A 56101-nucleotide genomic window follows, 5' to 3' on the forward strand; every position below is an offset into this window, starting at 1 on the left:
CCGCACCGTATGGTGCGGGGCCTTTCTGCGTTTAGGGTCCGGTGGTTCGGGGGTCGGTACGCTCGGGGCATGCGCTACGACCTGGTTATTTTTGATAATGATGGCGTCCTGGTGGACAGCGAGCCGATTTCTAATCGGGTGCTGGCCGGTTACCTCACGGAAGTGGGGCATTCGACCACATATGAGGAATCGCTGCGGGACTTCATGGGCGGGGCGATGCACCGTAATCATGAGGTGGCGCTGGGGCGGTCGGGGCGCCGGCTGCCGGCGGACTTTGATGCGACGTTCCATGAGCGGGTATTTACGGCGTTTCGGCGGGAGTTGGAGCCCGTCGACGGTGTGGCCGAGGTGCTGGAGAAGCTGGCGGCGGACGGGGTGCCGTACTGCGTCGCCTCGTCGGGGAGTCATGAGCGGATCCGGGTGGGGCTGACGAAGGCCGGGCTGTGGGAGCGGTTCGAGGGGCGCGTCTTTTCCTCGCAGGATGTGGGGCGGGGGAAGCCGGCGCCGGATCTGTTTCTGCATGCGGCGAGGGTGATGGGTGTCGCGCCGGAGCGGTGTGCGGTGGTGGAGGACAGCGTTCTCGGGGTGCGGGCGGCGGTGGCCGCGGGGATGGAGGTGTACGGGTTCACGGCGATGACGTCGGGGGAGCGGTTGGCGGAGGCCGGGGCGACCGCGTTGTTCGGGGCGATGGGGGAGTTGCCGGCGCTGCTTCAGTAGGCGCGCAGGCAGGAAGCGGGCAGGAATTGGGCGTGTGATCCATCTACCCAGCAGTAGCGGGGAGTTCTAGGCTGTGCGGCCATGACGGCCCCACGGGTACCAGGAGCTCGGCTGCGGCACGGCCGGGTGTCGCTGGCGATCAGCTTCTTCATCCAGGGGGCGGTCTTTGCGCTCCTGGTGACGCGCATTCCGGCGATTCAGGAGCGATACGGGATTTCGGACGCGCTGTTGCCCGTCTTTTTGGCGGCGGTTCCGGTGCTGGCCGGAGTCGGCAGCGTCGGTACCGAGCATCTGGTGAAGCGGGTGCGGCCGAGCCGGGTGCTGCGGTGTGTGCAGCCGGTGGTGTGCCTGGCGTTGCTGGCCGCGGGGTCGGTCGGGTCGATGGCGCAGGTGGCGTGTGCGCTGGCGGTGTTCGGGCTGTCGGTGGGGGCGCTGGACGCGTCGATGAACATGCTGGGCGTCAGCCTTCAGCGGGCTTACGGGCGGAGCATCATGCTGGGCTTCCACGCCGCGTACAGCCTGGGCGGGATCGTCGGTGCGTCGCTCGCATGGGCGGGGGCGCACTGGCATCTGTCGCTGGCGGTGCTGTACGGGCCGGTGGTGCTGGTGGTGGTGCCGTTGGCGGTGGTGGTGGGCCGGTGGTTCGTGGATCAGCACGGTGCCGTCGGAGAGCACGCGCCCGTAAAGGCGGCCCCCGTTGCGATGCGGATGCTGTTGCCGCTGTGTCTGGTGATGGCGTTCGCGTATATCGGGGATTCGACGGTGTCGAACTGGAGCGCCAAGTATCTCCAGGACGTGCTGGGGAGCTCGGAGCAGCTGGCGACCGTTCCGTACAACGTCTATATGGTCACCACGCTGCTCGGGCGGGCGGTCGGGGATCTGGGGGTGCGGCGGTTCGGGGCGGTTGCCGTGGTGCGGTGCGGGACGGTGGTCGCGGCGGGCGGCTTTGCCGTGGTGGCCGCGGCGCCGGGGGCGTGGGCCGGGATGGCAGGTTTCACGCTGGTGGGGCTCGGGCTGTGTGTGATCGTGCCGCAGACCTTTGCGGCGGCGGGGCGGCAGGCGTCCGGAGAGGGCGGAGCCGGGTCTTCGGACACGGCCATCGCGCGGCTGAATATTTTCAACTATGTGGGGTTTTTGATCGGGTCGCTGTTGGTCGGCGCCCTCGGGGACGCCTGGAGCTATCGGGGCGCGATGCTCGTCCCGATGGCGCTCGTCCTGGTGACGTTGGTGTATGCCCGCTCGTTCGGGTCTCCGCAGGCCCGATACGGTGACGCGTATGAGCGGCCGCGCACAGCTGATGTGGGATGAGGCAGTAACGGGCTACGACTTCGGGCCCGGCCATCCGATGGACCCGGTCAGGCTTGCGCTGACCATGCGCCTGGTGGAGGCGTACGAGCTCGACCGCGGGCCTCTGGAGGTCGTCGCGGCCAAGCCGGCCGGGGATTCGACGCTGCGGCTGGTGCATCGCGAGGATTACATCGAGGCGGTGCGGGCGGCCTCGGCCGATCCGTCCGCGGCGGATGTCTCGTACGGCCTGGGGACCGAGGACGATCCGGCGTTCGCGGGGATTCATGAGGCGTCGGCGCTGATCGCGGGGCAGTCGGTCGGGGCGGCGGAGGCCGTCTGGCGGGGCAATGTGCTCCATGCGGTGAATTTCACGGGCGGGCTGCACCATGCGATGCCGGGCGGGGCGTCCGGGTTCTGTATCTACAACGATGCGGCGCTGGCCATTGCCCGGCTGTTGGAGCTGGGCGCCGAGCGGGTGGCGTATGTGGATGTGGACGTGCACCACGGGGACGGCGTCCAGGCAGCGTTCTGGGAGGACCCGCGGGTGCTGACGATCTCGCTGCACGAGCATCCGCGGACGCTGTTTCCGCAGACCGGCTGGCCGGAGGAGACCGGTGGTGAGGGTGCGGAGGGCAGCGCGGTCAATGTGGCGCTGCCGGCCGGGACCGGTGACGAGGGGTGGCTGCGGGCCTTTCATGCGGTGGTGCCGGAGCTGCTGGGGGCCTTCCGGCCGCAGGTTCTGGTGACGCAGCACGGCGCGGACACCCATTTCGAGGATCCGCTGGCCCATTTGGCGGTGAGCCTGGATGCGCAGCGGGCGGTGGCGGAATCCTGCCACTCGCTGGCGCACACGGTGGCCGACGGGCGATGGGTGGCGCTCGGCGGTGGCGGCTATGCGGTGGTGGATGTGGTGCCGCGCAGTTGGACGCATCTGGCGGCGATCGCGGCGGGCCGGCCGATCGATCCGGCCTCGGTGATTCCGGACGCCTGGCGGCATGAAGTCTTCCGCCGGACACGGCAGTTGGCGCCGCAGCGGATGACGGACGGCCGCACGCCGGTATGGCGGGATTTCGCCGAGGGCGGCTACAACCCCGCCGACCGGCTGGACCAGGCGGTGCTGGCGACCCGGCGCGCGGTGTTTCCCGCGCACGGCCTGCTGCCGTAGCGACGGGCCGTCACCGGTCTCTGCCTGTAACGGCGTTGCAGGCGCCGTCCCGCCGGACGGTGTATCTAACGTGGGCCCCGTCCCGTTACGGCCGGACTCGCGCCCGTACCCCACGGATGTGTGACTACCCGTCGGTTGGGGCGGCCTGCGGGCGGCCGGCGGATGAGCATGGGGGCGTGGGCACCGAGGCGCTGCGGGCGCACCTGGTCGAGGCGCGGCTGGCGGGGGAGATCGCGACCCTGCGGGAGACGAGTCTGGGGCGTTACCGGCTCTTCGCGGCGCGCGATCCGCGGGTGCTGCTGGGGCTGGACCCCGACGGGGACTGGCCGATGGGGGAAGTGCTGCGGCTGATGGGGCAGAAGTGCGGCGTTTCGGCCGATCCCGCGCACACTTCTGGCCCCGATGTGATCGATCCCGATCGTACGATCGCGGCGCTGGACGGATTCGCGGACCGGGTGGGCGAGGCGGCCGGCCGGCGGACGCCGGTGCTGCTCGGTACCGGCCATCCGCACCGGCTGCTGGCGTTCTACGCCGCCCTCGCAGACGCTCTCTCGTCGGCGGGCTGCCCCGTCCTCACCCCGGCGTATGGCTGCCATGTCGACATGGCGACCAGGTTCGGAGTACGCACCCGGTCGCTCGCCTACGTACGGGGAGTCGCGCTGATGCGCGAGGCGGGCGCGCGGGGAGCATCCGTGGCGGGGGGCGTGCACACCCATTCGCCGCTCCCGGTACGGACCGCTCTGGCGGCCGCGGCGGACGCCGGAGGGCCGCTGCCGGGCCTGGTGATCGGGGACCACGGATGGGTCTGCGGAGCAGGTCAGCTGGGCATCGAGGCGGTCGGGCTGGCCGATACGGACGACCCCGCGCCGTTCGTCGGACAGGCGGAGGGGCGGGTGTCCGTGGTGGTGCCGCTCGATGACTCCGTACGGTCGGGGCACTACCGACCCCTGGTGCGTTATGTCCTTAATCGATCGGGTCTGTCACGATAGGCGGCCGTTAGCTGCTCCTCTTCCCCACTCGCATCACTGGCCCCTAATCTGGGGAGTGAGCGCATAGCGACGAAGAGTCACCGGAGGGGAAGCCGGTGACCGTCTTATGCGGAAGGTGCAGGTGTGGCATGGCTGGAGACCAGAGGCCTCTGAACGAGGTCGTGTTTCTTACCGTGGCCGAAGTGGCCACGGTGATGCGAGTGTCGAAGATGACCGTGTACCGCTTGGTGCACAGCGGTCATCTGCCCGCGATCCGGGTGGGGAGGTCTTTCCGGGTGCCGGAGCAAGCCGTTCACGACTATCTCCGTGAGTCCTATGTGGGGGTGGAATCAGCCTGACGGGACCCTCGGCGACCCTCGGATTACGCCGTACGCCCGGCGCCGGGTAGGCTGGCCCGATGTAGGTAGTGTGGGCTCGGACGCCCCGCACCGAGTGATTCGAAGTGAGCGAGGGTAGTCGTGGGCTCTGTTATCAAGAAGCGGCGCAAGCGGATGGCTAAGAAGAAGCACCGCAAGCTGCTCAAGCGCACCCGTGTTCAGCGTCGTAACAAGAAGTAAGCGACGCTGAATCGCGATTCCGCGGCCCCCTGCCACTCCTTGTGGCAGGGGGCCGCGGTGCGCTGTGGGCCGTATGGGCGGGCCTTGGCCGCGAAATGGAGCGAAGGGCATCCTGCGGTCATCACCACGCAACACCGACCCGATAGCGTGGCCCGTACAGCTCGACTCAGGCGCAGGCCGAGGGCGGGAAGGAAGGGCTGAACTTGGGCAAGGTCGTGCTCGTCACGGGAGCCGCACGCCAGCTGGGGGGCCGGTTCATCCGCCGTATCCGGCGCGATCCGGACATCGACCGGGTGATCGGAGTGGACGCCGTACGACCGGAGCACCATCTGGGCGGTGCCGAATTCCTCCAGGCCGACATCCGGCAGCCCACCATCGCCAGGGTCCTGGCCGAGACGGGTGTGGACACCGTCGTCCACATGGACATCAACGGCAGGCCCCTGGGCAGCCGCGGCGGCCGCACCGCCGTGAAGGAAACCAACGTCATCGGGACCATGCAGCTCCTCGGCGCCTGCCAGAAGGCTCCGAAAGTGCAGCGCCTGGTCGTCAAATCCAGCGCCAGTGTCTACGGTTCCGCCCCCCGGGACCCGGCCGTCTTCACCGAGACCACCCCGCCCAAATCGCTGCCCAGCGGTGGCTTCGCCAAGGACGTCGTCGAGATCGAGGGATATGTCCGCGGTTTCGCCCGGCGCCGGCCCGATGTCGCGGTGTGCGTGCTGCGCTTCGCCAGCATCCTCGGGCCGTGCGCGGACTCCCCGCTCGCCGAGTACTTCTCACTGCCCGTCTGGCCGACGGTCCTGGGCTACGATCCGCGGCTTCAGTTCGTCCATGAGGAAGACGCCCTCGAAGTGCTGCGGATCGCCTCCTCGGCGCCGCGCCGGGGCACCCTCAACAGCGGGACGTTCAATATCGCCGGGGACGGTGTGCTGCTGCTCTCACAGATCTCCCGGCGGCTGGGGCGGCCCACCCTGCCGCTCTTCCTGCCGACGGTGACCTGGGCCGGTACGGCGCTGCGCGCCATCGGCATCACGGACTTCTCGCCGGAGCAGATCCGGATGCTGACGCACGGCCGGGTGGTGGAGACGACCCAGATGCGCGAGACGCTCGGCTTTGAACCGCAGTACACCACCGCCGAGACCTTCGCGGAATTCGCCCGCAGCCGCGGCCCCGGGCTGCTGCCGCCCGAATCTCTCGCCCGTACCGTAGACCGGCTCGCCGGTGTGCTGCCCGCACGCTGCGGCCCGGCCAGAGACTCGACCCAGTAAGGAGTTCACCCACGATGGCGGACGCCAAGGTCATTCCCTTCGGCGAGGAGCCTCGGGCGCGCAGAAAGGCCAGACGGGCCGAGCGCGCGGGCCAGGGCGCGACGCTGGCGCCCGTACCGGAAGCGCGCAGCGAGCCCGAGGAGCCGGCGGTGCGCCGTCGGCCGAGCGCCGGGCGGTCCCTGGACGAGATGCTCGCGGGCGGGCTGGCGTTCCTGCGGCGCCGGATCACCGGCGACTACGAGGTCGACGACTTCGGCTACGACGAGGAGCTGACCGACCAGGTCCTGATGTCGTTGCTGCGGCCCTTCTACGAGAAGTACTTCCGGGTCGAGGTCAGGGGCGTCGAGAACATCCCCTCCGACGGCGGTGCGCTGATCGTCGCCAACCACTCCGGGACGCTGCCGCTGGACGGGCTGATGCTCCAGGTCGCGGTGCACGACCACCATCCGGCCGAGCGTCATCTGCGGCTGCTGGCGGCCGATTTGGTGTTTGTGCTGCCGGTGATAAACGAGCTGGCGCGCAAGGCCGGGCACACCCTGGCGTGCGCGGAGGACGCGCAGCGGCTGCTGGAGCGCGGTGAGGTCGTCGGGGTGATGCCGGAGGGCTTCAAGGGCATCGGCAAGCCGTTCGCGGACCGCTACAAGCTCCAGCGCTTCGGGCGGGGCGGGTTCGTCTCGACGGCGCTGAAGGCCGGGGTGCCGATCGTGCCGTGCTCGATCGTGGGGGCGGAGGAGATCTACCCGATGATCGGGAACGCCAAGACGCTGGCGCGCGTCCTGGGGCTGCCGTACTTCCCGGTGACGCCGACGTTCCCCTGGCTGGGGCCGCTGGGTGCCGTGCCGCTGCCGACGAAGTGGACGATCCAGTTCGGCGAGCCGATCTCGACGGAGGGGTATCCGCCGGAGGCGGCGGACGACCCGATGCTGATGTTCAACCTGACCGATCAGGTACGGGAAACGATTCAGCACACGCTGTACAAGCTGCTGGTGCAGCGGCGGTCGGTGTTCTTCTGACGCTGCGCCGCGGCGCGTACGGCGGGAGCGCGGGGTCCGCGCTCCCGCCGTACGCGCTACTTCGACGCGTCCTCGCCGTCGATGCCCAGGCCGGGAAGCAGTCCGGGCAGCAGCGGCGGAAGGGTGACGCCGGGCTGGGCGGGGGTGTGATGGCGGGTGTGCGGGGCGGGGCTGGTCTTGCCCGGCGGGTCGAACAGGCCGCCCGTATCGCCGCCGAGCAGGCCCTCGTCCTGGGACGGTGAGGCCGACGGGCGCGGCGCATGGGAGCCGTCGCCGTGCGCGCCGGCGGAGTGCTTGCCGCCGGACGGTGTGGCACGGTCGCCGGGGGCGGACCGGGTGTCCGGGGCTGCGGGCGCGCCGTGGCGCGGCCGCTTGGCCTCGTCCGGGGGCTGCGGCAGCAGCGAGCGCAGCGGGCCGACCTCGTGGTCTATGGCGTCGAAGACCGAACTGACCTCGTCGCCGGCGTCCGCGAGCTGTACGGGGAGCCTGTCGCGCAGCTCCCTCCAGCTGGTGTGGTGGGCCTTGCTGAAGGAGTTCAGCGTCTGGATGGGATCCAGCGAGCCGTTGCGCTCATAGGCCGCGTGCAGCAGGCGGTGGCCCTCGCCCGCGTCATGGGTGACGCCGACCAGCGTCCTGCGGATCTCCGCGAGCGACTCGTGGTCGAGGTGGGCGCCGCCCCGGCCGCGCTCCATCAGGCGCCGGGCCTCCGCGATGCGGGTGCCCGCCTGGTCGAGGTAGAGCCGGCCGCGGTCGGAGTCGTCGCCGGCGAGGTTGAGCCGGAGGTCCTCCATGCCGCGTTTGAAGCCGTAGAGGGAGTCGCCGGGCAGGGCGCCGGCGCTGGCTGCGGCGACGCCGCTGAAGGCCCCTGCGGCGACGCCGACCGTCAGCCCCCCGGCGGCCAGCCCCTTGGAGAGCCGGGAGCGGGGCCGCAGTTTGCCGAGGGCCGGGGCTGCGCGGTGGCTGCGCCTGTGCGTGCGCTGTTCGGGCACCTTGCCGTCGTCGGACGGGGCGCCTTCGGCGAAGGCGGCCTCCATCGCGGCGACGAGCTGGGCGCGCTGTACGGTCTTGACCTCCGTGGCCAGCTCCGGCTTCGGGAGCCGGCCGAGGCCGTCGGTGACCTTCAGCAGATGTGCCTCGTCCGGCGCCCGCGCCGGAGTGTCGACCTGGTCCTCGGCCGCCGTGCCCTGGAGGACCTGCTCCTCCAGGGCCTGGGCGAAGGCGTTGGCCCGCCGGTGCGCCGAGACATTCGCGATCACCTGCGGCACCTCCTCTCGTCATCCCGCTCGACTCCCCGGACTGGCTTTGACTGTCCAGACGGACCGGACGGTTGAACGCCATATCGCTGCCACCCGAAAGAGTGAGAGGCGGTGCGCATGGCGTGACCGTATGGAGCCTGCATTCCGTGCAACGAGCGCCGCGGCACTCGGGTTACGCACTCACGATGATCTGACCGACCGTAGATGGGCGGCTACCAAACGTAAGTGCCGTACGGCGTGGCGGAGTTGGCGGATGCGACGGAGGGCGGGTGGTCGGGGCGGTGGGTCAGCGGGCGTCAGCGGGCGTCTTCGGGCAGGAGCCGCGCCAGGGTGCGGACGGCCCGGTACTGGAGGGTCTTGATCGCGCCCTCGTTCTTGCCCATGACGCGGGCGGTCTCGGCGACCGAGAGGCCCTGGAGGAAGCGCAGGGTGACGCATTCCTGCTGTTGGGGGTTGAGCTTACGGACCGCCTCCAACAGGGCGGCGTTGGAGAGGGATTCGAGGACCGAGTCCTCGGGGCTGCGCTCGACCTCGTTGGCGTCGAGCATCTCTCCGGTGGTGACTTCCAGGCGGAAGCGGGAGGACTTGAAGTGGTCGGCGACGAGATTGCGGGCGATGGTCACCAGCCAGGCGCCGAAGTCGCGGCCCTGCCAGGTGAAGGTGCCGATACGGCGCAGGGCGCGCAGGAAGGTCTCGCTGGTGAGGTCCTCGGCCGTGGCCCGGCCGCCCACGCGGTAATAGATGTAGCGGTAGACCGTGTCGGCGTACTGGTCGTAGAGGCGGCCGAAGGCGTCGGCCTCGCCGGCCTGGGCGCGTTCGACGAGATCCATCATGCGACGGCTGTCGCTGTCGGCGGGACGACGGGCGGTGGTCGTGCCGGCGCCCGAGCGGCGGGTTCTGCCGGCGGCCTTGGCGACCGCAGCACTCCCGTCGGCCAGGGCATAGCAGGGGCCGGCAGCGGGGACGGCTGAGGCGAATGCGGGGACGGCGTACGCGGTGGGGACGAAACTGCGCAGGTGGCCGACAAGCGTCGTACGCAGCGTAGCCAGGCCCGAGGCGTCAACCCCGACGTGTGGGTACACGGGACTCCCAGAGGCAGAGCTTCCATCACGTGCAGTGCGGGACCATTCACTCGTCGTAGGGACGTGTGGGTTCCGAATTGCGTCTGAGGAGAATAACGCTTCGTACAGGCAGCGCTACACCCAGTTGCTCAAATCATCGATTACTTACGGTCCGTGTCGGGTTGGTGGCGGATTAAGTATCGAATATTGCGCGACTATTGATCGGAAGGTGACGCAATCTGCCTGGTTGGAGGGCGTGTTGTGGTTGACCGCCAGCAACGGGACTGACGGGGCGGCGGCGCGGGTAGGCAGCATGGATGGTCCGCCGGATCGCCTTGTGATCAAGGACGGTCAGCGGTGGGTGCCCGAGACGGCCGGTGAGGGGCGCGCCGGGGCGCGGTCAGCGGCGGCGGCGCTGGAGCGCGACCGCGGCCGCGGCGCCGCCGGCGAGGGCGCCGACTCCCGCCGCGGCGGGGATGCCGATCTTGACGGCCTTGCGGCCCGTTCGGTAGTCGCGCAGCCGCCAGCCCTGTTCGTGGGCGTGCTTGCGCAGCCGGCTGTCGGGGTTGATCGCGTAGGGGTGCCCGACGAGCGAGAGCATCGGGATGTCGTTGGACGAGTCGCTGTAGGCGGCGCAGTGCGAGAGGTCCAGGCCCTCGGCGGCGGCGAGCGCGCGCACCGCCTCGGCCTTGGCCGGGCCGTGCAGCGGTTCGCCCACCAACTTGCCCGTGTAGACGCCGCCGACGGACTCGGCGACGGTGCCCAGGGCGCCGGTCAGGCCCAGCCGGCGGGCGATGATCGTCGCGGTCTCGACCGGCGCCGCGGTCACCAGCCAGACCTTCTGGCCCGCGTCCAGATGGGCCTGGGCGAGCGCGCGGGTGCCCGGCCAGACGCGCTCGGCCATGTACTCGTCGTAGATCTCCTCGCCGATGGACATCAACTCGGCGACGCGATGGCCCTGGACGATGGACAGCGCGCTGTTGCGGACGTCCGCCATGTGCTCGGGGTTCTCCGAGCCGGCCAGCCGGAAGTAGACCTGCTGCCAGGCGAAGCGGGCCAGATCGCGCTTGTGGAAGAAGTGCCGCTTGTACAGGCCGCGGCCGAAGTGGAAGAGGGCGGCGCCCTGCATGACGGTGTTGTCGAGGTCGAAGAAGGCGGCGGCCGCCTCGTCGCCGGCGACCGGGAACTCCGGCTCCTCCGGGGCCTCCTCGGCCTCGGGCACCTCCTGCGAGGACTTACGGGCAGCCTCGGCCGCGGCCTCGCCGGCCAGCACGCTGCGGGCCGTGGCGGGTCGTCTGCGGCGGGTGAACCATTGGGGAGCGGGCGCCATGACGGTAGCGTAGCCAGTTTGTTCGGTGCGACTGGTTACGGGCGCGTGTCTGTACGGCCTGGGGTGAGAAAAGGTTGGGTAAGAGCGTGCTGTACCGCCCTGCCCAGGATGACCCGGGTCTCAGGCGCCCAGGGCCGCGCGCAGCCGCTTGGGGTCGACGCGCCAGAAGTCGTGCTGTTTGCCGTCCACCAGGATCACCGGGATCTGCTCCCAGTACTTGTGGTGCAGCTCGGCGTCCTCGGTGATGTCCTTCTTCTCCCAGGAGGCGCCCGTCTCGGCGCAGACCTTCTCGATGACGGCCTGGGCGTCGTCGCACAGATGGCAGCCCGGCTTGCCGATGAGGGTGACCATCGCCTCGGCGGGATTCCTGCGGGAGCTGCGGCTGAACAAGGGGGCCATACCGCCATTGTGCCGGTTTCGCGGCGGCGCTCCGGTGGCGGCGGGTCGCTTACCATCGGTGGGCGATTGGTCAGTGTCCGGGGGTATGGCGGCAAGGAGTGAGGGCCTGTGCTCCCCTCGGCTCTCCCGCGATACCAGTGGGAAGCGAGTGAACGGTGTGACGTGGGAGTTGGTTCCGCGGACACCGGTAAAAGGTGCGTGAGCCCGGTCACTTTGGGCGGACAAACCGGACACCATCTTTGTGCACGCGTTCACAAAGGCATAGCCTGCGAGAGACAGGGCGGTCGGGTTCCGTGCCGGCGCCCGCAGCCCCGCTCTACCCGCAGGAGCACCGTGGCAACTGGCCGAACTCACCGACCGGCGACCCGAAGCCGAGGGATCCCCGAGGCCACCGTCGCCCGGCTTCCGCTGTATCTGCGTGCACTGACCGCGCTCTCCGAGCGCTCGGTCCCCACGGTCTCCTCCGAGGAGCTCGCGGCCGCGGCGGGGGTCAACTCCGCCAAGCTGCGCAAGGACTTCTCCTACCTCGGCTCGTACGGCACGCGTGGCGTGGGCTACGACGTGGAGTACCTCGTCTACCAGATCTCGCGCGAGCTCGGCCTGACCCAGGACTGGCCCGTGGTCATCGTCGGTATCGGTAACCTCGGCGCCGCCCTGGCCAACTACGGCGGCTTCGCCTCCCGCGGCTTCCGCGTCGCGGCTCTGATCGACGCCGACCCGGCCATGGCCGGCAAGCCCGTCGCGGGTATCCCGGTCCAGCACACCGATGAGCTGGAACACATCATCGAGAGCAACGGCGTGTCGATCGGTGTGATCGCCACGCCCGCGGGCGCCGCCCAGCAGGTCTGTGACCGCCTGGTCGCCGCCGGTGTCACCTCGATCCTCAACTTCGCACCGACCGTACTGACCGTCCCGGACGGGGTGGACGTACGCAAGGTCGACCTGTCCATAGAGCTTCAGATCCTCGCCTTCCACGAGCAGCGCAAGGCGGGCGAGGAAAGCGGCCAGGAAGGCGGCACGCCGGCCGCGGTGACCCGTGCCGCGTCCGTCGAGGCCGATCGCAAGGGACCTGACGGGGATGTTCCCGCCGTGATGCCGGCATGAGTCTTCTTGTTGTCGGGCTGAGCCATCGCAGCGCGCCGGTGAGCGTGCTGGAGCGGGCCGCGCTGCGCCCGGAGGCGCGCGGCAAGCTGCTCCAGGACGCGGTGTCGGCCGAGCCGGCCACCGAGTCCGCGGTGCTCGCCACCTGCAACCGCATCGAGCTCTACGCCGACGTGGACAAGTTCCACGCCGGTGTCGCCGAGCTGTCCACCCTCCTGGCGCGCCACGGCGGCGCCGCCCTGGAGGAGCTCACTCCGTATCTCTACGTCCACTACGAGGACCGCGCCGTCCACCACCTCTTCTCGGTGGCCTGCGGCCTGGACTCGATGGTCATCGGCGAGGGCCAGATCCTCGGCCAGATCAAGGACGCGCTCGCCGTCGCCCAGGAGCAGCACACCGCCGGGCGGCTGCTGAACGACCTCTTCCAGCAGGCGCTGCGGGTCGGCAAGCGCGCCCACAGCGAGACCGGTATCGACAAGGCCGGCCAGTCGCTGGTCACCTTCGGGCTGGAGCAGCTCGCCCGGTCCGCCGACGTGGAGTCCTGGGCCGCCGGCAAGCGGGCGCTGGTGATCGGCGCCGGCTCGATGTCCTCGCTTGCCGCGACCACCCTCGCCCGCGTCGGCGTGGCCGAACTGGCGGTCGCCAACCGTACGGTCGAGCGTGCCGAGCGGCTCGTCGGGATCCTCACCGAACCGGGCGCCCCCGGGGCGGCCAGGGGCCTGACCGCTCGCGCCGTGCCCATGGACGCCGTCGGCGCCGAGCTGGCGCAGGCCGATGTCGTCGTCTCCTGTACGGGCGCGGCCGGGCTGGTGCTGGGCGCCGACGCGGTGGCCGCCGCGCTGGCCGGACGTGCGGACCGTACGGACGGTCTGGCGCTGCTCGACCTGGCCATGCCCCGCGACATCGACGCTGCGGTCCACCGGATCGACGGCGCTCACCTCGTCGACATCGAAACGCTCGCCGACGCCTCCGCGGACGCGCCGATGGCGGCCGATGTGGACAAGGTGCGCGGCATCGTCTCCGACGAGGTCGCCGCCTTCGGCGCCGCCCAGCGCGCCGCGCACATCACCCCCACCGTGGTCGCCCTGCGCACCATGGCCGCGGACGTCGTCACGAGCGAGATCGCCCGGCTCGACGGCCGCCTGCCCGATCTGGACGACAAGCAGCGCGCGGAGATCACCCAGACCGTGCGCCGCGTCGTCGACAAACTCCTGCACGCGCCGACCGTGCGGGTCAAGCAGCTCGCCAGCGAGCCCGGCGGCGCCGGGTACGCGGACGCGTTGCGCGAACTCTTCGATCTCGACCCGGAGACGGTTGCCGCCGTCAGCCGGGCCGACACGCGCGCCGACAGGCACGACGCAGCACGGGAGCGCACCTCATGACCGACCGCACCACACCCCTGCGACTGGGCACCAGGCGCAGCAAGCTCGCCATGGCCCAGTCCGGGCAGATCGCCGAGGCGGTGCGCGAGCTGACCGGCCGCGCCGTCGAACTGGTGGAGATCACCACCTACGGCGACACCTCTCGCGAGCACCTCGCACAGATCGGGGGCACCGGCGTCTTCGTCTCCGCGCTGCGCGATGCGCTGCTCGCCGGGGACATCGACTTCGCCGTCCACTCGCTCAAGGACCTGCCCACCGCGCAGCCCGAGGAGCTGACCCTGGCGGCCGTGCCCGAGCGGGAGGACCCGCGCGATGCGCTGATCGCCGCCGGCGGGCTGACCTTTGCGCAGCTGCCCGAGGGCGCCCGCATCGGTACCGGCTCGCCCCGGCGGATGGCCCAGCTCAACGCCTGGGCCCGGACGCTGGGCAAGCGCATCGAGACCGTACCGATCCGCGGGAACATCGACACCCGCATCGGCTTCGTCGCCAACGGCGAGCTCGATGCGGTCGTCCTGGCCGCCGCCGGGCTCACCCGGATCGGCCGTATCAGCGAGGCGACGCAGCTGCTGTCGCCCGACATGGTTTTGCCCGCCCCCGGCCAGGGGGCCCTGGCGATCGAGTGTGCAGCCACAAATGTGCAGCTCGCCGCCCAGCTCGCCGGACTCGACGACCCGTACACGCGGGCCGCCGTGACCGCCGAGCGATCCCTGCTCGCCGCCCTGGAGGCCGGCTGTTCCGCACCCGTCGGAGCGCTGGCCGACCTTTCCCCAAGCTCTCGACTTCGCTCGAGCAGGGGAGGCCCCAAGCGTGACGAGCAGGCTGTCACCGAATTGCACCTGCGCGCTGTCGTCGGCACGACCGACGGCAGCACGCTGGTGCAGCTGTCCACCACCGCGCACGTACCTGCCTCTCTTGACGACGACGCGACCTGGCTCACCATGGGCCGGGAGCTCGCCGCCGAGATGCTCGCAAAGGGTGCGGCCGGTCTGATGGGGGAGCGAGCACTTTGAACCCCACCGCCCCAAACCACTCCGCCTCTGGTCAGGTCACCTTCCTGGGTGCCGGGCCGGGAGACCCGGGCCTGCTGACGCTGCGCGCCGTGGAGGCGCTGGCCTCCGCGGACGTACTGATCGCCGATCCACCGGTGCTGGACGTCGTGCGCGTGCATGCCCGCGCGCACGTGGACACACCGCAGGCGTCGGCTGACGAGGCGTCAATCCCCGCCGGTGTCCCTGCCCTTAGGGACACCGCCAATCTTGTCATGGCGGCCGCCCGAGCGGGCAAGCGGGTCGTGCGTGCGGTCGCCGGCGACCCCGGTCTCGACGGGAACGTCGCCGGGGAGATGCTGGCGTGCGCCGCCGAGGGAATCGTCTTCGAGGTGGTCCCCGGTATCGCCGCGGCCGTCGGCGTGCCCGCGTACGCCGGTGTCCCGCTGCGCGACGCCCAGGGCACCGATGTGCGGTTCATCGACGCCCGCACGGCCGACGACCGCTGCTGGTCCGAGGTCGGTGCCAGCGACGCCACGGCCGTCGTCTCCACCACGCTCGACTCGGTGGCCGCGGCCGCCGGCGAGCTGGTCACCGCGGGCCGCAAGCCCGACACCCCGCTCAGCGTCACCGTCGCCGGCACCACCACGCGCCAGCGCACCTGGACCGCGACCCTCGGGTCCGTCGCCCAGGTGCTCAAGTCGGCCAAGGTGCTGCCGTCCCCGGACGGCGGCCAGCCCGTCATAGCCGTGGTCGGTGAGCGGTGCGCCGCCGCGCAGCGCGAGCAGCTCTCCTGGTTCGAGTCCAAGCCGCTGTTCGGCTGGCGGGTCCTCGTACCGCGCACCAAGGAGCAGGCCGCGTCGCTTTCCGACCAGCTCGTCTCCTACGGCGCGGTGCCGCACGAGGTCCCGACGATCGCCGTCGAGCCGCCGCGCACCCCGCAGCAGATGGAGCGCGCGGTCAAGGGCCTGGTCACCGGCCGTTACGAGTGGATCGCCTTCACCTCCGTCAACGCGGTCAAGGCGGTCCGTGAGAAGTTCGAGGAATACGGCCTCGACGCCCGTGCGTTCGCCGGGATCAAGGTCGCGGCGGTCGGCGAGCAGACCGCCAAGGCCCTGGTCGCCTTCGGCGTCAAGCCGGACCTGGTGCCGAGCGGCGAGCAGTCCGCGGCGGGCCTGTTGGAGGACTGGCCGCCGTACGACCCCGTCTTCGACCCGATCGACCGGGTCTTCCTCCCCCGTGCCGACATCGCCACCGAGACGCTGGTCGCCGGGCTGATCGAGCTGGGCTGGGAGGTCGACGACGTCACGGCCTACCGGACCGTGCGCGCCTCGCCGCCCCCGGCCGAGACCCGTGAGGCGATCAAGGGCGGCGGCTTCGACGCGGTCCTGTTCACGTCCTCGTCGACCGTACGGAACCTCGTCGGCATCGCCGGCAAGCCGCACAACGTCACCGTGATCGCCTGTATCGGCCCGGCCACCGCCAAGACCGCCGAGGAACACGGGCTGCGTGTGGACGTCATGTCGCCCGAGCCCTCGGTCCACAAACTGGCCGAAGCCCTCGCCGACTTCGGCGCGGCCCGCCGCGACGCCGCCATGGAGGCGGGCGACCCGGTCACCCGCCCGAGCGAGCGGCGGCCGGGCTCGCGGAGGCGTGCTCGGAGCTGAGCGGGACGGTTGGCGAACTGCGGGAAGGGCGCTCCCTTTTGGGGGCGCCCTTCGCGTCATGGCCCGTGGGGGGCCGCCACGGGCCTGCGCATGGGGTGACCGGAATTAGCCATTCCGGTCAGATTTGGCGATCATTTGGGGCGCGGGCCATGGTTCCTGGCCAAGGGCCTGATTTACGTTCGCGCTACAGCACTTGTCAGGCACCTTCAGGGGGAACCGTGCCCGCTCAATACACCACGAACACGCAGGGCGCCCGGAGCACTTCGGACGCGAGGGCGGCTCAGGCATATGAGCGCCCGATGCCGCCGGCCCGGTCCGGGGGTGCCGCCGCGGCCGGCTGGATCCTCACCATCGCCCTCAACGTCGTTGCCCCGATTCTCACGTACAACTCGCTCCACGACCACGGCTGGAGCGAGTTCGCCGCGCTCCTGGCGGGCAGTGCCTGGCCGGTGCTCGACAGCGTCGTCCACCTTGTATGGCGCCGCCGTCTCGACGAGTTCGCCCTCGTCACCCTGGTGTTCCTGGTGATCACGGCCGTGATGTCGCTCGTGGGCGCGCATTCGGCCCGGGCCCTGCTGCTCAAGGACTCCGCCGTCACGGGGCTGTTCGGGCTGCTGTGTCTGGCGACGCTGCTGGCTCCGCGCCCGCTGATGTTCTACTTCGGCCGCAAGTTCGCGACCGACGGCACCGCCGCGAGCACCGCCTGGTGGAACGGTCTGTGGCAGTTCGAAGGATTCCGCAAGACCGTCTTCACGATGACAACGGTCTGGGGCGTGGCCTACTGCCTGGAGGCCGTGGTCCGGGTCGGGCTTGCGTACACGCTGAGCACGGACACCATGGTGGCCGTCAGCCCGCTCCTGATCTACGGCCTCCTCGGCGCCCTCATCGTGTGGACCTCCCGGTACGGCAAGCGGGCGCGGCGCAAAGGCGAGGAGCGCGCCGCCGCGGCCGCTGTCCAGGGCTGACAAACCGGCGTCCGGAAACGCGGGACCCGGTGGGCCGGGTCGCGGTGCGGCAGGCGACTGCGACGGCTGCGAGCGCGCGTTCCGTGCCCTGGGGCCCGGGCGCTGTCGTGACTGCCGCCCCGCACCGCCCACGACCGCCGACACCGCCCGCGCGGCCTGAACGAGGCGGCCTCCGGCCGACGTCGCGTCGGCAAAGGCGGGTGCGGGGCGGGCGTAGCGTGGGTGGTATGACGAAGTACGGAAGCTTCCCCGGGGCGCGGCCGCGGCGCCTGCGTACCACCCCCGCCATGCGGCGGATGGTGGCCGAGTACCGTCTGCACCCCGCCGACCTGATCCTGCCCGCCTTCGTACGGGAGGGCATCGGCGAGCCGGTGCCGATCTCCGCCATGCCGGGCGTGGTCCAGCACACCCGCGACACGCTGCGCAAGGCGGCCGTCGAGGCGGTCGAGGCCGGGGTCGCCGGGATCATGCTCTTCGGCGTCCCGCTGGACGAGAAGAAGGACGCGGCCGGTACGGCGGGTACGGACCCCGACGGAATCCTCCAGGTCGCCATCCGGGACGTACGGGCCGAGGTCGGCGACGACCTGGTGATCATGTCCGACCTGTGCCTGGACGAGTACACCGACCACGGCCACTGCGGCGTCCTGGACGCCGAGGGACGGGTCGACAACGACGCGACGCTGGAGCGGTACGCCGAGATGGCGCAGGTCCAGGCCGATGCGGGCGTCCATGTGGTCGGCCCGAGCGGGATGATGGACGGCCAGGTCGGCGTCATCCGGGATGCGCTGGACCAGACCGGCCATGAGGACGTGTCGATCCTCGCCTACACGGCGAAGTATTCGTCGGCGTTCTACGGCCCGTTCCGGGAGGCCGTGGGGTCGTCGCTGAAGGGCGACCGCAAGACGTACCAGCAGGACGCGGCCAACCTCCGCGAGTCGCTGCGCGAGCTGGCGCTCGATCTGGACGAGGGCGCCGACATGGTCATGGTCAAGCCGGCGCTGCCGTATCTGGATGTGCTGGCCCGGATCGCGGACGAGGTGGAGGTGCCGGTGGCGGCGTATCAGATCTCGGGTGAGTACGCGATGATCGAGGCCGCGGCGGAGAAGGGCTGGATCGACCGGGACAAGGCGATCCTGGAGGCCCTGACCGGCATCAAGCGGGCGGGCGCCAACATGATCCTGACGTACTGGGCCACGGAGGTTGCGCGCGGGCTGAAGTGACCGGTGCCTGTTGCCTGTTGCCTGATGGCTGTTGAGCCCCGCTGTCCCGGGAGGGACGGCGGGGCTCTTGCGTTGGCCTCTTGCGTTGTCTCTTGGGTTGGCTTTCGCGTCGGCTTTCGTGGTCAGCCGACGGCCGAGGCCAGGACCTTGGCCGTTTCGGCGATGAGGGGGTTGTCGTACGGGGCCGACGGCAGGCCGGGTTTGCGGGTGAGGACGGCGAGGACGACCGGGGCGCCGTCGGGGGCCCAGGCGATGCCGACGTCGTTGGCGGCGCCGTAGCGGCCGGCGGAACCGGTCTTGTCGGCCACCGTCCAGTCCTTGGGCAGGCCCGCCCGGAAGCGTTCGCCGCTGGTGGTGCTGTGCAGCAGCCAGTCGGTCAGGCGGGCGCGGTCACGCCGGTCAAGTGCCCTGCCTGTGAGAAGAGTTCCGTAGCAGTGGGCGATGGCGTACGGGGTGGTGGTGTCCGTGCGGCGCCAGGGCTCGGCGGAGTTGAGGTCGGTTTCCCAGCGGTCCAGGCGGGTGGTCGGATCGCCGAGCGAGCGGCAGAAGCGGGTGATCGCGGTGGGGCCGCCCAGCTGCCGCAGGAGCAGGTTTCCGGCGGTGTTGTCGCTGTAGCGGAGGGCCGCGTCGCACAGGTCGGCGACGGTCATGCCGTCGGCGAGGTGCTGGGAGGTGATGGGGGAGTTGTCGACCAGGTCCCGGCGCGTGTAGCGGATGCGGCGGGAGAGGGTTTCGCCGTGGTGGTCGAGGTCGCGCAGGACCGCCGCGGCGGCGAGGGTTTTGAAGACGGAGAGGATCGGGAAGCGGGTGTGGGCGCGGTGGCGGACCTGCGCGCCCGTGGCGAGGTTGTGGGCGAACGCGCCGATGACGGCGTGGTGTTGGTGCTCCAGGTGGCGGAGGCGGGCGGTGGTCCGGCCGTGCCGCGCGGCGGCCGTGGCGGCGGGGGCCGCGGCCAGGAGTCCGGCGGCGGCGAGGCCCGTGCCCGTGGCCAGGAGGGCGCGGCGGGGTAACGCGGTCGGTGCGGTTGATCCGGTGGGTGTCGTGGTCATGGTGGGGGGTCCTGTCGTGTCGGGGGCTCACGGGCCCGGAGGCTCAGTCGCCCGCTCCCGTGACCCGTGCTGCTGCCACGATTCTCTCCAGGGCCGAGGCGTGCCGCTGAAGTGCCCGTCGCCCGTGCGCGGTGAGCTGGAGGTGGGTGTGGCGTCCGGTGCGGTTCCGGGTTTTGCGCACCTCCACGTAGCCGGCGTCGGTCAGCGCCGCGACCTGTTTGGACAGGGCCGAGTCGCTGGTGTCGACGGCATCGCGCACGAAGCCGAACTCCACCCAGTCGGCCGGAGCCAGCAGCGCGACGATCGACAGCCGGGCCGGTACGTGCAGGAATTCATCGAAGTCCGGGTCCATCGGCCTGCTCGTCCCTCCTGGAGATGATCTTCTTGACGATCGGGCGGGCCGTGTACGTGGCCACCAGCGTCACCAGGGCGGCGACGGCTGCGGCGGGCACGGAGGGGACCGGCAGGTCGATCAACCGGGCGGTGATCGATGCCGCGATGAAGACCGCGAGAGCAACTGCCGCCACCGACACCGCGAAGAGCGTCCCCGCGGCGGAGCGCTTCTTGTGCACGCGGGTCCGGCGGTACTGCACGGCCAGTCCGGCCGCGATCAGGACGCCCCCTGCCAGCTGGGCGACGAGGCTCCAGGGCCTCGGCAGATCGATGGACGATCCCGTGGCGAACACGGTGAGTGCCGCGATGATCCCGTAGCTGGAGGAGGCGTGGTGCGCGTATGCGTCACGGGTCTGCGCTTGGCGGTGGCGTATGGCGTCGAGTGCGGTCTGGGCGTCGTAAGAGGTCATGAGCATCCCCGATGTGCTGGCCGTCCGAGTATTTTCCCCTAAGGAAAGTACCACCTTCTTTCCTTAGGGGAAAGAAGGTGGTGGGTGCGGCCGGACCGGGCGGTTCCTAAAGCGGCGGGCCCGGGGGCGGGGCCTGGCCCGGGAAGGCGGGCGGTGGGCCCACCGGGCTCACCGGGCCCGTCGGCGCCCCGTCCGTCCGCGTCTTGCGGCGGCCCAGGACGCTGATCAGGATCGCGCCGAGGACCATCACCAGACCCACGCCCGCCGCGCTGTACCCGACCGTCGTCATACCCGTCTCCAGGGACGGGTGGGTGGTCTTGGACGTGCCGTCCTGCCCGGCCGGGTGCTCGTTGCCGTGGAACTTCGCCGGGGTCGCCGCGACGGTGGGCGGATGGGTGGCGGCGCGGACCGCGGCCGCGGCGTTGATCTGCCCGTAGCCGACCAGGGGGCTGTACCCGCCGGACGGATGGTGGGCCGTCTTCGTCAGCACCGCCCGCACCTGAGCGGGCGTCAGCTGGTGGTTGCGGGAGAGCATGAGGGCCACGGTTCCGGAGGTCAGCGCCGCGGCGGGAGAGGTGCCGCTGACCGGCTCGTAACCGCCGGTGTTCTTCGCGCTGACGATGCCGACGCCCGGTGCGGCCACCGCGTTGTAGGTCCGTACGGTGGAGAACGTGGCGCGGTTGCCGCCCTGCTGGGTGGCGGCGACGGCGATCACTTCCGGATAACCGGCCGGGAAGGACGTCTCGTTGAAGACCTCGGCGTCGTTGCCCGCGGAGGCGATGACCGGAATGCCCTTCTGCGTCGCGCGGGCCAGTGCGTCGGTCTCGTCCTCGTTGAATTCGCGGCCGAACAGCTCGCCGCCGAGCGACATGGAGATGATCTGGGCGCCGTGCTCCACGGCGTAGTTGATGCCCTCGGCGACGGGGCTGGGCCCGTGCCGCAGGCCGCTGTGCTCCTTCTTGTCGTCGATCACCCTGACGGACAGGATGTGCGCCTTCGGGGCGACCTTGAGGACGTCCGAGGCCATCGCGGTGCCATGGCTGCCCCAGCGGGAATCGCCGGGGTGGAGGCCGTCCTTGAAGTAGTCGGGGCCGGTGGTCACCCTGCCCGCCACCGCCGGGTGGTCCTTCATGACGCCGCTGTCCAGGACCGCGACGGTGATGCCCGCACCCTGCGCGGTCCGCTGCGCCGCGGCGAGGCCGAGCGCCTGGTACTCCCAGCTCCTGGGGGTGGCGGACGCGGGCGTCGCGGCCGTCACGCACAGCAGCGCGCCGAGCCCGGCCGCGGCCGCCGCCGATCCGATGCGCCGGACCCTCATGTCGTCGTCTCCTTGTCCAGCAGGTCGGTGGTGTGCAGGTTCAGCTGGTTGACCAGGCTCGATGCGGCGCCCTCCCAGGGCACGCGGTCCTGCTCGCCGTGATCGCCGGCGCTGCCGAACTCGCCGGGCAGCCGGCCCGCCGTGCGGCCGTCGACCGCGCCGGCGGAGACGGCGAAGACGTAGGGGAGGTCCGAGGAACTGCCCGCTCCCGCCGAGGCGTTGCGGCGCGCATCGCTCCACCGGGCCGCGAGGGAGCCCGGGACGGCATACGCCTTCACCTGCTGCGGAGGGACGTCCTTGTCCTCCTCGTCGCTGAAGAAGGCGTGCATCTCCTCGGGGTCGGTGCCCTTCGGCAGGGCGATCATGGCGACCGTCGCGACGGTGTTGCCCGTCGGATCGACGTAGGTGGCCCGCAGGGCGCCCAGGCAGCCGAGCTTGTGCACCTTGGCCGCGAGGGGGCCGCTCAACGCCTGGTCACATCCGGTCTGTTCGGAGATGCCGAGGCGGTGCCACTGGGCGTGCTTCGGGTCGGTGTCCAGGGTCCGGGTGTCCTTCGCGGTGCCGAGGACCTCGGGGAAGAGCTTGTCGACGGGCTCGTCGCGCCACATCGTGGCGCCGTAGCCGCTGCGGTTGGACGTGACCTGGCTCGCGTTGGAGTACGCGTGGGCGACCAGCCCGCCGCCGCCGAGCAGCCCGAGGACGCCGACGACGCCGAGGAAGGCGGCGAGGCAGGAACGGGCCGTGCTGCCGCCCGTGGCGGGGGCGGGGACGGGCGGCATGCCGGGTATTCCTGGGCCGGGCATGGCGGGGCCGGGCATTCCCGGGACCGGCATCCCCGGGACGGGAGGCATGCCGGGGGGCGGTGCCATTCCCGGGCCGGGCGGTATCCCCGGTCCGGCCTGCATCCCTGGAGCAGGCGGCATCCCTGGGCCGGGCGGCATCCCCGGCGCGCCCTGGGGAGCCCATCCGCCGGGCGGGCCTCCCTGCTGGGGCGGCTGCCCGTACGGCCCGGCCTGGCCGGGGCCTCCGGGCGGTGGCGGGTAGGACATGGCGGGCTCCCCCTCTTCGGTGTCGGCGTCCAGCGCGCCGGCGTCGAACAGCGGGGGACGGACCGGTTGTCGGCGCACGCCCCCGCGCGTGCAGAGGAGAACCCTATCGATCACCTGTCCGATACCGCGAGGCGCGTTCTCCTGCGGCGGAACGACGAAGCGGTGGCCCGGAAGATCCGGGCCACCGCTCCTGTCCGTACCGCGATGCGCTGTCCGTACCGCGAAGCTCAGAGCCGCTCGGGCGTGCGGATCCCCAGCAGCGCCATGCCCTGGTGCAGGGTCCGGCCGGTCAGATCGCACAGGAACAGACGGTTCTCGACGACCTCCGCCGGGTTGTCCGCGCTGACGACCTGGCACTGGTCGTAGAACGTCGTCAGATGCGACGCCAGCTGGTACAGATACGCGGCCAGCCGGTGCGGCTCGTACGACGCCGCCGCCTCCGCGATCACCTCGGCGAAACCGTCGAGATGCAGGCCCAGCGCCCGCTCGGCCGGGGCCAGCGGCAGCTCCGGGTGCGCGACCGGGCGGGTCTCACCGGCCCGCCGCTTGATCGACTGGATACGGGCGTAGGCGTACTGGAGGTAGACGGACGTGTCGCCGTTCAGCGACACCATCTGGTCCAGGTCGAACTTGTAGTCGCGGCTCGCGGACGTCGACAGATCGGCGTACTTGACCGCGCCGATGCCGATCTGGGTGCCGTTCTCGACGATCTCTTCCTCGGTGAGGGCGATCTTCTCGTTGTTCTTCTCGCGCACGACCGTCGTCGCCCGCTCGATCGCCTCGTCCAGAAGATCCACCAGCCGCACCGTCTCGCCCGCCCGGGTCTTGAACGGCTTGCCGTCCTTGCCCAGGACCGTGCCGAACGCGAGCTGGACGGCGTGCGCCTTGTCGTCCAGCCAGCCGGCCCGCCGCGCGGTCTCGAAGACCATCTTGAAGTGCAGCGACTGGCGGACGTCCACGACGTACAGAAGGGTGTCCGCGCCGAGGTTCTGGACGCGGTCGCGGATCGCGGAGAGGTCGGTGGCGGCATAGCCGTAGCCGCCGTCGGACTTCTTGACGATCAGCGGGACGGGGTTGCCGTCCGGGCCCTTCACATCGTCGAAGAAGACGCACAGTGCGCCCTCGGAGCGCACCGCGACGCCGGACTCCTCCAGCAGCCGGCAGGTCTCCTCCAGCATGGCGTTGTAGCCGGACTCGCCGACGATGTCGGGGTCGCGGACGTCCATGTCGAGCTTGTTGAAGACCGAGTAGAAGTAGATCTTCGACTCGTCGACGAACCGCTGCCACATGGCCAGCGTCTGCTCGTCGCCCGCCTGGAGGTCGACGACCCGGCGCCGGGCCCGCTCCTTGAACTCCTCGTCGGAGTCGAACAGGGCGCGCGAGGCCTTGTAGAGCCGGTTGAGGTTGGACGCGGCCTCCTCGCCGGAGACCTCGGCGCCCTCGCCGCCCTCGTGGTCCAGCTCGTGCGGGTGCTCGGTCAGATACTGGATGAGCATGCCGAACTGGGTGCCCCAGTCGCCGATGTGGTGGCGCCGGATCACCTTCTCGCCGGTGAACTCCAGGATCTCGACCATCGCCGCACCGATCACCGCGGACCGCAGATGACCGACGTGCATCTCCTTGGCGACGTTCGGCTGCGCATAGTCGATGACGGTCGTACCCGGGCTCGCCGCGTACGGCACACCCAGCCGGGCGTCGGCGGCGCGCTCGGCGAGGGTCTTGACGATCGCCTCGTCCGCGATGGTGATGTTCAGGAAGCCGGGCCCGGAGACCTCGATCTCCTTGAGGACGTCGCTCTCGCCGATCGCGTCCACGACCTTGGCGGCCAGCTCCCGCGGATTGCCCTTGAGCTTCTTGGCCAGCGCCAGCATGCCGTTGGCCTGGAAGTCGGCCCGGTCGCTGCGTCGCAGCAGCGGGTCCGCGGCGCCGGCCTCCGGCAGGGCTGCCGAGAGGGCGTCCGTGACGCGCTGATTGACCGAAGCTGCGAGGGAAGTGACCGAGGCCATGGAAGAGAGCCGTTCCGTTGGAGTGGAAAGGGTTTGCCAGTGAGTATCCCACGCCGGTACCACTGAATTTCTGACCGGGCGACGTCTGGGAGAATGGCACCGTCAGGCTTATGTGTGCCCTCCGGCGTATGTGTGCCGTCAGGCCGAGCCGGTCGATGTTTCACGTGAAACAGCGACCCCGCCGGCGGCCCGGACCGCGCCGCCGGGCACACCACAGGGCGCAACGGGAAAGCACCAGGAAGAGGAAGGGCCGATCGTGGCTCAGCAGAGCACCGAGACCGACTGGGTCTCCAGGTTCGCGGACGAGGTCATTGCCGAGGCGGAGCGCCGCGCCCCCGGCAAACCGGTCGTCGTCGCCTCGGGCCTGAGCCCGTCGGGCCCCATCCACCTGGGCAACCTCCGCGAGGTCATGACCCCGCATCTGGTCGCCGACGAGATCCGCCGCCGCGGACACGCCTGCATCCACGTCCTGAGCTGGGACGACTACGACCGCTACCGCAAGGTCCCGGCCGGTATCGACCCGTCCTGGGCGGAGCACATCGGCAAGCCGCTGACCGCCGTGCCGGCCCCGCCCGGCAGCCCGTACGGCAGCTGGGCCGAGCACTTCAAGGCCGCCATGGAGGAGTCGCTGGCCGAGCTGGGCATCGAGTACCGCGGCATCAGCCAGACCGAGCAGTACACCTCCGGCGCCTACCGCGAGCAGGTCCTGCACGCGATGAAGCACCGCGGCGACATCGACGCCGTGCTCGACCGCTACCGCACCAAGGACAAGGCCACCGGCAAGCCGAAGAAGCAGCAGAAGCCGGTCGACGAGGCCGAGCTGGAGGCTGCCGAGGGCTCCGGCGCGGCCAGCGAGGACGACGGCAGCGCGGGCCGCGCGGGCTACTACCCGTACAAGCCCTACTGCACGGTCTGCAACAAGGACCTCACGACGGTCACCGGCTACGACGACGAGACCACCGACCTCAGCTACGAGTGCACCGCCTGCGGCCACTCCGAGACCGTCGCGCTGCGCGAGTTCGACCACGGCAAGCTGGTGTGGAAGGTCGACTGGCCGATGCGGTGGGCCTACGAGGGCGTGGTCTTCGAGCCGTCCGGCGTGGACCACTCCTCGCCCGGCTCGTCATTCGTCGTCGGCGGCCAGATCGTCCGCGAGGTCTTCGGCGCCGACCAGCCCATCGGCCCGATGTACGCCTTCGTCGGCATCAGCGGCATGGCCAAGATGTCCTCGTCCAAGGGCGGCGTGCCCACCCCGGGCGATGCGCTGAAGATCATGGAGGCGCCGCTGCTGCGCTGGCTCTACGCCCGCCGCAGGCCCAACCAGTCCTTCAAGATCGCCTTCGACCAGGAGATCCAGCGGCTCTACGACGAGTGGGACAAGCTGGCCGCCAAGGTCGCCGACGGCTCCGCGCAGCCCGCCGACGCCGCCGCCTACAAGCGCGCCATCGGCACCGCCGCCGGCGAGCTGCCCGTCACCCCGCGCCCGCTGCCGTACCGCACGCTGGCGTCCGTCATGGACATCACCGCGGGCCACGACGAGCAGACCCTGCGCATCCTGAGCGAACTGGACCCCGACAACCCGGTCCGCTCGCTGGACGAGGCCCGGCCGCGGCTCGACAAGGCCGAGTACTGGATCACCACCCAGGTCCCCACCGACCAGCGCACCATCGTCCGCGACGAACCGGACAAGGAGCTGCTGGGCTCGCTGGACGAGGAGGGCCGTACCTCGCTGCGGCTGCTGCTCGACGGGCTGGACGAGCACTGGTCGCTGGACGGTCTGACCACGCTGGTCTACGGCGTGCCCAAGATCCAGGCCGGCCTGGACCCGGACGCCAAGCCGACCCCCGAGCTCAAGGTCGCCCAGCGCGCCTTCTTCGCCCTGCTCTACAACCTGCTGGTCGGCCGGGACACCGGCCCGCGCCTGCCCACGCTGCTGCTGGCGGTCGGCGCCGACCGGGGGCGCAGGCTGCTGGGCGGGTGACCAGGGCGCCTGCCGCCGAGGCGGAGGAACCAGCGGCGGGTGTGCGACTTCGGTAGGAGAACGGGTTCGGCCCCGGGGACGAGGATCCCCGGGGCCGTTCGCATCACCCTTGATCCATGAGGGGATTCAGGGTGTTCATCGGCTACTTCGGGTTCTTCGTCCTGCTTCAGGGGGCACTGGGCTTCATCGGCCAGGTGTTCTTCGGCGGCGCCTGGGGCATGTTGCACCACTTGGCCGACCTGCCGTCGGTCGCCTACCTGGGGGTCTTCGCGGCGGGCGCGGGGCTGGCCGTGTGGGGCGAGGGGGACAAGAAGAAGCGCGAAGCGGGCGAGGCGGGGGGAGAGGGGTCGGGCGCGTAGAGGGTGTGTCGGGCCCGGTGCGCGTCAGGCGATGTGGTCGTTCATCAGCTCTGTGTTGAGGCGGTTGGTGAACTGGTCCATGAAGCGGGTCAGGTCGCGTGGCGGCAGGTGGAGCCCGTACTGCGCCTCCAGGTTCGCCGCGAACGCATCCGGCGTCGGCATGCCTTCGCCCTCCAGTGAGCGCCGGAACACCAGGTAGAGGTCGTCAACGGTCGGGGCCGCGGCGGGTTCCTGGGCGGGCTGGGGGTCCGGCTTCGGGACGCCCTTGCCGAGCGGGCGGGTTCCGCCCGCACCGGTCGGCACCGGGACCTGCGGCTCGTGCTCCGGCTCGGGCTCTGGGGCACGCGGCGCCGGGACCGGGACCGGGGCCTGGTCGTGCGCCGCGTGCGCCGGGATCCCCTGGTGCTCGTCGTGCGAGGGCTCATGCCCCTGCCCCTGCTCCGGCACGAACGTCGGGTCGTAGTCCCCCTGATACGTCACCTGCTGCGGCGCCGCGAACCACGGGCTCGGCAGTTCCTCGGCGGGCTCGTGGGCCTGCGGCCCGTGGGCCGTGGGCGCCGGAGCGGCGGAGGTCACGGCCTGCTGTGGCGCCGCCGGGAGCAACTGCGGTTCGATGCCCGCCGCGGCGAGCCCCGCGGGAGCGGTCCGGGCCAGCGGCACCCCGTACCGGGCGAGCCGCAGGGGCATCAGCGACTCCACGGGAGCCTTGCGCCGCCAGCCCCGCCCGAATCGCGACCGCAGGCGCGCCTGGTACACGAGGCGTTCCTGCTCCAGCTCGATCACCGCGTCGTACGACCGCAGCTCCCACAGCTTCATCCGCCGCCACAGCAGGAACGTCGGGAGGGGCGACAGCAGCCAGCGCGTGAGGCGCACGCCCTCCATGTGCCTGTCCGCCGTGATGTCGGCGATCCGCCCGACGGCATGCCGGGCGGCCTCGACGGTGACGACGAACAGCACCGGGATGACGGCATGCATGCCCATGCCCAACGGGTCGGTCGCCGCCGCTGCGTTGAATGCCACGGTCGCGACGGTCAGCAGCCATGCCGTCTGCCGCAGCAGTGGGAAGGGCATGCGGATCCAGGTCAGCAGCAGATCCAGGGCGAGCAGAACGCAGATGCCCGCGTCGATGCCGATGGGGAAGAAGTAGGCGAAGTCGCCGAACCCCTTTTTGATGGCCAGTGCACGCACGGCCGCGTAGGAGCCGGCGAAGCCGATGCCGGCGATGACCACCGCGCCGGTGATGACCACTCCGATGAGTATCCGGTGTGTGCGTGTCAGCTTCAGTGCCGCGGCCACCCGAGGACCCCTCCTAGTCGGTCTGTTGCGAGCGACAGCCTGGCACATGCGTACGGGAGAGCGTGTGGCGGTACTGGGGAGCCGGGTCACTAGGGCGATAGGGCACTGGCAAGCGGCCGGGCTCGTCTCGGACGGAACCTGTGCGTCTTCCTCCTGTGTACCTCGCCGTGCCGTCACCTCGACGGAGTAATAGGGCGTGATTTATCCGTTACTCGCGCGTTATGGCGAATGATCCCGGTGCAAGACCGGGACCAGTACAGGGAGGACAATCCGTCATGGGTAAGGCATTGCGTGTGGTCGCGGGCACCCTTGGGGCCGGTGCGCTGCTGGCGTCGGCGGCAGGCGCGGCCGGAGCCGAGGGGCGCGTCCATCAGAATGCCGAGTGCGCGCCGGCGTTCAGCCTCCTGCTCCCCCCGAGCGGCAGTTGCACCATCCTTATCGACAACCACAAGAATCTCGCCCTCCTCAAGCAGGCCGCCAGCGGCGACATCAGCGGCGACGCCTCCTTGGTCGGCCCGAGAGGCCTCCGCTGACACAAGCGTGGCACCGCGGTGGTGCGATGCACAAAGGACGAGAGGGCCCGCACCGTTTGTCGGTGCGGGCCCTCTTCGGCTGAGGTGGTTGGGCGGGGAGGTGGTGCTGCTGCTGAGCGGACAACGGGCGGAATGAATGACCTCCATGGCGGGGGGCGGCCCGGGACCAGCCTGGTTCCCACACCTCGCTGTCGCGCTACTTCTCCGGCCAGGCCGTTCGTTCCGCCCTGGCAGACGGTGGTGGCGCTTCGGAACTCGGCGTGGTGGTGCCGTCCGGGGTCGTTCGGGTTCTGGTGTAGAGGACTTCGCGTCCCTGTTCCGCGGCGCGGATGAGTCCTTCGCTGACGAAGTCGAGGAAACGGGCGGCGTTTTCGAGGCGGGTGGCGGCCGGGGTGCCGTGGCCGAGGATGCCGATGCCCTGCCGTGCGGTCTCGATGAACTGGTCGTTGGCCCGGGCGCTGCGGATCATCGACTGGTACCAGAGGTCGTCGTCGACGACGTAGCGCTCGCGGCGGCGTTCGTCGCGTTCCCGGCGGACGAGGTCCAGGCCCTCGAGGAACGTGATCGCTTTGGAGACGGACGCCGGGCTGACCGTCAGCCGCTGGGCGAGTTCGGAGGCGGTGAGGCTGCCGGTGTCGGTGGTGTAGAGGCAACCCAGTACCCGGGCCATCATCTTGGGCAGACCCGAGGTCATGAAGACGGTCGTGAGGGTCTCTTGGTAGTCGCGCACGGCCGCCGCGTCGCGTCCGTGGGCTTGCGGAAGTGCCTGCGCTGCCCGGGGCGCGGTCTGCCTGCGGCTGTGGGTGCGTTGCTGGGTGGCGCGGTGGGCGAGGTCGGCGCGGTAGCCGGCGGGGCCGCCGTTGCGCATCACCTCGCGCGTGATGGTGGAGGTCGGACGGTCGAGACGGCGGGCGATCTCGGCGTAGGCCAGACCGTCGGCCAGCCCCACCGCGATCTGCTGGCGCTCCTGCTGGGTGAGCCTGCCTCCCGGCATCACGGCCCCCTTCATGTTCCACGGGTGCTCCGTGGTGCTGCTCGGTGTTCCTGACGCCTCCACCATAGCGTTCACCTTCAATGTATTGCAACGAACGACGGTCTGGTCGTTGCATTAAACGAGAGGGCGTTGCAACGATTAATAGGCTCTCACCTGCATGTATGCCATCTCTAAGCAAAAGTGTCGTTGCCTGAATCTGGAAAGCAACGTAGCGTTTCACTCGTCCGGAAACGCCGGGCCGCAAGCGCAAGGGAGAGCACCATGCAGAAGTTCGACACCTCCGCCCCGATCTCCGTCGTCCTGGACATCCCCGCGGGGCGCGTCCAGTTCATCGCCGCCGACCGGGCCGACACCTCGGTCGAGGTCCTGCCCGCGAACGCCTCGAAGAGCCGCGATGTGAAGGCGGCGGAGCAGACCACGGTCGCCTACGCCGACGGAGTCCTGCGGATCGTGAATGCGGCGAAGACCCAGTACCTGGGCCCCACCGGATCCCTCGACGTGACGGTCAAGCTGCCCGCCGGATCCCGCATCGGGGCCAAGACGGCCGGCGCCGAACTGCGCACCCTCGGCCGCCTCGGCGATATCGCCTTCGAAGGCGCCTACCGCCAGATCAAGCTGGACGAGGCCGCGAGCCTGCGCCTCACCGCGGTCGAGGGCGACGTCGAGGTCGGCCGGTGCGGCCCCGCGGAGATCAGCACCGCACGGGGCGACATCCGCATCACCGAGGCCACGGGCGGCAAGGTCGTGCTGCGTACCCAGTCCGGCGACATCACGGTCGGCGCCGCCGCCGGCGTCTCCGCCGCCCTGGACGCCGGCACCAGCCACGGCCGCATCAGCAACGCCCTCAAGAACGACGGCACCGCCGAACTCGACATCCACGCAACCACTCCCCACGGCGACATCACCGCCCACAGCCTCTGACCCGCTCCCTCCGAAGGAGCACCCGCAACGCCCCCGGCCATCAACCACCCACCCACCCGCACACCCCACAAGGAGCACACAGATATGTCCCTCAACCTCACCGGCCGGCACGGCGGCTTCTCCGAAACAGGGCTGCGCAGAATCCGCGAGGTACTGGCACGCCATGTCGACTCCGGGAAGATTCCCGGGCTCGTCGCCCTGGTCAGCCGGGGCGGCGAGACGCACGTCGAAGCGCTGGGGACGATGCGCCATGACGGTGGCGCGCCGATGCGCCGGGACGCGATCTTCCGGATGGCCTCGACGTCCAAGCCGGTCACCATGGCGGCGGCGATGGTCCTCCTGGACGAGTGCCGGCTGCGGCTCGACGACCTGGTGGATCCGTGGCTGCCCGAGCTCGCCGACCGTCAGGTGCTGAAGCGGTTCGACGGCCCGCTGGACGACACCGTGCCGGCGCGGCGGCCGATCACCGTACGGGACCTGCTGACCTCCACGTTCGGGCTCGGCGTGGATCTGACGTCGATGGGCACCCCGATCATGGACGCGATCTTCGAGCGGGGCGTCTTCTCCCAGAGTGCGCAGGACACGCCCGGCGCGGATGAGTGGATGCGCCGCCTCGGCACGCTCCCGCTCATGCACCAGCCCGGAGAGCGCTGGCAGTACCAGGTCAGCAACGATGTGCTCGGCGTGCTGGTGGAGCGCGTCACCGGCCAGTCGTTCGAGGCGTTCCTGCGCGAACGTGTCCTCGACCCGCTGGGGATGGCCGACACCGGTTTCCATGTGCCCGCCGGCAAGATCGACCGGCTGCCCACCAGCTACGTCCCCGACCCGCAGACCGGGGAGTTCACCGTGTGGGACGAGGCGGCGGGCGGGCAGTACAGCCGGCCTCCGGCCTTCCAGTCAGGTGGCGGTGGACTGGTCTCCACCGTGGACGACTACCACGCCTACTTCCAGATGCTGCTGAACGGCGGGATGCACGGGAGCGAGCGGATCCTGTCCCGGCCCGCCGTCGAGCTGATGACCACCAACTGCCTCACGCCCGAGCAGAACACCGCCCGCAGCGCCATGGCCCGCGACAACGTCCACATCTCGTTCGGCCAAGGACAGCACGGCGGCTGGGGCTTCGGGATGGCGGTGCGCACCTACCGCGGCGACTACGCGCCCATCGGCCAGTTCGGCTGGGACGGCGGAACCGGCACCACGACCTACGCCGACCCGCACCACCAGCTCTCCGGAACCCTGCTCACCCAGGTCGGGATGTCCACCCCGGATTCGGCGCGGGTCATCCACGACTTCTGGACGACGGTCTACCAGGCGATCGACGACTGACACCCGGCCCACCGGCCCACCGGCCCACCAGCCCACCAGCCCACCGAGGGTGAGATCCCCTCGGTGGGCTGGTGCGGACGGTGTGGGCGGTGCGCGGTCAGCCGTTGGCCTTGACGGCGGCGGCGACCGCCTCCTTGGCGGCGGCCTGGGCGGACTTCAGCAGTTTGGCGGCCTTGGGGGTGTCGGCTCCGGCCATGCCCGCGCCGTTGTAGTTGACCGTGACCACGATGTTGGCCGCCCGGGCGACGATCGTCGTGTTCTTGAAGGGCGTCTTGTCCTTCTTGATGTCGTACGTGATCGCGGTCGACTCGTCGCCGGCGCCGTCGGTCTTGGCCGTCTGCACCTTCTTGGCGCCCTCGGTGCCCTTCGCGTTGGCGACCTGCTTGGCGTAGAAGTCCGCGGCGCGCTTCTCGCCGGTTCCGACGGCCGGGTTGGCGTCGGAGTCATAGCGCTGGAAGCCGACGTCCAGCCAGCGGAACTGGGTGCCGTCGACGCCGTTCTCGTCGGAGCTGTCCCAGGAGCAGGTGCCGTGCGAGGTGGCGTCGTCGGAGGTGCCCGGTTCGCCACCCTTGTTCTTCGTCTTGGGCACCAGCTTGCCCAGGGTGTCCTTGGAGAACGCCTCGCACGGGTTGGGCAGCTTCTTGTACTTGGCGGCCGCAACGGTCGCCGACGGCTTGGCCGACGTGCTGGGCGCGTCGGAGGAGCCGTCGGAGCCGTTGCTGTCCGAGCCGGAGCAGCCGGCGACGAGCATCACCGGGACTGCGGCGCAGGCGAGAAGGCTGGCGAGTCGCTTGGCTGAACGGTGCATGGTTCCTTCGCTGTTCGTCGTCGTGGCGGCGGCCCGCCTCGCGTACGAGGGTCGTACGGGGGTCCGTACGAGGGGCGGCGCTAGACGGCACGGTACGCGGCGGAACGGGATCGGTGGCCGTTTCGTACCGTGCACGCAATCGCGCGAATGGTGGTATTTAACTTCTAACAGGGCTATAGAGGGTGAGCGGCGTGAAGTGGTGCTATTCGGACAGGCTGTCCGCCAGCTCGTCGGCCAGCGAACGGGCCTTGTCCTGCAGTTCCTGGCTCTGCGGCAGGTTGGTCTTGTCCGTCGACCACTGGTCGTAGGTGATCGTCACGATCACATTCGACGTGCGAAAGACCACAGTGACATCACGGTGCACACCGGAGTCCGCGGTGGCCAGTTTGTCGTTCAGGAAGGCCGCGTCGCCGAGGCCGCCCGGGACGCGCGGCGCGGTGGAGCCGCCGGGGTCCGCGCTCGCCCCCGTGGAGGGCGACGCGGTGTCCGCCGCGCCCTTTTTGCCGCCCTTGGCCTTGCTCGTGGCCTTGCTCTTGGGGGTGCTCCCGGCCGTGCTCTCGTCCGGGGTGGCGCCCTTCGCCTCCGGGGAGCCCTTGGTGGACGGTGTCGGTGAGGCGGGAGTGGCGGAGCCGTCGGAGGGGATTTCGGCGGCCAGCTCCTTGCCCGAGTAGATCTCCTGCGCGCGGTCGTCATCGCTCACGGACGGGTCGTACGAGACCACCCGCACGATGTCGAGCGCCAGGTGGCGGGTGCCCTCGGTGGTCTCGCGCTTCCAGTGGCAGCCGACGCGGCGGTCGGTGTCATAGGTGACGTCGGGCTGGCCCGCGTAGATCTTGTCCGCGTCCTCCTGCGAAAGCTGCTGGTCATCGCCGGGCAGCAGGCTGCGTACGGTGCTGCGCGCGGGGAGCCGGCAGGCCTCGGGGAGGGTCTGGTAGCGGCCCGGCTCGGCGCTCTGGCTCGACGTGGTGGCATCGCCGCCCTTGGCGTCGGCGCCCCCGTCGTCGCTGCCGGAGCCGGCGGTGCAGCCGGTGAGGCCGACGGCGAGCGCCGCGGCCGCCACCACTGCGGCACCGGGTACGAACGACTTCCGTAGCGTTTTCGGTCGCATCGTTCGCGGGCTCCTTTCCGTGCTTCGCCTGTGCTTCGCGCGTACCTCGCCTGCGAAGATCCCCAGGAAATATGTTGCCGCCGAGCGGCGGCCGGTGGACACAATGTCTACCGCACGTGGCGACGCGGATGCCGGTCAACCGTCCAAGATCCGATGATTTGTCCGCGTTTTGCGTTTTCACTGTTTTCGGGGGAATGAGAAAGTTATGTCGTACACCGAAGTGCCCGGTGCGCAGGTACCGATCCGCATGTGGACGGATCCGGCCGCGGTCGAGGGCGTCGCCATGCAGCAGCTGCGCAATGTCGCGACCCTCCCGTGGATCAAGGGGCTCGCCGTCATGCCGGACGTGCATTACGGCAAGGGGGCCACCGTCGGCTCGGTGATCGCGATGCGCGGCGCCGTCTGCCCGGCGGCGGTCGGTGTCGACATCGGCTGCGGAATGAGCGCCGTCAGGACCTCGCTCACCGCCAACGACCTCCCCGGCGATCTCTCCCGCCTGCGCTCCAAGATCGAGCAGGCGATTCCGGTCGGGCGGGGCATGCACGACGCCCCGGTCGACCCGGGACGGCTGCACGGCCTGGCGACGGCGGGCTGGGAGGACTTCTGGGCGCGGTTCGACGGGGTGGCCGACGCGGTCAGGTTCCGCCGCGAACGGGCCGTGAAGCAGATGGGCTCGCTCGGCGGCGGCAACCACTTCTGGGAGTTCTGCCTCGACACCGACGACTCCGTATGGATCATGCTGCACTCCGGATCGCGCAACATCGGCAAGGAACTGGCCGAATACCACATGGGCGTGGCGCAGAAGCTTCCGCAGAACCAGGGGCTGGTCGACCGCGACCTCGCCGTCTTCATCTCCGACACCCCGCAGATGGCGGCGTACCGGAACGATCTGTTCTGGGCGCAGGAGTACGCCAAGCACAACCGCGAGATCATGATGGCGCTCTCCCAGGACGTCATCCGCCGGGAGTTCAAGAAGGCCAGGGTCACCTTCGGCGAGGTCATCTCCTGCCACCACAACTATGTGGCCGAGGAGCAGTACGACGGCATGGACCTGCTGGTGACCCGTAAGGGCGCCATCCGGGCGGGCGGCGGCGAGTACGGCATCATTCCGGGCTCGATGGGCACCGGCTCGTACATCGTCAAGGGCCTGGGGAACCCGGCCAGCTTCAACTCGGCCTCCCACGGCGCCGGCCGCAAGATGAGCCGTACCGCCGCCAAGAAGCGCTTCTCGACGCGGGACCTGGAGGAGCAGACGCGGGGCGTCGAGTGCCGTAAGGACTCCGGGGTGATCGATGAGATCCCGGGCGCCTACAAGCCGATCGAGAAGGTCATGGAGCAGCAGCGGGACCTGGTGGAGGTCGTCGCGCACCTCAAGCAGGTGGTGTGTGTGAAGGGCTGAGCGCCTGGGCCCGGCCGGGGGCCCGGGTCTCGGGCCTCTCCGATCGCCGGCCCGGGGCTCAACTGGTGCGGTGGACCTTGGAGTTGGATGCCTGGGCGCGGGGGCGGACGACCAGGAGGTCGACGTTCACGTGGGAGGGGCGGGTGACGGCCCAGGCGATGGTGTCGGCGACATCGTCCGCGCTGAGCGGTTCGGCAACACCCTCGTAGACCTTCGCGGCCTTGGCGGCGTCACCGCGGAAGCGGGTGGTGGCGAACTCCTCGGTCTTGACCATGCCCGGCGCCACCTCGATGACCCGTACGGGCTCGCCGCACAGCTCCAGGCGGAGGGTCTCGGCCAGGACATGCGCGCCGTGTTTGGCGGCGACATAGCCACCGCCGCCCTCGTACGCGGCATGGCCGGCGGTGGACGACAGCACGACAACGGTGCCGTCCCCGGTCGCGGTGAGGGCGGGCAGCAGCGCCTGGGTCATATGAAGCACGCCGAGGACGTTGACGTCGTACATCGCGCGCCAGTCCTCCGGGTCGCCGGTCGCGACCGGTTCCGCACCGAAGGCGCCGCCCGCGTTGTTGATCAGGACGTCGCAGCGGTCGAGGGAGGCGGCGAAGGCGTCGACGGCGGTGCGGTTGGTGACGTCGAGCGCGTACGCCTCGGCATGCGGCAGCTCGGCGGCGAGCTTCTCGATACGGTCCTTGCGGCGGGCGGTGAGGACGACGCGGTAACCGGCCGCGGCCAATTGCCGCGCGGTGGCGGCGCCAATGCCGCTGCTCGCTCCGGTGATGACGGCGATACGGCCCGCGCCGGCGCTCCGCTCCGGGGTGCGGTCTTCGGCGGTGCCGGCTTCGGTGGTGCCGGCGTCGGCGCTGCTGGCGCTGGTCATGCGCTCTCCTCGTGGCCTGCTGGTGGCCTGCTCGTGGTGGCCGGTGTGGGCGGCCTGTGGTCAGGATAGGCAGACGGGGTCAGCGGCCGCGGGGGATATACATGATCACCGCCATGCCGGCCAGGCAGATCAGTGCGCCGATGACATCCCAGCGGTCGGGGCGGTAGCCGTCCGCGACCATGCCCCAGGCCAGCGACCCGGCGACGAACACCCCGCCGTACGCGGCCAGGACACGCCCGAAATCGGCGTTGGGCTGGAGGGTCGCGACAAAGCCGTAGAGCCCGAGGGCGATCACCCCCGCACCGATCCAGACCCAGCCCCGGTGCTCCCGCACCCCCTGCCACACCAGCCAGGCGCCGCCGATCTCGAAGAGCGCCGCGACGACGAACAGGGCGATGGAGCGAGCGATGAGCATGGAGCCAGGGTAAGGAGCGGGGGCGGGCGGGCCGTGTGGGGCATGCGGGCGGTCGTCGCCGTTGTACTGGCACTTGCCGTCTTCGTGGCCTCCCTTTCGTCAACTGGCCTGCTTGACGGATGAGTTGAGCCCCGCGGCGGCTACCGGGGCTGTCCCGGCGCCCGTCCAGTGGGCGAGCGCCGTACGGAGCGCCGCGCCGCGGTCGGCGGGGCCGGTGGCGTCGGTGGCCCAGGCGATATAGCCGTCGGGGCGGACGAGCAGCGCGGTACCGCGGTCGCTCGCCCAGGAGACCGTAAGGACGCGGTCGGCGGCGGGGCCGAGGGCGGCGGTGTCCTCGGCGGGGGCTATGAGCACGAAGGTGCCCCTGCGGAGAAGTTCGTACAGGCGGCTGCCGTCGGCCAGGCGGATGTCGGGGGCGCGACGACCGGCGAGCGGGTGGGCGCCGCGCCCGGCCGGATAGGAGACGGCGATACCGGAGACGGTGCCGATCGCGCGGCGGGAGAGCGGCCGCACATGGTTGACGACCTGGGCGAGGAATCCGCGCAGGGCGCGGCCGGGCGCCGAGGGCAGCAGCGCGAGCCGGACCATGGCGCCGCTGCTGCGAAGCACCGTCTTGCCGACCGGGTGCCGCTCGGTCTGGTAGCTGTCCAGCAGTGTGTCGGGGGAGTGGCCCTTGAGCACCGCGGCCAGCTTCCAGCTGAGGTTGGCGGCGTCCTGGAGGCCGACGTTCATACCCTGGCCGCCGGCGGGTGAGTGGACATGAGCGGCGTCGCCGGCGAGGAAGACGCGGCCGACGCGGTACTGCGGGGCCTGGCGCTCGTCACTGTGGAAGCGGGACATCCAGCGGGGGTCATGCATGCCGTAGTCGGTACCGAGGGCGAGCCGGGCCACCTCGCGGACCTCGGCGAAGTCGACGGCACCGCGGTCGTCGGCCTGGGCGTGGCGGTTCCAGCCGATGACGCGGTACCAGCCGTCGCCGAACGAGCCGACCAGAGCGAACGCCTCCGGTGAAGCGCTCACGGTAAAGGGGGAGGGGGGCTCCTCGGCCAGCCGGACATCGGCCAGCAGCACGGAGCGGATGACGGTCTTGCCGGGAAAGGGCAGGCCGATGGCCTGGCGGACCGTACTGCGGGCACCGTCCGTACCGACGACATACGAGGCGCGGGCGCTGCCGATTCCGCCGCCGTCGCGCAGCCGTATCGTCATGCCGCCCGCGTCCTGATCGAGGCCGAGGACCTCGGAGTCGTACCGGAAGGTGACGCCGGCCTGCCGGGCCCGGCGCTCCAGCAGCCGCTCGACCTCGAACTGCGGGGTGATCAGGACGAACGGGAAGCGGGTCGGCAGCTGGGCCGGGGCGAGGACGGCGCTGCCGAACAGGCCGAGCTCGGTGAGCCGGTGACCGCCGGCGACCAGCTCGTCGGCGAGCCCGCGGGCATCGAGTTGCTCAAGCGAGCGGGCGTGCACGGCGAGGGCGCGGGTGAGGTTGCTGAGCGTCGCGGGGCGGCGCTCCAGGAGCGTGACGCTCAGCCCGGCCTGGGCGAGATCGCCGGCGAGCAGCAGTCCGGTGGGGCCGGCGCCGACGACGATGACGTCGCTGCGCGGGGGAGCCGGGGTTCCGGGAGGGTCCGGGGCCTCGGCGACCGCCTGCGGGTCGGTGGCCGTCTCCAGGTCGGGGGTCGTCTGCGGGTCGGGGGTGGTGCCGGGCTTGCGGTGGGTCTCCGTCATGACCGTCTCCAATGCCAACGTGTGTTGGTCAACGCTTGTTGGCAAGCGTAGGCCGTCCAGCACTGGCACGTCAACAGGTGTTGGCCTACATTTGTGGACATGGCCGAGCGCAGACCCTCCCAGCCCCCTTCCCCCGCCCCTGACCTGGACCTCGACGAACTTCCCGTCGCGGCCACCGCCCCCGACGCCGGGGCCCACCCCCGCCCCCGCCGCTCCGACGCCACCCGCGCCGCGATCCTCGCCGCCGCCCGGGACCGCTTCGCCGCCGACGGCTACGAGCGCGCCACGATCCGCGCCATCGCCCGCGACGCGGGGATCGATCCGTCGATGGTGATGCGTTATTACGGCAACAAAGAGGGCCTCTTCGCGGCCGCCTCGGAGATCGAACTTCACTTCCCCGACCTCACCCAGGTGCCGCCCGACGAGATCGGCGGCCGCCTCGTCCGTCATTTCATCGAGCGCTGGGAGGGCGACGAGACGCTGACCGGCATGATGCGCGTCGGCGTCACCAATGCCGCGGGCGCGGAACGGATGCGCGGGATCTTCGCCGAACAGATCAGACCGGTGGTCGACGCCGTCTGCCCGGCCCCCGAGGAAGCGGCCACCCGCGCCGCACTGATCGCCTCACAGGTCCTGGGCATGGCGCTGTGCCGCTACGTCCTGCACATGCCGCCCGCCGTCGCCCTCACCCATGACGACCTCATCGCCTGGCTGGCCCCCACGGTCCAGCGCTATCTGACGGCCGAACGCCCCTGAGCAACGGGTGCATTGCCCCCGCCCGGCGCCGGCCTCTCAGGAGGACCCCGCCCGCCTCACCACCCGCCCCACATGCCCCTCGAACACCCGCCGCGCGTCCGGTGTCAGGGTCCGCAGGGCCACCATCGCCGTCACGATCACATCGCACAGCTCGCTCTGTACGTCGTCCCAGGTGTGGCTGCGGCCCTTGCGTGGGTTCTGGCCGGTGGCCCCGATGACGGCCTGCGCCACCTCGCCCGCCTCCTCCGAGAGCTTCAGGATCCGCAGCAGCCGCGCCTGCTCGGTCGGCAGCGCGTTCTCCTGGTCGAGCCAGCGCACCAGCTTTTCGACGGCGTCCCACAGGGCCGCCCCGTCCAGCGGACCGGCCGTAACGGACCGGGCGTCAGGGGCGCGAGGCGTGACGACGGGCGTGACATCGGGCGAGTCGCCGGAGAGGTCATCGGACGAGCCACCGGAGAAGTCATCGGACATGGCCCGATTCTGCCTGCCCCGGCCGGTCCGCTGCCTAGGGTGTGGACCACGCCAGGAGCAGCAGAACGGGAGGCCGTGGATGCGCCAGCCGACGCCCGAGGCCCTGATCGACTTCTACGGGCTGGTGCCGCTGCCCCGGGAGGGCGGGCGGTTCCGGAGTACCTGGGCCGGGCCCGAGCGGGCCGATGGGCGGCCGGAAGGTTCGGCGATGGTCATGCTGCTGACCGCCGAGCCCGGCGATTTCTCCGCGCTGCACCGGCTGCCGACCGACGAGATCTGGCACTTCTACCGGGGCGATCCGCTCACCCTGTTGCTGCTGCACGACGACGGCACCACCCGTACGGCCGTCCTCGGCCCGGACATCCTGGGCGGGCAGCACGTCCAGTTCGTCGTCCCGGCCGGTACGTGGATGGCCGCCGCGGTCGCCGAGGGCGGCTCCTGGTCGCTGTTCGGCTGCACCATGGCGCCGGGCTTCTCGTACGAGGACTACGAGCACGGGGACGCCGTCGCACTCGCCGAGCGCTTTCCGCAGGAGGCGGCGCGGATCGCACAGTTGAGTCGGCCATGACAGGGGTGACGCCCCCCTTTGGGGCCCTCAACGAGGTGGGTGGGCGGGGTGCTCCCGTAAGGTCCGGCGGCGACGGAACTACGCCCGAACGTGGTAGGGACACGCCCGGCCACCGGGAGCGCGGCGGCCGCCAAGGGCAGCGGGGGCATCGAGGCCGCCCCTGGATGCCCGCTGCCGCCGGCCCCGCTGCCGCCTCTGCCCACCCGGACGCTCCCGACGTCACCGGCCTCCCCGATCTCACCGGGCAGGTGGCGCTGATCACCGGCGCCTCCGGCACCGTCGGGCGGGGCATCGCTCTGCGCTTCGCCGCCGCGGGGGCCGCCGTGGCGGTGCACTACCGTACGGCGGCCGAGGCCGCGCAGCAGCTGGTCCGGCAGATCGAGGAGGGCGGCGGGAGCGCCCTGGCGCTGGCCGCCGATCTGGCCTTCGAGGACGAGTGCCACCGCTTGGTGGCGCGGGCGGCCGCCTGGCGCGGGCGGCTGACCGCGCTGGTCAACAACGCCGGGGTGCAGCCGACGCAGGACCTGGCGGACATGTCGCTGGCCGACTGGCGGGCGGTGGCGGATCCCAACGTGCACAGCGTGTTCGCGTGCACGCAGGCCGCGGCGCGGGTGATGCGCGAGGGCGGCGGCGGTTCGGTGACCCATATCGCGTCCATCGAAGCGCACCGGCCGGCGCCCCTGCACGCCCACTACAGCGCGGCCAAGGCGGCGGTGGTGATGCATGCGCGCTCGGCGGCGCTGGAGTACGGGGCGTACGGCATCAGGGTCAACAGCGTGTCGCCCGGACTGATCGCGCGCCCCGGGCTGGAGGACGACTGGCCCGACGGCGTACGGCGCTGGCAAGCGGCGGTGCCCACCGGGCGGTTGGGACGGCCCGAAGACGTGGGCGATGCCTGCGTCTTTCTCGCCTCGCCGATGGCCTCCTGGATCACCGGTCACGATCTCGTCGTGGACGGCGGAGTCTCGGCCCGGCCTACGTGGTGAGCGCCACCCTCGCGCCCCGGCGGCGGACGGCTGTCCCCGAGCCGGCCCGACGATGCGCAACCACCCCGGAGCCGGCCCGGCGATGCGCAGCCACCCCGAAGCCACCGCCCCGGACCGGCGCCCGTACCACCCCGGGCGCCGGTTCGATCAGGGCCAGACCAGGCAATACGCCTGATGCCCCGCCTCGTGCAGCCGGTGGCTGAAGTCCTGCCACTCGTGCAGGAGCTGGTAGACGGTGTAGGCGTCGCGCGGGCCGCCGCGGTCGGGGACGGTGGACCAGATGAAGGCGGCCGCGCCGACCGATTCCTCGCCGACGCCGCGCAGCGGGTCGACCACGGTCATGGGCAGCTTGACGACGGCGTAGTCCGGGTGGAGGACCACCAGCTCGAGCGGCGGGACCTTGTGGAGGGGTATGCCCTCTATGCCGGTCAGCACCATGGCGGCCATGGTCTCGGGCTTGATCTTGGAGAACATGCCGCCCATGCCCAGCTCGTCACCGCCGAGTTCCTCGGGGCGCATCGAGATCGGGACCCGGGCCGCCGTGGCGCCATTGGGCGCACCGAAGTATTTGTACGTCACCCCCATGCGGCCGCCCCTGTTTCCCCCGGTGATGTCCCCGCCCGCGACGTCGTCGACGTTCCCGGTGTCCTCGGCGCCCCTGATGTCCGCGACGTCCTCGCGCCGGTGCCGGCCGCGCTGGGCGCGCTCGGGACCCCGGTCATTGGTCCCCTCACCCAGTTCGCCACCGCGATGCATATCTCCACCCGACCACTCGCAGCTCCAGCCGCGCAACCCGATCATCGTCTCAGAGACCTCCCCCGTCACCGGCGTGTGAAACGCCCGGCCACGCGCCCCTGTGCGCCTCTGAGACCATTGCTTGCGTGACTTACTCGTACGTCGACCCCAGTTTTGCAGACGCATGGGGGCTGACGCCCGGTCGTGCGCGAGAGGAATCAAAAAGGAATCGAAGAACGGGACGAAGCGGGACCCGGTGAGGACCGAGGCCGGGGGCGGGCGCGGTCCGCAGCAGGGACCGAAGCCGGGACCGAGGCAGCGGCCGAAGTAGGGGCCGTGGAGAGACCGGCCGGGCCCCCGAGGCGGCCCCGCAACGGCCCCTCAACGAACCCCCAGGCCCTCGACGGCCCTCGACGAACCCGCCACGAGCCCATCAGAAACCCGCCCCCGAACGGCACCCGAAAGGGCCGCCCGGGGATTCCGTACCGTTGTCAGCCCGGGGCCGTGTCCGCGTGTCGCTGCCCGCCCTCCGTTTATGCAGGTCAGGATCACAGTGTCTTTTCCGTATGAAGCCCCTGTTTCGCAGTCGCTGTTCGACCGGGCGTCCGTGGTGACGCCGGGCGGCGTCAATTCCCCGGTGCGGGCCTTCCGGGCCGTGGGCGGTACGCCCCGGTTCATGGTGTCCGGTACGGGTCCCTACCTCACGGACGCCGATGGGCGGGAATATGTCGATCTGGTGTGTTCGTGGGGGCCGATGATCCTCGGTCATTCGCACCCGCAGGTGATCGCCGCGGTCCAGGAGGCGGTCGCCCGCGGGACGTCGTTCGGCACGCCCGGCGAGGGTGAGGTCGAGCTGGCCGAAGAGATCGTCGCCCGCATCGGGCCGGTCGAGCAGGTGCGGCTGGTCTCCTCGGGCACCGAGGCCACGATGTCGGCGATCCGGCTGGCGCGCGGGTTCACCGGCCGGGCAAAGGTCGTCAAGTTCGCCGGCTGCTACCACGGGCATGTCGACGCCCTGCTGGCCGCGGCCGGTTCGGGCGTGGCGACCTTCGGGCTGCCCGACACGCCGGGCGTGACCGGTGCGCAGGCCGGCGACACGCTGGTGCTGCCGTACAACGACCTGGAGGCGGTGCGCGCCGCGTTCGCCGCGCACGAGGGCGAGATCGCCTGCGTCATCACGGAGGCGTCGCCCGGGAACATGGGCGTGGTGCCGCCGCTGCCGGGCTTCAACCAGGGGCTGAAGGACCTGTGCGCCGCCAACGGTGCGCTCTACATCTCCGACGAGGTCATGACCGGCTTCCGGGTCAGCAAGGCCGGCTGGTTCGGGCTCGACGGCGTGGTGCCGGACCTGATGACCTTCGGGAAGGTGATGGGCGGCGGGTTCCCGGCGGCGGCGTTCGGCGGCCGCGCGGACGTCATGGCGCATCTGGCGCCGGCCGGTCCCGTCTACCAGGCGGGCACCCTGTCCGGAAACCCGATCGCCACCGCGGCCGGTGTCGCGCAGCTGCGGCTGCTGGACGACGCCGCGTACGCGAAGGTCGACGCGGCCTCGGCCGAACTGCGGTCGCTGGTCGGCGAGGCGCTGACCAAGGCGGGCGTGGCGCACCGGCTCCAGGTGGCGGGGAACATGTTCTCCGTCTTCTTCACCGAGCGGGACGTGACCAACTACGACGAGGCCAAGAAGCAGGAGTCCTTCCGCTTCACGGCCTTCTTCCACTCGATGCTGGCGCAGGGCGTCTACCTTCCGCCGTCGGCCTTCGAGTCGTGGTTCGTCTCGACCACGCACGACACGCGGGCGATCGAGAAGATCGCCGCCGCGCTGCCGGCCGCCGCGCAGGCCGCCGCCGAGGCGCGTGCATGAGCGGGGCGGACGAAAACGTGGCGGACCTCCGGAAGAACGAGGCGGACCTCGGGAAGAAGGACGGCGACGGGATGAGCGGCGACGACATCACCGTGGTGCATCTGATGCGGCACGGCGAGGTGCACAACCCGGAGGGTGTCCTTTACGGGCGCCGGCCCGGCTATCACCTCTCCGACCTGGGGCGGAAGATGGCCGACCGGGTCGCGGAGCATCTGGCGGAGCGGGACATCACCCATGTCGTGGCCTCCCCGCTGGAGCGCGCGCAGGAGACCGCGCTGCCGATCGCGGGGGCGCACGGCCTGGAGCTGGCCACCGACGAGCGGCTGATCGAGGCGGCCAATGTCTTCGAGGGCAAGACCTTCGGGGTCGGCGACGGTGCGCTGAAGAAGCCGGGGAACTGGAAGTACCTGACCAACCCGTTCCGGCCCTCGTGGGGCGAGCCGTACATCGAGCAGGTCGTACGGATGATGGCGGCGCTGGGCGCGGCGCGGGATGCGGCGCGCGGGCACGAGGCGGTGGCGGTCAGCCATCAGCTGCCGATCTGGATCGTGCGGAGCTTCGCCGAGCGGCGGCGGCTGTGGCACGACCCGCGGAAGCGGCAGTGCACGCTGGCCTCGCTGACGTCGTTCACCTTCCACGGCGAAAAGATCATTTCGGTGGGGTACAGCGAGCCGGCGCGCGACCTGGTTCCCTCCCATCTTCTGGCGGGCGCCAAACCCGCCAAGGGAAAGTCCAAGGCTTTTGGTGCTTGACAGCGCCTCATTTGGCGCAACGTCATATGGCGCGAAGGTGAGAGATTTGAGCGCTTGATCCGGAGCCCCATCCGTCGACATGCCCTCCACTCGGTTGTCCGTTTATATGGACATTGAGTACGGCGAGTACGGATGGGGTCACGGAATGCGCACACTGAGTCGGCGGGACCTGCTGGGCCTGGGAGTTGGTGCCGCGGCGGCCTTCGGCATAGCAGGCTGCTCCTCGTCCGGCGAGGGCGACGGGGCGGACAAGCAGCGGGTGAAGGATTCCGTGCAGGCCCGTTCGAAGCTGATAGGCGACGGCTCCACCGCTGATTCGGGGGCGCAGCCCCATCAGCCCGAGCGGCCCGAGCGGCTGGAGCCCGGCCAGACCCCGCCGCAGTTCGTGGTCTTCTCCTGGGACGGCGCCGGAGAGGTGGGCAACGGCCTTTTCCCGCGTTTCCTCAAGCTCGCCAAGGACCACGGCGCGGCCATGACGTTCTTTCTCTCCGGCCTGTATCTCCTGCCGGAATCCCAGCGGCACCTCTACGAGCCGCCGAACAACCGGCTCGGCGCCTCCGCCATCGGCTATCTCGCCGATGACCACATCAAGGAGACGCTGAAGTACGTGCGCCAGGCCTGGCTGGACGGCCATGAGATCGGCACCCACTTCAACGGCCACTTCTGCTCCGGCACGGGCACCGTAAAGCTCTGGACGCCGCAGCAGTGGCAGTCCGAGATCGACCAGGCGATGGAATTCGTCACCAAGTGGCGTACGCATACGGGGTTCACGGACATAGAACCGCTGCCGTTCGACTACCGCAAGGAATTGGTCGGCGGCCGCACCCCCTGTCTGCTCGGCCAGGAGAATCTGCTGCCGACCGCCCGGAATATGGGCTGGCGCTATGACGCCAGTTCGCCCGGCGGACAGCAGAAGTGGCCCAGGAAAAAGTCCGGCCTGTGGGACTTCCCGCTCCAGCAGGTTCCCTTTCCGGGTCACTCTTTCGAGGTCCTCTCGATGGACTACAACATGCTCGCCAATCAGTCGCGGAACTCCACCAAGGCCCCGCCCGCCAACTACCCCGTATGGCGGGAGCAGGCGACCGACGCCTATATCAAGGGATTCCAGCGGGCCTACGAGACCAACCGCGCGCCGTTCTTCATCGGCAACCACTTCGAGCAGTGGAACGGCGGTATCTACATGGACGCCGTGGAAGAAGCGCTCAAGCAGATCGCCGACGACCGGAAGCGGGATGTGCATCTCGTCTCGTTCCGGCAGTTCACCGACTGGCTCGACGCCCAGGACCCCGAGGTGGTCGACCGGCTCCAGCGGATGGATGTCGGCGAGCGCCCGGCCGGCGGCTGGAACGCGTACCTCTCGGCGGCCTGAGCCCCCGTCCGGGGCGCGCCCATACGTCCTGACACGCCCCTTTGCGCCGGTCGGTGCCGTGCCGGGGCCGTGCGAGGGGGGTGCGGAAGATCCGGAATCGGCCCATGCGAAACTTTTCACATGAGTGCCTGCCGTCCACGCCGCACCGGCCGCCGCCGACTCGTCCTGTTCGCCGCAGGGGCCGCGGCCGCCTCGCTGACGCTGAGCGCCTGTGGTGAGGGCACCTCCGGCGGCTCGGCCCAGACCCGGTTCGTCCAGGGCAAGAACGGCATCGCCACCGTGCCCAAGGCAGACCGCCAGCCGGCGCCCGAGCTGTCCGCGCAGACCACCACCGGCACCAAGAAGCTGAGCCTCGCCGACTACAAGGGCAAGGTCATCGTCCTCAACGTCTGGGGATCGTGGTGCGGGCCGTGCAGTGCCGAGGCGCCCAACTTCGCCAAGGTCGCGGGCGAGACCAAGGGCAAGGGCGTCCAGTTCCTCGGGATCAACACCCGCGACACCGACAAGACGCCGGCGGTCAGCTTCGAGGAAGAGCACAAGATCCCCTACCCGAGCCTGTACGACCCGGAGGGGAAGCTGATGCTGCGCTTCCCCAAGGGCAGCCTCAACCCGCAGTCGGTGCCCTCCACCCTTGCCATCGACCGGCACGGCAAGCTCGCCGCCCGCTCGCTGGGCCCCCTCACCGCGGCCGATCTGCACAAGATGATCGACCCGCTGATCGCGGAGAAGTGATCGCGTGATCGAGCTCGCCGCCGCCGCGGAGAACCACACCATCGTCTCCGGGGCCCTGCTCGCCGCCGTGCCCGTCGCCCTGCTCGCCGGGCTCGTCTCCTTCTTCTCGCCCTGCGTCCTGCCGCTGGTCCCCGGCTATATGTCGTACGTCACCGGCGTCACCGGCACCGACCTCGCCGAGGCCCGCCGCGGCCGGATGCTGGCCGGCGCCTCCCTCTTCGTCCTCGGCTTCACCGCCGTCTTCGTCTCCACCGGCGCCCTCTTCGGCTACTTCGGGCAGACCCTCCAGGAGTACCGCGACGTCATCTCGCGCATCCTGGGCGTGCTGATGATCCTGCTCGGGCTGGCCTTCGCCGGCGTCCTGACCCGCTTCGGCCAGCGCGAGCTGCGCTTCCACATCAGGCCCACGATGGGGCTGGTGGGCGCGCCGGTGCTCGGAGCCCTCTTCGGCATCGGCTGGACGCCGTGCATGGGCCCCACCCTCGCCGCCGTCGGCACCCTTTCGTTCTACGATGCCAGCGCCCTGCGGGGCGCCCTGCTCACCGTCGCCTACTGCCTGGGCCTGGGCCTGCCGTTCATCGCCGTCGCGCTGGCCTTCCGCCGGGTGCTCGGCGCGTTCGGCTGGGTCAAGCGCCACTACCAGTGGGTCATGCGGATCGGCGGCGGCATGATGATCGCGCTCGGCGTCCTCCTGGTCACCGGCGTCTGGGACAGCCTGATGCAGGATCTCCAGGTCTGGACGCGAAGCTTCAATGTTGGGATCTGACTGATGGCCACCACGACCGGCACCCCCCGCGAACCGGACACCGGCGCAGCCGCCGCCTCCGACGCGGGGGGCGATCTCGGCGCCGCCGGATCCCAGCTCTCCACCGCCCCCAAGGAGGACATCTCCTTCCCCTCGCTCGGCCCGATCGGCTGGGCGCGCTGGTTCTGGCGCCAGCTGACCTCCATGCGGGTGGCGCTGCTGCTGCTCTTCCTGCTCTCCATCGGCGCGATCCCCGGCTCGCTGATCCCGCAGACCAGCATCGACCCGGTCAAGGTCGAGCAGTTCAAGTCCGAGCACGACACCCTGGGCGCGATCTACGACAAGCTGGGGATGTTCCACGTCTACAGCTCGGTGTGGTTCTCGGCGATCTATCTGCTGCTGTTCATCTCGCTGATCGGCTGCATCGTGCCGCGCACCTGGCAGTTCGTCGGCCAGCTCCGCGGCCGCCCCCCGGCCGCACCCCGCCGGCTGACCCGGCTGCCCGCGTACACCACCTGGCGTACGGACGCCGAGCCCGAGGCCGTCCTGGACGCGGCGCAGCGGATGCTGAGGAAGCGGCGCTTCAGGGCGCACCGCGCCGGCACCGCGGTCGCCGCCGAGAAGGGCTATCTGCGCGAGGTCGGCAACCTCGTCTTCCACGTCGCGCTGATCGTGATGCTGGTGGCGTTCGCCGTGGGCAGCCTGTGGAAGTCCGAGGGCGGCAAGCTGGTCACCGAGGGCGACGGCTTCTCCAACAGCCTCGTCCAGTACGACGACTTCAAGTCCGGCCCGTTCTTCGACACCGACACCATGGAGCCCTTCGGCTTCTCGCTGAAGCGGTTCGTGGCGACGTACGAGCGGACCGGGCCGCAGAAGGGCACCCCGCGTATCTTCCGCGCCGACATCAGCTACTTCACCGGCGCGGACGGCACGGAGCACCACAGGTCGATCGAGGTGAACAGCCCCCTCGACATCGCGGGCAACAAGGTCTTCCTGCTCTCCCACGGCTATTCGCCGGTGGTCACCGTCAAGGACGGCCGCGGCAAGGTCGTCTACCACGGCGCGGTGCCCTTCCTGCCCCAGGATCCAAAGAACTTCACCTCGACCGGCGTCGTCAAGGTGCCCGGTGCGCAGACCAAGGACGGCAAGCGCAACCAGCTCGGATTCAACGGGCTGTTCGTGCCGACCTTCGGCGGCAAGAACTCCGGGTCGATGTTCTCGCAGTTCCCCGCGCCGGACTTCCCCGTCCTGGCGGTCAACGCCTGGCACGGCGATCTGGGCGTCGACTCCGGCCTGCCGCAGAACGTCTACCAGCTCGACACCAAGCGGATGAAGCAGTACAAGGACGCCAAGGGCAACATCTTCAAGAAGATGCTGATGCCCAAGGACCGTCTGGAGCGGGGTGTCCGGCAGCACGCCGGCGTCAAGGGCGGCCTGACGGCGAAGGACGTCGCGGCCGACAGCACGATGCAGCTGCCCGGCGGCCAGGGCTCGATCACCTTCGAGGGCATCAAGTCCTGGGCCAGCTTCAAGATCACCCACCAGCCCGGCAACGGCCTCGCGCTGACCGGTGCGGTCGCCGCCCTGCTGGGCCTGGCCGGCTCGCTGTTCATCCAGCGGCGCCGGGTGTGGGTGCGGGCCGAGCGGGTCGAGGAGAACGGCGTCGGCGTCACCGTCGTCGAGATGGCGGGCCTGGGCCGCAGCGAATCGCCCCGGCTGCCGGACGAACTCGGCCACCTCGCCGAGGCGCTCGCCCCGCACGCGCCGCTCGCCCCCGAACCCCCCGCGGCCGAGGCCGCCGACGAAGACCCGACGGAGCCCACCGACTCTGCCGATCCTGCTGATCCCTCCGAAGGAGCGCGTGCGTGACTCTCGCTGCCGCGGCCAACGAGACACTGGCCCACCAAAGCAATGTGCTGGTCTATTCGGCGATGGCGGTCTATACGCTCGCCTTCCTCGCCCATATGGCGGAGTGGGTGTTCGGCAGCCGCAGCAAGGTCGGCCGTACGGCCGCGGCGCTGACCGGCGAGGCCACGGCGCCCGCCGCGGTCACCGTTCAGAAGGCCCAGCAGGGCGGGGGCACCGCCGTACTGGAGCGCCCCAAGATCGTCACCCGGTCGGTCTCCGGCAGCCGTGACGTCCCCGACGGCCCCGGCGCCCACGGCGGCACCGAGAAGGGCGACCTCTACGGCCGGATCGCGATCTCGCTGACCGTCCTGGCCTGGGCGCTGCACGTCGGCGGCGTGATCACCCGCGCCCTGTCCGTACAGCGCGCCCCCTGGGGCAACATGTACGAGTTCTCCACGACGTTCGCCGCCGTCGCGGTCAGCTTCTACCTGCTGCTGCTCGTCCTGAAGAAGAACGTCCGCTGGATCGGCCTGCCCCTGGTCACCACCGTCCTGCTGGACCTGGGCCTGGCCATCAGCGTCCTGTACACCGCCAGCGACCAGCTGGTGCCCGCGCTGCACTCCTACTGGCTGTGGATCCACGTCAGCTGCGCGATCATCTCCGGCGCTGCGCTCTACCTCGGCGCGGTCGCCACCCTGCTCTTCCTCTTCCGCGACCGTTACGAGGACAAGCTCACCGACCCCGACGGCCCGCAGCCCGGCGCCTTCGCCGTCTCCGTCCTGGAACGGCTCCCCTCGGCCGCCTCCCTGGACAAGTTCGCCTACCGGATCAACGCCATCGTCTTCCCGCTGTGGACGTTCACGATCATCGCGGGCGCCATCTGGGCCGAGGCCGCCTGGGGCCGCTACTGGGGCTGGGACCCCAAGGAGGTCTGGGCCTTCATCACCTGGGTCGGCTACGCCTGCTACCTGCACGCCCGCGCCACGGTCGGCTGGAAGGGCCGCAAGGCCGCCGTGCTGGGCCTGATCGCCTTCGCCTGCTACCTGTTCAACTACTACGGCGTGAACATCTTCGTCACCGGTCTGCACTCCTACGCGGGAGTCTGATCGCGCGGGGAGTCTGACGACGCCGGGAGTCTGACCGCACGGCAGTCCGACCACGCGGGAGTCCCCCCACACACACCACGGTGCCGTACGGAACCGGGCCCGCCATGAGCCCGGCCCCGTACGGCACCGCCGTCTTTCCGCCGTCCGGCCGTCGTCCGCGGCTCAGCGCCGCTTGCGCCGCCCCCGTTCCTGGCGGGGCATCTGCTGGTCCGCACCCGGCAGCGCCGGCCGCGGCAGATGCGCCACCTCCCACTGCGCCTCGACCAGCTGCTCGGCGGTGTCGTCCGGCAGGCGCGGGGGCCGGGGCGCGGCGTTGCCGAAGCCGAAGGCGGAGGTCAGGTCGCCGAAGGCGGAGCGCCGCCAGGCGCTGATATTGGGCTCCCGGATGCCCGTGAACCGCTCCAGGAACTGGAGCACCGAGGTGTGGTCGAACGGGTCGCCCGCGGCCCAGCCGCCGACCGTCCAGGGAGAGACGATCACACACGGCACCCGGAAGCCGCCGCCGATCGGCAGGCCCCCCACGAACTCGTCCTTCGTCCCCGGTGGCGGCACCGGCGGCGCCACATGGTCGAACAGCCCGTCGTTCTCGTCGTAATTGAGGATGAAGACGGTTTTGCGCCATACCTTCGGGTTCGAGGCGATCGCCTCGATCTTCTTGGCGACGTAGTCGGCGCCGGCGGCCGGCAGATAGTCCGGGTGCTCGGACTGGGTGCTGGTGGGGATCAGCCAGGAGACGGCCGGCAGCCGGTCATTGCGGGCGTCGTCCTCGAAGGTCCCGGCCGGCTGCGCCCGCACCCCGCGCTCGTGGAGCGGATCGCCCGGCTTGGCGTCCCTGAACGCCTGGAACTGCTCCAGCAGATTGCACCCGTAGTCGTCCTCCTCCTGGTACACCTTCCAGCTGATGCCGGCCGCCTCCAGCCGCTCCGCATACGTCGTCCAGCGGTACGGCCTGGGCGCGGTGTTGTTCAGGACCGGCCCGCCGCGGGTGCCGCCGGGGTCGAGGGTGCCGGTCATCCAGTAGAGGCGGTTGGGCCAGGTGGGGCCGAAGACCGAGCAGAAGTAGTTGTCGCAGAGGGTGAACGCCTCGGCGAGGGCGAACTGGAAGGGGATGTCCTCGCGGGTGTGATAGCCCATCACATAGGGCCCGTTGATCCCGTCGGCCTTGCGGTGCGCGGGCAGCCAGCGGTCCATCTTCCCGCCGTTCCACGCCTCGTGCTGGACGGACCAGGCGTGGCTGGTGGAGGGGATGACCTGTGCGCTGGAGGAACGGGTGTCGAGGTGGAACGGCAGCAGATAGCCGTCCGGATTCTGCGCGTCCGGCTGGTGGAAGACCGACCGGCCGTCAGGCAGTGTCAGCGCGTCCGGATCGGCGAAACCGCGGACCCCGCGCAGCGTGCCGAAGTAGTGGTCGAACGAGCGGTTCTCCTGCATGAGCATCACGACGTGCGCGATGTCCCGCAGTGAACCGCGACGCGGCGGACCGGCGGCGACGGCCTTTTGGACGCTGGGCGGCAGCAGCGACAGCGCGGCTTCGCCGCCGATCGCTCCGGCCGCTGAGCCGAGGAGTCTGCGTCGGGTCATATCAGGCATATGTGCCACTCTCCCTGAATCGCGTACGGCCTCGGTGGCCGATGCGACTGTGGCGGCGGCCCGGTTTCCCGGGCAGGGGGAGATGGCTGAACGCTGCCTCAACTGGCCGTGAACGGCCGCGAGTTGGCTGGTCAACGCCACGTCCGCCACGCCGCACGCCGCAGCGCGCCGCGGACGGTACATCGCCCGGACTGCGTGTTTCCGGCCACGTGTCAGGACACGCGGACAAGCCCCGGAGTTCCCTCGGGTGCCGGGTAGGGACGCGCTACGGGCGGCAGCGCGGCGGCCGCCGCCGGCTCGCCCGCGCGCACCCGCGCAGGGACCTCATGGGCGAGCCCGGTGACGTCCGTGATGCCCACCGTCCGCTCATCGGCGAAACCGGCCCGGTCGATCTCGATGGCCGGCCCGGTCTCCTGGCCGGCGCCACAGGTGCCACCCGATCGGTGGAGGCGGCGAGAACCCTGGCACAGTGGCTTCGCCGAAGCAGTGCCTCGTTCCGCGTGGTGGCGGCGGAGGCGCGGTGGTGCAAGTGGCTCCGTCGCCGAGTAAGTCGATTGTCCTGGGATAGAGGTGCGCATGGTGACGTCAAAGGCAACCAAGGAGCGCGAGAGCGAGTCCGCTCGACAGGGAGGACCTCGTTCGACGCGAGGCAACTGGAGCAACTACGCGGTGATCGCTGTCGGCCTCGCGGTGGTGTGTGGAGCGGCGGCGGCGGTCGGCCATGGTGTGCGTGCCGGCAGAGCGAGTGTGGTGGACGCACCCACCAACGCGGTGGGGACGGGGAGCACGAAACTGGAACTGCCGGTGCGGCCGACCGTACCGGTGACGCTCACGGTGTTCGAGGACCCTCGCAGCCCGCAGTCCAAGAAGTTCGCCCAGGAGTACGCCTCCACGTTCTCCCGGCTTCTGGCCTCCGGACAGGTCCAGATCAACTACCGACTCGTCACGCAGAGCGATGCACAGTACGGCGGAAACGGTGCCAAGGAAGCGGCGGCCGCGGCCGCCTGCGCACAGGACCAGGGGCGGTTCAGTGCGTTCATGGATCAGGTGTGGCAGCACCAGCCCGCTCCCGGAAACGACGCCCTGAAGGACCGGGAGCTGCTCACCAAGCTGGCGAAGAAGGCCGGGAAGATCGAACACGACGCGTTCAAGCTGTGTGTTGACAGGGACGAGCGAACAGGGTGGGTGGCAACGTCCCAGTCGGAATACGCCAACGCGCACCTTGGCGACGTCCCCATCATCCGGCTCAACGGCCGTACCCTTCCCGCCCCCGCGACGCAGCTGACGCCCGCCAAGTTGACCGGTCTCGTGGGCAAGGAGGCGCGGCGCGTCATTGCCGCAGCGGCCCCCTGACCGCCGCCGTCCCGCTCCCGCCGGCCTCGCCCCCGGCCCGCGCCTACTCCTTGGCGGCCGGGGGTGTGTCCTCGGGACCGTTCGCCGTGCCGTCCTGGGCGCCCTCCTGCTTGCGGCGCAGTTCCTCCTCGCGGCGGCGCAGATCGGCCTCCCAGTCCTTCAGCAGCGCCTCGTCCTTCTTGTTCTCCTCCTTGAGGGACCTGAGGAACTCCGGGTTGTCGTCCGGCGCGATCCATCCCCGAGCTCTCGGCTTCGCTCGAGCAGGGGAGACCCCATCCGCACTGCTGTGGTTGCGGTGCCATTCCGCGGGCGTGCTGCCGCCGCCCGTCACCGGCCCGCGGTGCTTGCCCGCCGCCAGCCAGGCGATCGGCCCGACCAGCACCTCGCCGAAGAGCAGGATGACCAGCACCCACACCACCTTCGGCAGCCCGCGCACCTGCGATTCGGGGGTGTTCAGGCAGTCGATGAAGGCGTAGATCCACAGGGCCAGGACCAGCAGGAACGGCAGATACCTGAGGAGGAACATGGTCGCAACGACCCCCGGCGCGACTGGACGGCGGGCCCGCGACGGGGCCCGGTGACCCGTACAGGGTAGTGCGTACCGGATACTGGAGCGCATGGCTTACGACGATCTTCGCGCGCTGCTGCGGGCCCTGGAACGCGAGGGCGACCTCAAGCGGATCAAGGCCGAGGTCGACCCGTATCTGGAAGTCGGCGAGATCGTGGACCGGGTGCAGAAGTCCGGCGGCCCGGCGCTGCTCTTCGAGAACGTCAAGGGCTCGGCGATGCCGCTCGCGATGAACGTGTACGGCACCGACCGCCGCCTGCTCAAGGCGCTCGGCCTCACGGCGTACGGCGATATCAGCGACAAGATTGCCGGACTGCTCAAACCGGAGCTGCCGCAGGGCTTCGTCGGCGTGCGGGAGGCGTTCGGCAAGCTGGCCGGGATGACGCATGTCCCGCCGAAGAAGGTGAAGGGCGACGCGCCCGTCCAGGAGGTCGTGCTGCGGGGCGACGAGGTCGATCTCGACCGGCTCCCGGCGCTGTTCACCTGGCCCGAGGACGGCGGTTCCTTCTTCAATCTGGGCCTGACCCACACCAAGCACCCCGAGACCGGCGTGCGCAACCTGGGCCTCTACCGCCTCCAGCGCCACGACAAGCGCACCATCGGTATGCACTGGCAGATCCACAAGGACAGCCGCAACCACTACCAGGTGGCCGCCAAGCGCGGTGAGAAGCTGCCGGTCGCCATCGCCTTCGGCTGCCCGCCGGCCGTCACCTACGCCTCGACCGCGCCGCTGCCCGGCGATATCGACGAATACCTCTTCGCGGGCTTCGTCCAGGGCAAGCGGATCGAAATGGTCGACTGCAAGACCGTTCCGCTCCAGGTCCCGGCGAACGCGGAGGTCGTGCTGGAGGGGTGGCTGGAGCCCGGCGAGATGCTGCCGGAGGGCCCGTTCGGCGACCACACGGGCTTCTACACGCCGCAGGAGCCGTTCCCGGCGCTGACGATCGACTGTGTGACGATGCGTCGGCGGCCGCTGCTCCAGTCGATCGTGGTGGGCCGCCCGCCGACCGAGGACGGTCCGCTGGGCCGCGCGACGGAGCGTTTCTTCCTCCCCCTCCTCAAGATCATCGTGCCGGACATCGTGGACTACCACCTCCCCGAGTCCGGCGGTTTCCACAACTGCGCGATCGTCTCGATCGACAAGAAGTACCCCAAGCACGCACAGAAGGTCATGCACGCCATCTGGGGCGCGCACATGATGTCGCTGACCAAGTTGATCGTGGTCGTCGACGCCGACTGCGATGTGCACGATCTGCACGAGGTGTCCTGGCGGGCGCTCGGCAATACCGACTACGCCCGTGACCTGACCGTCGTCGAGGGCCCCGTCGACCATCTCGACCACGCCTCCTACCAGCAGTTCTGGGGCGGCAAGGCGGGTATCGACGCGACGAAGAAGTGGCCCGAGGAGGGCTATACGCGCGACGGGGGGTGGCCCGACATGGTCGAGTCCGACCCGCGGACGGCCGCCCTGGTGGACCGCCGCTGGAAGGAGTACGGACTGTGACCGCCTCGGCCGCCGCGGTCCCGCAGCAGCCGGGCCGGACGAAGGCTTTTCTCCGCCTGGTGATGATCGAGCACTCGGTCTTCGCGCTGCCCTTCGCCTATATCGCCTCGCTCACCGCGATGTTCCAGTGGGACCGGACCGTCCACTGGGCCCGGCTGCTGCTGGTCACCGTCGCCATGGTCGGCCTGCGCACCTTCGCGATGGCCTGCAACCGCATCATCGACCGTGAGATCGACGCCCGGAACCCGCGCACCGCGACCCGGGAGCTGGTCACCGGCGCGGTCACCGTGAAGTCCGCCTGGACCGGCGCGCTGATCGCCGTGGTGGTCTTCCTGGGTGCCGCGGCGCTGCTCAACCCGCTGTGCCTGGCCCTCGCACCCATCGCGGTGATCCCGATGGTGGTCTATCCGTACGGCAAGCGCTTCACCGACTTCCCGCATGCGATCCTCGGCCTCGCCCAGGCGATGGGGCCGGTCGGCGCCTGGATCGCGATCAGCGGGAGCTGGTCGTGGGACGCGGTCATCCTCGGGCTGGCGGTCGGCGTCTGGATCGGCGGCTTCGACCTGATCTTCGGCTGCCAGGACGTCCAGGCCGACCGGGCGCACGGCGTGAAGTCCGTGCCGGCCCGCTTCGGCATCCCGGCGGCGCTGCACGGCGCCCGCGCCAGCCATGTCGTCACCACCGCGCTGCTGGTCTGGTACGCGCTGGCCACCGGCGCCGGGGTGTTCTTCTGGGCCGGTCTGGTGATCGTGGCCGTCGCGTTCCTCTACGAGCACACCATCGTCCGCCCGCACGACCTGTCCCGGCTCAACCGGGCCTTCTTCACG

The 56101-nt window shown here is 70.5% G+C and carries 54 protein-coding genes (1 of these 54 cut by a window edge); 33 read left to right on the forward strand and 21 right to left on the reverse strand.

The window, feature by feature from the left end:
• Positions 1 to 69: 69 nt before the first annotated feature.
• The 8 genes from SNA_RS36480 (at position 70) to SNA_RS36510 (ending at position 6993) form a co-directional block, all read left to right on the forward strand.
• The gene (locus SNA_RS36480; protein WP_030067114.1) at positions 70 to 717 is read left to right on the forward strand and encodes an HAD family hydrolase; all 648 of its coding nucleotides are present in this window, start codon (positions 70 to 72) and stop codon (positions 715 to 717) included.
• Positions 718 to 798: 81 nt separating this feature from the next.
• Positions 799 to 2025, forward strand: a complete 1227-nt coding sequence (locus tag SNA_RS36485) for an MFS transporter (RefSeq protein WP_030067113.1) — start codon at positions 799 to 801, stop codon at positions 2023 to 2025.
• A complete protein-coding gene (locus tag SNA_RS36490; protein WP_030067112.1) occupies positions 1994 to 3169 on the forward strand; it encodes an acetoin utilization protein AcuC in 1176 nt (391 codons plus the stop codon). The genes SNA_RS36485 and SNA_RS36490 overlap by 32 nt, the downstream gene beginning before the upstream one ends.
• Before the next feature lie 116 nt (positions 3170 to 3285).
• Complete coding sequence (locus SNA_RS36495; protein ID WP_044368690.1) at positions 3286 to 4158, forward strand: phosphatase; 873 nt, start codon at positions 3286 to 3288, stop codon at positions 4156 to 4158.
• A gap of 128 nt (positions 4159 to 4286) precedes the next feature.
• Positions 4287 to 4496, forward strand: coding sequence for a helix-turn-helix domain-containing protein (locus SNA_RS36500; RefSeq protein WP_030067109.1), 210 nt, complete (start codon positions 4287 to 4289; stop codon positions 4494 to 4496).
• A gap of 120 nt (positions 4497 to 4616) precedes the next feature.
• Positions 4617 to 4715 (forward strand): 30S ribosomal protein bS22, encoded by a 99-nt coding sequence (locus tag SNA_RS40910; RefSeq protein WP_003948845.1) that lies wholly within the window; start codon positions 4617 to 4619, stop codon positions 4713 to 4715.
• Between the two features lie 203 nt (positions 4716 to 4918).
• Positions 4919 to 5980, forward strand: a complete 1062-nt coding sequence (locus tag SNA_RS36505; RefSeq protein WP_044368693.1) for an NAD-dependent epimerase/dehydratase family protein — start codon at positions 4919 to 4921, stop codon at positions 5978 to 5980.
• 14 nt (positions 5981 to 5994) lie between these two features.
• A complete protein-coding gene (locus tag SNA_RS36510) occupies positions 5995 to 6993 on the forward strand; it encodes a lysophospholipid acyltransferase family protein (RefSeq protein ID WP_044368695.1) in 999 nt (332 codons plus the stop codon).
• Positions 6994 to 7049: 56 nt separating this feature from the next.
• Here the strand turns inward: SNA_RS36510 and SNA_RS36515 are convergent, their stop codons facing one another.
• The 4 genes from SNA_RS36515 to SNA_RS36530 form a co-directional block, all read right to left on the reverse strand.
• On the reverse strand, positions 7050 to 8249 hold the full coding sequence (locus tag SNA_RS36515) for a DUF5667 domain-containing protein (RefSeq protein WP_030067105.1): 1200 nt from the start codon (positions 8247 to 8249) through the stop codon (positions 7050 to 7052).
• Between the two features lie 296 nt (positions 8250 to 8545).
• Positions 8546 to 9331 (reverse strand): ECF subfamily RNA polymerase sigma factor, BldN family, encoded by a 786-nt coding sequence (locus SNA_RS36520; RefSeq protein ID WP_030067104.1) that lies wholly within the window; start codon positions 9329 to 9331, stop codon positions 8546 to 8548.
• Positions 9332 to 9710: 379 nt separating this feature from the next.
• Positions 9711 to 10640 carry an HAD family hydrolase gene (locus SNA_RS36525; RefSeq protein ID WP_044368698.1) on the reverse strand — a complete coding sequence of 310 codons (930 nt, stop codon included), beginning with the start codon at positions 10638 to 10640 and terminating at the stop codon, positions 9711 to 9713.
• Positions 10641 to 10760: 120 nt separating this feature from the next.
• Positions 10761 to 11039: a glutaredoxin family protein gene (locus tag SNA_RS36530; RefSeq protein WP_030067101.1), complete on the reverse strand. Its 279-nt coding sequence runs from the start codon at positions 11037 to 11039 to the stop codon at positions 10761 to 10763.
• A gap of 333 nt (positions 11040 to 11372) precedes the next feature.
• Between SNA_RS36530 and SNA_RS36535 the strand changes: the two genes are divergently transcribed.
• The 6 genes from SNA_RS36535 (at position 11373) to hemB (ending at position 18360) form a co-directional block, all read left to right on the forward strand.
• Positions 11373 to 12143: a redox-sensing transcriptional repressor Rex gene (locus tag SNA_RS36535; protein ID WP_030067100.1), complete on the forward strand. Its 771-nt coding sequence runs from the start codon at positions 11373 to 11375 to the stop codon at positions 12141 to 12143.
• Positions 12140 to 13522, forward strand: coding sequence for a glutamyl-tRNA reductase (locus SNA_RS36540; protein WP_030067099.1), 1383 nt, complete (start codon positions 12140 to 12142; stop codon positions 13520 to 13522). The genes SNA_RS36535 and SNA_RS36540 overlap by 4 nt, the downstream gene beginning before the upstream one ends.
• Positions 13519 to 14532, forward strand: coding sequence for a hydroxymethylbilane synthase (gene hemC, locus SNA_RS36545; protein ID WP_030067097.1), 1014 nt, complete (start codon positions 13519 to 13521; stop codon positions 14530 to 14532). The genes SNA_RS36540 and hemC overlap by 4 nt, the downstream gene beginning before the upstream one ends.
• Positions 14529 to 16175 (forward strand): bifunctional uroporphyrinogen-III C-methyltransferase/uroporphyrinogen-III synthase, encoded by a 1647-nt coding sequence (locus SNA_RS36550; RefSeq protein ID WP_044368700.1) that lies wholly within the window; start codon positions 14529 to 14531, stop codon positions 16173 to 16175. Before hemC ends, SNA_RS36550 begins: the two co-directional genes overlap by 4 nt.
• 299 nt (positions 16176 to 16474) lie before the next feature.
• A complete protein-coding gene (locus SNA_RS36555) occupies positions 16475 to 17140 on the forward strand; it encodes a VC0807 family protein (RefSeq protein WP_030067093.1) in 666 nt (221 codons plus the stop codon).
• 227 nt (positions 17141 to 17367) lie between these two features.
• The gene (hemB, locus tag SNA_RS36560) at positions 17368 to 18360 is read left to right on the forward strand and encodes a porphobilinogen synthase (RefSeq protein WP_030067092.1); all 993 of its coding nucleotides are present in this window, start codon (positions 17368 to 17370) and stop codon (positions 18358 to 18360) included.
• 122 nt (positions 18361 to 18482) lie between these two features.
• Here hemB and bla read toward each other — a convergent pair whose 3' ends face one another.
• The 6 genes from bla to argS form a co-directional block, all read right to left on the reverse strand.
• A complete protein-coding gene (gene bla, locus SNA_RS36565) occupies positions 18483 to 19409 on the reverse strand; it encodes a class A beta-lactamase (protein ID WP_044368702.1) in 927 nt (308 codons plus the stop codon).
• A gap of 43 nt (positions 19410 to 19452) precedes the next feature.
• The gene (locus SNA_RS36570) at positions 19453 to 19761 is read right to left on the reverse strand and encodes a transcriptional regulator (RefSeq protein WP_030067091.1); all 309 of its coding nucleotides are present in this window, start codon (positions 19759 to 19761) and stop codon (positions 19453 to 19455) included.
• Positions 19742 to 20212, reverse strand: coding sequence for a hypothetical protein (locus SNA_RS36575; RefSeq protein WP_044368908.1), 471 nt, complete (start codon positions 20210 to 20212; stop codon positions 19742 to 19744). Before SNA_RS36575 ends, SNA_RS36570 begins: the two co-directional genes overlap by 20 nt.
• A 106-nt stretch (positions 20213 to 20318) precedes the next feature.
• Positions 20319 to 21530 (reverse strand): S8 family peptidase, encoded by a 1212-nt coding sequence (locus SNA_RS36580; RefSeq protein WP_044368705.1) that lies wholly within the window; start codon positions 21528 to 21530, stop codon positions 20319 to 20321.
• Positions 21527 to 22309 (reverse strand): hypothetical protein, encoded by a 783-nt coding sequence (locus SNA_RS36585; protein ID WP_030067087.1) that lies wholly within the window; start codon positions 22307 to 22309, stop codon positions 21527 to 21529. The genes SNA_RS36580 and SNA_RS36585 overlap by 4 nt, the downstream gene beginning before the upstream one ends.
• 497 nt (positions 22310 to 22806) lie before the next feature.
• Positions 22807 to 24585 (reverse strand): arginine--tRNA ligase, encoded by a 1779-nt coding sequence (gene argS, locus SNA_RS36590; protein WP_044368708.1) that lies wholly within the window; start codon positions 24583 to 24585, stop codon positions 22807 to 22809.
• 256 nt (positions 24586 to 24841) lie between these two features.
• On the opposite strand from argS, the gene lysS reads away from it, so the two are divergent.
• Together lysS and SNA_RS36600 are read left to right on the forward strand one after the other, a co-directional pair.
• On the forward strand, positions 24842 to 26566 hold the full coding sequence (lysS, locus tag SNA_RS36595) for a lysine--tRNA ligase (RefSeq protein WP_044368711.1): 1725 nt from the start codon (positions 24842 to 24844) through the stop codon (positions 26564 to 26566).
• 116 nt (positions 26567 to 26682) lie between these two features.
• Positions 26683 to 26925 carry a hypothetical protein gene (locus SNA_RS36600; protein ID WP_030067083.1) on the forward strand — a complete coding sequence of 81 codons (243 nt, stop codon included), beginning with the start codon at positions 26683 to 26685 and terminating at the stop codon, positions 26923 to 26925.
• 24 nt (positions 26926 to 26949) lie between these two features.
• Here the strand turns inward: SNA_RS36600 and SNA_RS36605 are convergent, their stop codons facing one another.
• Positions 26950 to 28221 (reverse strand): DUF2637 domain-containing protein, encoded by a 1272-nt coding sequence (locus SNA_RS36605; protein WP_030067082.1) that lies wholly within the window; start codon positions 28219 to 28221, stop codon positions 26950 to 26952.
• Between the two features lie 275 nt (positions 28222 to 28496).
• Here SNA_RS36605 and SNA_RS36610 point away from each other — a divergent pair, with 275 nt between their 5' ends.
• Positions 28497 to 28754 carry a hypothetical protein gene (locus SNA_RS36610; RefSeq protein ID WP_030067081.1) on the forward strand — a complete coding sequence of 86 codons (258 nt, stop codon included), beginning with the start codon at positions 28497 to 28499 and terminating at the stop codon, positions 28752 to 28754.
• Between the two features lie 196 nt (positions 28755 to 28950).
• Here the strand turns inward: SNA_RS36610 and SNA_RS36615 are convergent, their stop codons facing one another.
• A complete protein-coding gene (locus SNA_RS36615; protein ID WP_030067080.1) occupies positions 28951 to 29748 on the reverse strand; it encodes a helix-turn-helix domain-containing protein in 798 nt (265 codons plus the stop codon).
• A 261-nt stretch (positions 29749 to 30009) separates the two neighbouring features.
• Between SNA_RS36615 and SNA_RS36620 the strand changes: the two genes are divergently transcribed.
• Both SNA_RS36620 and SNA_RS36625 read left to right on the forward strand, forming a co-directional pair.
• A complete protein-coding gene (locus SNA_RS36620; RefSeq protein ID WP_030067079.1) occupies positions 30010 to 30669 on the forward strand; it encodes a DUF4097 family beta strand repeat-containing protein in 660 nt (219 codons plus the stop codon).
• Between the two features lie 84 nt (positions 30670 to 30753).
• Positions 30754 to 31995 carry a serine hydrolase domain-containing protein gene (locus tag SNA_RS36625; RefSeq protein WP_030067078.1) on the forward strand — a complete coding sequence of 414 codons (1242 nt, stop codon included), beginning with the start codon at positions 30754 to 30756 and terminating at the stop codon, positions 31993 to 31995.
• Positions 31996 to 32092: 97 nt separating this feature from the next.
• On the opposite strand, the gene SNA_RS36630 is transcribed toward SNA_RS36625, so the two are convergent.
• Both SNA_RS36630 and SNA_RS41855 read right to left on the reverse strand, forming a co-directional pair.
• Positions 32093 to 32803, reverse strand: coding sequence for a DUF3558 domain-containing protein (locus SNA_RS36630; RefSeq protein ID WP_030067077.1), 711 nt, complete (start codon positions 32801 to 32803; stop codon positions 32093 to 32095).
• Between the two features lie 202 nt (positions 32804 to 33005).
• Entirely contained in the window at positions 33006 to 33911 is a 906-nt protein-coding gene (locus SNA_RS41855) for a hypothetical protein (RefSeq protein WP_044368716.1), read from the reverse strand.
• 205 nt (positions 33912 to 34116) lie between these two features.
• On the opposite strand from SNA_RS41855, the gene SNA_RS36640 reads away from it, so the two are divergent.
• Positions 34117 to 35310, forward strand: a complete 1194-nt coding sequence (locus SNA_RS36640; protein WP_030067075.1) for an RtcB family protein — start codon at positions 34117 to 34119, stop codon at positions 35308 to 35310.
• 58 nt (positions 35311 to 35368) lie between these two features.
• Here the strand turns inward: SNA_RS36640 and SNA_RS36645 are convergent, their stop codons facing one another.
• The 3 genes from SNA_RS36645 to SNA_RS36655 all read right to left on the reverse strand — a co-directional run bounded on the left by SNA_RS36645 (position 35369) and on the right by SNA_RS36655 (position 38330).
• Complete coding sequence (locus tag SNA_RS36645; protein ID WP_078970462.1) at positions 35369 to 36190, reverse strand: SDR family NAD(P)-dependent oxidoreductase; 822 nt, start codon at positions 36188 to 36190, stop codon at positions 35369 to 35371.
• A 79-nt stretch (positions 36191 to 36269) separates the two neighbouring features.
• On the reverse strand, positions 36270 to 36605 hold the full coding sequence (locus SNA_RS36650; protein ID WP_030067073.1) for a YnfA family protein: 336 nt from the start codon (positions 36603 to 36605) through the stop codon (positions 36270 to 36272).
• Between the two features lie 99 nt (positions 36606 to 36704).
• On the reverse strand, positions 36705 to 38330 hold the full coding sequence (locus SNA_RS36655; RefSeq protein ID WP_078970463.1) for an FAD-dependent oxidoreductase: 1626 nt from the start codon (positions 38328 to 38330) through the stop codon (positions 36705 to 36707).
• 99 nt (positions 38331 to 38429) lie between these two features.
• On the opposite strand from SNA_RS36655, the gene SNA_RS36660 reads away from it, so the two are divergent.
• Positions 38430 to 39086 carry a TetR/AcrR family transcriptional regulator gene (locus SNA_RS36660; RefSeq protein WP_078970464.1) on the forward strand — a complete coding sequence of 219 codons (657 nt, stop codon included), beginning with the start codon at positions 38430 to 38432 and terminating at the stop codon, positions 39084 to 39086.
• Positions 39087 to 39122: 36 nt separating this feature from the next.
• Here the strand turns inward: SNA_RS36660 and SNA_RS36665 are convergent, their stop codons facing one another.
• Positions 39123 to 39557, reverse strand: a complete 435-nt coding sequence (locus SNA_RS36665) for a MazG-like family protein (RefSeq protein WP_338059856.1) — start codon at positions 39555 to 39557, stop codon at positions 39123 to 39125.
• A gap of 79 nt (positions 39558 to 39636) precedes the next feature.
• On the opposite strand from SNA_RS36665, the gene SNA_RS36670 reads away from it, so the two are divergent.
• Both SNA_RS36670 and SNA_RS36675 read left to right on the forward strand, forming a co-directional pair.
• Positions 39637 to 40125: a cupin domain-containing protein gene (locus tag SNA_RS36670; protein ID WP_030067071.1), complete on the forward strand. Its 489-nt coding sequence runs from the start codon at positions 39637 to 39639 to the stop codon at positions 40123 to 40125.
• Positions 40126 to 40289: 164 nt separating this feature from the next.
• A complete protein-coding gene (locus SNA_RS36675; protein ID WP_044368718.1) occupies positions 40290 to 41111 on the forward strand; it encodes an SDR family NAD(P)-dependent oxidoreductase in 822 nt (273 codons plus the stop codon).
• Between the two features lie 147 nt (positions 41112 to 41258).
• Here the strand turns inward: SNA_RS36675 and SNA_RS36680 are convergent, their stop codons facing one another.
• Positions 41259 to 41867 (reverse strand): hypothetical protein, encoded by a 609-nt coding sequence (locus SNA_RS36680; protein ID WP_078970465.1) that lies wholly within the window; start codon positions 41865 to 41867, stop codon positions 41259 to 41261.
• Positions 41868 to 42399: 532 nt separating this feature from the next.
• On the opposite strand from SNA_RS36680, the gene hemL reads away from it, so the two are divergent.
• From hemL to ccsB, 7 genes are all read left to right on the forward strand, one after another.
• Positions 42400 to 43707 carry a glutamate-1-semialdehyde 2,1-aminomutase gene (hemL, locus tag SNA_RS36685; RefSeq protein ID WP_030067067.1) on the forward strand — a complete coding sequence of 436 codons (1308 nt, stop codon included), beginning with the start codon at positions 42400 to 42402 and terminating at the stop codon, positions 43705 to 43707.
• A 71-nt stretch (positions 43708 to 43778) separates the two neighbouring features.
• Positions 43779 to 44459, forward strand: a complete 681-nt coding sequence (locus tag SNA_RS36690; RefSeq protein WP_030067066.1) for a histidine phosphatase family protein — start codon at positions 43779 to 43781, stop codon at positions 44457 to 44459.
• Positions 44460 to 44604: 145 nt separating this feature from the next.
• Positions 44605 to 45828: a polysaccharide deacetylase family protein gene (locus SNA_RS36695; protein WP_044368719.1), complete on the forward strand. Its 1224-nt coding sequence runs from the start codon at positions 44605 to 44607 to the stop codon at positions 45826 to 45828.
• A gap of 120 nt (positions 45829 to 45948) precedes the next feature.
• Complete coding sequence (locus tag SNA_RS36700; RefSeq protein ID WP_030067063.1) at positions 45949 to 46560, forward strand: TlpA family protein disulfide reductase; 612 nt, start codon at positions 45949 to 45951, stop codon at positions 46558 to 46560.
• Between the two features lie 4 nt (positions 46561 to 46564).
• Positions 46565 to 47326: a cytochrome c biogenesis CcdA family protein gene (locus tag SNA_RS36705; RefSeq protein WP_030067062.1), complete on the forward strand. Its 762-nt coding sequence runs from the start codon at positions 46565 to 46567 to the stop codon at positions 47324 to 47326.
• A gap of 3 nt (positions 47327 to 47329) precedes the next feature.
• On the forward strand, positions 47330 to 49174 hold the full coding sequence (resB, locus tag SNA_RS36710; protein WP_030067061.1) for a cytochrome c biogenesis protein ResB: 1845 nt from the start codon (positions 47330 to 47332) through the stop codon (positions 49172 to 49174).
• A complete protein-coding gene (gene ccsB / locus SNA_RS36715) occupies positions 49171 to 50259 on the forward strand; it encodes a c-type cytochrome biogenesis protein CcsB (RefSeq protein ID WP_044368722.1) in 1089 nt (362 codons plus the stop codon). Before resB ends, ccsB begins: the two co-directional genes overlap by 4 nt.
• Positions 50260 to 50421: 162 nt before the next feature.
• On the opposite strand, the gene SNA_RS36720 is transcribed toward ccsB, so the two are convergent.
• Positions 50422 to 51849: an alkaline phosphatase family protein gene (locus SNA_RS36720; protein ID WP_044368724.1), complete on the reverse strand. Its 1428-nt coding sequence runs from the start codon at positions 51847 to 51849 to the stop codon at positions 50422 to 50424.
• 669 nt (positions 51850 to 52518) lie between these two features.
• On the opposite strand from SNA_RS36720, the gene SNA_RS36725 reads away from it, so the two are divergent.
• A complete protein-coding gene (locus tag SNA_RS36725; RefSeq protein ID WP_241779992.1) occupies positions 52519 to 53202 on the forward strand; it encodes a DsbA family protein in 684 nt (227 codons plus the stop codon).
• 43 nt (positions 53203 to 53245) lie between these two features.
• On the opposite strand, the gene SNA_RS36730 is transcribed toward SNA_RS36725, so the two are convergent.
• Positions 53246 to 53728: a PLD nuclease N-terminal domain-containing protein gene (locus SNA_RS36730; protein WP_030067057.1), complete on the reverse strand. Its 483-nt coding sequence runs from the start codon at positions 53726 to 53728 to the stop codon at positions 53246 to 53248.
• A 91-nt stretch (positions 53729 to 53819) separates the two neighbouring features.
• Here SNA_RS36730 and SNA_RS36735 point away from each other — a divergent pair, with 91 nt between their 5' ends.
• Positions 53820 to 55274 carry a menaquinone biosynthesis decarboxylase gene (locus SNA_RS36735; RefSeq protein WP_044368726.1) on the forward strand — a complete coding sequence of 485 codons (1455 nt, stop codon included), beginning with the start codon at positions 53820 to 53822 and terminating at the stop codon, positions 55272 to 55274.
• Positions 55271 to 56101, forward strand: partial view of a menaquinone biosynthesis prenyltransferase MqnP gene (mqnP, locus tag SNA_RS36740; protein ID WP_030067054.1) — the 5' portion only. The gene runs 75 nt beyond the window's last position; the window shows 831 of its 906 coding nt (coding positions 1-831); the start codon lies at positions 55271 to 55273; the stop codon falls past the right edge of the window. Before SNA_RS36735 ends, mqnP begins: the two co-directional genes overlap by 4 nt.

Source organism: Streptomyces natalensis ATCC 27448 (genome assembly GCF_000935125.1).
In the GTDB taxonomy this organism is placed as follows: domain Bacteria; phylum Actinomycetota; class Actinomycetes; order Streptomycetales; family Streptomycetaceae; genus Streptomyces; species Streptomyces natalensis.

Coding starts and splice junctions, on each gene's coding strand:
- SNA_RS36625 (WP_030067078.1), top strand. CDS start 30,754: ATGTCCCTCAACCTCACCGGCCGGCACGGCGGCTTCTCCGAAACAGGG.
- SNA_RS36640 (WP_030067075.1), top strand. CDS start 34,117: ATGTCGTACACCGAAGTGCCCGGTGCGCAGGTACCGATCCGCATGTGG.
- SNA_RS36665 (WP_338059856.1), bottom strand. CDS start 39,557: ATGTCCGATGACTTCTCCGGTGGCTCGTCCGATGACCTCTCCGGCGAC.
- SNA_RS36610 (WP_030067081.1), top strand. CDS start 28,497: ATGGGTAAGGCATTGCGTGTGGTCGCGGGCACCCTTGGGGCCGGTGCG.
- SNA_RS36570 (WP_030067091.1), bottom strand. CDS start 19,761: ATGGACCCGGACTTCGATGAATTCCTGCACGTACCGGCCCGGCTGTCG.
- argS (WP_044368708.1), bottom strand. CDS start 24,585: ATGGCCTCGGTCACTTCCCTCGCAGCTTCGGTCAATCAGCGCGTCACG.
- SNA_RS36720 (WP_044368724.1), bottom strand. CDS start 51,849: ATGCCTGATATGACCCGACGCAGACTCCTCGGCTCAGCGGCCGGAGCG.
- SNA_RS36655 (WP_078970463.1), bottom strand. CDS start 38,330: ATGACGGAGACCCACCGCAAGCCCGGCACCACCCCCGACCCGCAGACG.
- SNA_RS36600 (WP_030067083.1), top strand. CDS start 26,683: ATGAGGGGATTCAGGGTGTTCATCGGCTACTTCGGGTTCTTCGTCCTG.
- SNA_RS36500 (WP_030067109.1), top strand. CDS start 4,287: ATGGCTGGAGACCAGAGGCCTCTGAACGAGGTCGTGTTTCTTACCGTG.
- SNA_RS36585 (WP_030067087.1), bottom strand. CDS start 22,309: ATGCCGCCCGTCCCCGCCCCCGCCACGGGCGGCAGCACGGCCCGTTCC.
- resB (WP_030067061.1), top strand. CDS start 47,330: ATGGCCACCACGACCGGCACCCCCCGCGAACCGGACACCGGCGCAGCC.
- SNA_RS36670 (WP_030067071.1), top strand. CDS start 39,637: ATGCGCCAGCCGACGCCCGAGGCCCTGATCGACTTCTACGGGCTGGTG.
- SNA_RS36615 (WP_030067080.1), bottom strand. CDS start 29,748: ATGCCGGGAGGCAGGCTCACCCAGCAGGAGCGCCAGCAGATCGCGGTG.
- SNA_RS36630 (WP_030067077.1), bottom strand. CDS start 32,803: ATGCACCGTTCAGCCAAGCGACTCGCCAGCCTTCTCGCCTGCGCCGCA.
- SNA_RS36645 (WP_078970462.1), bottom strand. CDS start 36,190: ATGACCAGCGCCAGCAGCGCCGACGCCGGCACCACCGAAGCCGGCACC.
- bla (WP_044368702.1), bottom strand. CDS start 19,409: ATGACCACGACACCCACCGGATCAACCGCACCGACCGCGTTACCCCGC.
- SNA_RS36530 (WP_030067101.1), bottom strand. CDS start 11,039: ATGGCCCCCTTGTTCAGCCGCAGCTCCCGCAGGAATCCCGCCGAGGCG.
- SNA_RS36495 (WP_044368690.1), top strand. CDS start 3,286: ATGTGTGACTACCCGTCGGTTGGGGCGGCCTGCGGGCGGCCGGCGGAT.
- SNA_RS36690 (WP_030067066.1), top strand. CDS start 43,779: ATGAGCGGCGACGACATCACCGTGGTGCATCTGATGCGGCACGGCGAG.
- SNA_RS36485 (WP_030067113.1), top strand. CDS start 799: ATGACGGCCCCACGGGTACCAGGAGCTCGGCTGCGGCACGGCCGGGTG.
- SNA_RS41855 (WP_044368716.1), bottom strand. CDS start 33,911: ATGCGACCGAAAACGCTACGGAAGTCGTTCGTACCCGGTGCCGCAGTG.
- SNA_RS36575 (WP_044368908.1), bottom strand. CDS start 20,212: ATGACCTCTTACGACGCCCAGACCGCACTCGACGCCATACGCCACCGC.
- SNA_RS36660 (WP_078970464.1), top strand. CDS start 38,430: ATGGCCGAGCGCAGACCCTCCCAGCCCCCTTCCCCCGCCCCTGACCTG.
- SNA_RS36555 (WP_030067093.1), top strand. CDS start 16,475: ATGCCGCCGGCCCGGTCCGGGGGTGCCGCCGCGGCCGGCTGGATCCTC.
- SNA_RS36730 (WP_030067057.1), bottom strand. CDS start 53,728: ATGTTCCTCCTCAGGTATCTGCCGTTCCTGCTGGTCCTGGCCCTGTGG.
- hemB (WP_030067092.1), top strand. CDS start 17,368: ATGACGAAGTACGGAAGCTTCCCCGGGGCGCGGCCGCGGCGCCTGCGT.
- SNA_RS36580 (WP_044368705.1), bottom strand. CDS start 21,530: ATGAGGGTCCGGCGCATCGGATCGGCGGCGGCCGCGGCCGGGCTCGGC.
- SNA_RS36525 (WP_044368698.1), bottom strand. CDS start 10,640: ATGGCGCCCGCTCCCCAATGGTTCACCCGCCGCAGACGACCCGCCACG.
- hemC (WP_030067097.1), top strand. CDS start 13,519: ATGACCGACCGCACCACACCCCTGCGACTGGGCACCAGGCGCAGCAAG.
- SNA_RS36735 (WP_044368726.1), top strand. CDS start 53,820: ATGGCTTACGACGATCTTCGCGCGCTGCTGCGGGCCCTGGAACGCGAG.
- SNA_RS36695 (WP_044368719.1), top strand. CDS start 44,605: ATGCGCACACTGAGTCGGCGGGACCTGCTGGGCCTGGGAGTTGGTGCC.
- SNA_RS36510 (WP_044368695.1), top strand. CDS start 5,995: ATGGCGGACGCCAAGGTCATTCCCTTCGGCGAGGAGCCTCGGGCGCGC.
- SNA_RS36480 (WP_030067114.1), top strand. CDS start 70: ATGCGCTACGACCTGGTTATTTTTGATAATGATGGCGTCCTGGTGGAC.
- SNA_RS36680 (WP_078970465.1), bottom strand. CDS start 41,867: ATGCATCGCGGTGGCGAACTGGGTGAGGGGACCAATGACCGGGGTCCC.
- SNA_RS36620 (WP_030067079.1), top strand. CDS start 30,010: ATGCAGAAGTTCGACACCTCCGCCCCGATCTCCGTCGTCCTGGACATC.
- SNA_RS36540 (WP_030067099.1), top strand. CDS start 12,140: ATGAGTCTTCTTGTTGTCGGGCTGAGCCATCGCAGCGCGCCGGTGAGC.
- SNA_RS36650 (WP_030067073.1), bottom strand. CDS start 36,605: ATGCTCATCGCTCGCTCCATCGCCCTGTTCGTCGTCGCGGCGCTCTTC.
- SNA_RS36675 (WP_044368718.1), top strand. CDS start 40,290: ATGCCCGCTGCCGCCGGCCCCGCTGCCGCCTCTGCCCACCCGGACGCT.
- SNA_RS36490 (WP_030067112.1), top strand. CDS start 1,994: ATGAGCGGCCGCGCACAGCTGATGTGGGATGAGGCAGTAACGGGCTAC.
- SNA_RS36700 (WP_030067063.1), top strand. CDS start 45,949: ATGAGTGCCTGCCGTCCACGCCGCACCGGCCGCCGCCGACTCGTCCTG.